The organism is Clostridium psychrophilum, assembly GCF_018861705.1.
In the GTDB taxonomy this organism is placed as follows: Bacteria; Bacillota; Clostridia; order Clostridiales; family Clostridiaceae; genus Clostridium_AD; species Clostridium_AD psychrophilum.
The window spans coordinates 115343-173013 of the sequence record NZ_JAHLEC010000001.1 but is presented as its reverse complement, the minus strand read 5'-3'; the positions used below and the strand labels follow the sequence as shown (position 1 = coordinate 173013).

Genomic DNA, 57671 nt, shown 5'->3' with positions numbered 1-57671 from the left:
TCACAAGTTATAAGTAGTTTGTCTTCCACGACGTATGTAAAAATTGAATCTGGCCAGTGAAGGAAGGGCGCTGAAATAAATGATAAGGTTTTATTCCCAAGATTTATACGCTCACCATCACCTACAGCTATATATTCAAAATCTTTGTTTATTATTTGCTTAAGAAATTTTATGGCTGAAGGAGAACCTACAACCTTGGCATTTTTAGCAATATCTAAAAGCTTTCCTACTGAGCCTGAATGATCTGGCTCAGTATGATCTACCACTATATAATCTATATCTTCTACTTTAATGTTTAGAGAATCTAATCTTTCTAGGTATTCATCAAAAAAATTTTCTTTTACGGTTTCGAACACCGCAGTTTTTTCACTGCCTTTAACTACATATGAGTTATAAGTAGTACCAAAAGGGGTATACATAATTATATCAAATATCCTAAGATTAGGATCAAGTGCACCTACCCAGTATATATCTTTTTTTACTTCTAATGCTTTCATCCATATCGCTCCTTTTAATAATTATTTAAAAATAATGGTTATTACTTAGAGTATAATATAAGAATATTTAGAATGCAATAATAATTTACCATATGGGTTCAAAAAATTCTTAGAAATTATGTTCTATTTTACAGCAAATATTTTTTAGGTTATAGTTTTGTTGCTATTTAAAAAGTATGGCGAGATAACAATTTTAATGCCATTATTAATAATAAATGTTTAAGAAATTTATTATTTTAAAATAAATAATCTCTTATTTAATGGTAGGAGATTATTTATTTTATCAGTTATGAGTATACTTTATATTAATTTAGCCACACTAAAGAGAATACAATTGAAAATTTTCAATGGATTCATAATAGTGGGGAGATGTGGTTATGAGCGAGATAGATGGTGATCATAAAAATTATTTGAATAAAGCTTATAAAAATTTTTCGGAATTAGTATACGTTGTATCTGCAAAGGAACTTGAGTTTTTTATTACAAAAGGAGAATTCACTAGTTATTTTAATGATAGAATGAAAAAAATATTATCAGAGATAAATGAAGAAAAAAATGAGAACTTAAATGTCGGAGTTTTTTTTAATACTAAGGGTGAAATAACGCTTATAGATGCGGAGATAGTAGGCAAATATATTGAGGATAATTTTAGCTTGAAAATGATGGAATATTATAAGAATACTTCTTTAAACAAAGTTATTAAAGAGATAGTTAACGGAAGTGAAAAATCAAAAGAAGATTTTATTTTAATTTCATATTCTATATTGTATGTTACACTTAATCAATTGTATAAAACAGTTAGTTGTAAAAAAACTAGTTTAATAATATATAGAAATAGATATGCTTTAGAGGATTATCGAAAGGATGATTGTACTATTGTTATTGCGGTATTATTAATATTGGAAGATTTGTGTAAATATATTGGTATTAATAGATATAGAATGGTGAAAGGGATAAAAGAAAAAATTTATAAATAGCTATAAAAGAATATTGCATAAAATAATAAAAAATATACAAACAAGCTGATAAGTATTAATAAAATAGCTATATTATTCTTATGTAAACGTAATTATGGTTAAAAAATGAAGTTTTGTTAAAAAATATTCACTTTTACATAAAAAACTTTTAGATAAAATTACTATAATTTCGACAAAATAATTTAATCATCTTATACTAAGTTCACTCACTATTATGTGTTAATCGTGTCATTATGGGTGTAAAGGGTCGATGTTGTCAGTTTAGGAAGATAATATTTCTGAAACCAATATCATAAAGTGACACATTTTTTTAAAAAGTAATGTTACTGTATTCTCATAACAAAGTATAGGGGGAAGACATTATGGTAATTTTAGAAAACTTAATAAAAAAAGTGACAGATGGTGATGTAAATCATAATTATTTTTATAGACTAGTAAAAAGTCAAATTTGTGTTTCGATGTATGGTGAACTTACTAAGGTACAAGCATATGGTATTGAAATAGAATCACAAGAGATTGTTAATGATAAAGTTGTTCGGATACAAAGAGATTGTGTAGAAAATATAAGTCCACAAAGATATAAAGTTAAAAATCTATTAAAAATGGTATATGATAACACAGTATCACCAATTCACATGATTGATATATTAGGTGAGTATATTGATGAGTATACTAGTGATTTCGATGAGACATTAAAGGACATAGCTACTTGCTAATATTGTAAATTAGTCTAACATATTTAGGAGCCGCTCCTCCTTCAGAGGGACTGCTCTTTTTTTTTATAGGGTTGTATACATATGGTAAATAATAACAAATAAATCGCATAATAACAAGAATAGTTGTGTATTAAATAAAATAATATATTGAAAACAAAAAATAAGACTATAAATAATCGTAATTTTACTATATCATTGTATTATTATAGATTTATACTTATAAAGTCTAAATCTATAATTTTTATAATATAAAAATTAAAGATCAAAATCATAAATTAACGAGTGGGAGTGATAGTTATGATTTTCGGCGTAGGTACCGATATAGTTGAAATAAGACGTATAAAAAAAGTTATCGAGAGCAATGATAAATTTCTAGAAAAAATTTTTACAGCATCTGAACTAGAATATCTTACAAGCAGAAACCTAAGGCCAGAATATATTGCGGGAAGATTTGCTGCGAAAGAAGCAGTAGCAAAAGCGTTAGGTACAGGATTTAGGGGGTTTGAATTTAAGGATATTGAAATTGAAAGAACAATTCTTGGAAAACCAATAGTAATTTTAAAAGGGAAAGCTAAATTAATAGCTAAAAAAGAAGGAGAATACAATATTCATCTTAGTATATCTCATGGGCAAGACAGTGCTATAGCATATGCTATATTAGAAGTACATAAAAAAGTTAAATAAGTATGTGCAAACTGTTAAATCATCTCCTGGGCCTCTGTAACATCTTCGTAGAAGATGCAACAAATTCAGTATAATGGTCTCAGATTTGTTAAATAGGTTTTCAGTGTAGTAATTAAATGTTTTTTAAATTTCGTTGTTAGTTTAGTAATAGTATTAAAGTATTAGTAATAGTATTAATTGTAGAGTGAGTTTATTTACGCAGATAACAATTTATAATTATATTTGTATCTCTAGAGTAATACTAGGAGGACAACAATGAAAAGAAGTATACTGTTATTATTAAGTTTTTTACTTATTTTAAGTTCAATGATATTAACTTCCTGTGGTAAAAAACCAAAAGACAATAATGATGTTACAACTTATTTAAAAAATATGGAAAGTTATACTACAAATTTGACTATGGATGTAAAGAACGACAAACAAACAATTAGATATAAGGCTAAACAAACGTATAAGCAAGGAGGCGGATACAAATTAGAGCTAAATAAAAGTAGAACGTTTATTTACAAAAATGATAACAAAATTTATGTTAGTGATAAAAACAATGGAGCAAAATATGTACAAGAAAAGGATTTTGATGGAGTACTTAAGCTAAGTTTTATTGGTGAATACATAGGATTATTATATACTAATGAGAAAATAGAATATTCTACAAAAACTATCAATGGTATTGAATACACAGTAATAAATCTATTCATACCTGGTAATAACAAAAACATTAATAAAGCATTGCTATATGTTAACAATAAAAGCATGCTACCAGAAAAAATGCTCATTTATGATATTGATAATAAAGAAAAGATAGGTATAACATATACCAATTTTCTTGCCAATGTAAAAATCAATCCGTCAGAGTTCAAAATTCGTTAGTTTGAAGTTAAGTGAAATAAACAAATGAGGTGAAGGTCATGTTTAGACATTTAAGGCCTGTATGGGCAGAAATTGATTTAGATAAATTAGCTCATAATATGAGAGAGATTAGAAGACTCTCTAAAAGTAAAGATATTATAGCTGTTGTAAAAGCGGATGCTTATGGGCATGGAGCAGTAGATGTTGCACCAGTGCTTCTAGAAAATGGTGCTGATATGTTAGCAGTAGCAATCCAAAGCGAAGCAGTGGAATTAAGGCGTTCAGGTATAGAATGTCCAATAATGATTTTAGGATTTACACCACCAGATTTAATAGATAATTTATTAAAATATGATATTGAACAAACTGTATGTTCTTATAAATTTGCTAGTGAATTATCAGAGATGGCTGTAAAAGAAAATAAGATAGCTAAAATCCATATAGCATTAGATACAGGTATGGGGAGAATAGGATATATACCTAACGATGAGAGTGCTAAAGAAGTATACAATATAAGCAAATTACCTAATATAAATATTGTAGGCATGTTTTGCCACTTTTCGACCGCTGATGAAAAAGATAAGACATATACTTATGAACAAATTAGAAAGTACGATGACTTTTATGAAAAGTTAAAAGCTAAAAAAGTGTACATAAAGATGAGGCATATTGCCAACAGTGCAGCTATTATAGATATGCCAGAAACTCATTATGAGGCAGTACGTCCAGGTATAATAATATATGGATATTACCCATCTGACGAGGTAAATAAAGAAAAAATAGATTTAAAACCAGTAATGACATTAAAAACAAATGTAGTACACATAAAAACATTACCACCAGGAGAATATGTAAGTTACGGTAGAAAGTATCAAACTCATAGAGAAAGTATTATAGCTACTCTTCCAATTGGGTACGCTGATGGATATACAAGGTATTTATTTGAAAAGGGAAAAGTAATCTTAAAGGGTGAATTTGCTCCAGTAATAGGTAAGATTTGTATGGATCAATGCATGATTGATGTTACTGAAATTAATGGAGTAAAAGTTGGAGATGAGGTTATACTTATAGGTGAAGATGGAGATAAAAAATTCACAGCAGATACAATAGCAAATTTAATAGGTACTATTAGTTACGAAGTAGTTTGTATGATAGGTAAACGAGTACCAAGAGTTTATATTCATAAAGATGAAGTTGTAAAAATAAGGAAGTACATGTAAAATTCATGTTTTTATATGTAGAATAAACTATTTATATGTAAACGTAATTGTTGAAAAAAGGCGAAAATACGAGTAAATTCTTTGACATACTGACATAGTTTGAATTATAATATATTTCATACATATTGTTGTTTTACTAAATAGGAGGTATTAAATTCTCTATGTCAACTTCAAAGAAACTAGTAATAAACCTCTCAAAAAAACTTTATATTGCATTTAATAAGTCACTCCAAAAAGATTGTAAAAAAAGGAGTGAATTTATTGGGGAAGCTATAATACTATATATTGAGGAAAAGAAAAAACTTAATTATATAGACAAAATGAAACAAGGATATTTAGAAATGGCCGAGTTAAATTTAAAAATAGCTAATATGGGTTTTGAGACTGATATCAAAGATTTTAAAGAATACGAAGTTAAGCTTTCGGAGAGTGATTTGTCAAATGACAACAATAGTAAAAAGAGGAGATATATTTTATGCTGATTTGAGTCCGGTTGTAGGCTCAGAGCAAGGTGGGATTAGGCCAGTAATTATACTTCAAAATGATATAGGTAACAAGTATAGTCCCACTATTATTATTGCAGCTATTACTTCTCAGATAAATAAAGCAAAACTCCCTACTCATGTTGAAATTTCTTCTGAAGAGTACGGTCTAAATAAAGATTCTGTAGTTTTGCTTGAACAGATAAGAACATTAGATAAAAAAAGATTAAAAGAAAAAATTGGTCATATGACTGATGGAGATATGAAAAAAGTAGATACTGCACTTTTAATTAGTGTGGGTTTGTAAAATGGATAAGGGGATTTAATGCCCTTAATAAATAGATAAGGGCATCCATTGCCCTTATTTTTGTCGTCATTCATAAAAATCATAAATTTATGTTATTATAGTGTGAAATGGTGTAATATTGTTCTTAATCAAACAAAATTGGTTTGAAAAATTTGATAAATAATTAACATATTTTGAATGTTATTCACAAAAATTTTATAAATATTTTTATTACATATCTAGTCATTATGGTATAATGTTATTAGTGATTTTACTGTAACGAATTATATAACATGGTAAGGAGAGTTGAATATGATACAATTAAAAAAAGTAACTAAGATTTATGATAATAATGTAATAGCGTTGTCGAATATTGATGTAACTATTGAGAAGGGGGAATTTGTATTCCTTGTAGGTCCTAGTGGAGCGGGTAAATCTACTTTTGTTAAGATACTTTTAAAAGAGGTAGAACCAACTACAGGTAGCATTATTATAAACAAAGTGGATATAACAAAATTATCTAGACGCAAAATACCATACCATAGAAGAAAAATTGGAGTAGTTTTTCAAGATTTTAGACTAATTAATACATTAAATGTTTATGAAAATGTGGCTTTTGCACTTAGGGCAACAGAGTGTAGTTCAAAGGAAATTAGAAAAAAAGTACCTTATGTTTTAGACTTAGTTGGACTATCAAAAAAACATATGGCTTTTCCTAATGAAATTTCTGGTGGAGAAAAACAAAGGGTATCACTTGCAAGAGCAATAGTAAACAATCCTACTTTGCTAATAGCAGATGAGCCAACAGGAAATCTAGACCCTGAAACAGCATTAGGTATTATGGATATTTTAAATGATATTAACAAAGCGGGTACTACTGTACTTATGGCAACACATGCAAAGAGCATAGTAGATGCTATGAAGAAGAGGGTACTCGCTATAGAAAAAGGTGTTCTAGTTAGAGATGAGCAAAGGGGTAGATACGGTTATGAAGATTAGTACAATTAAATATTTTATTGTTGATGCTTTAAAGAGTTTAAAAAGAAATAGAACCGTTAGTTTAGCATCAGTTGCTACAGTTGCAGCTACTCTATTTATTTTAGGAGTGTTTTTATTAATTGTTTTTAATGTTAATGCAGGTGTACAAAAAGTAGGAGCTAAATTGGAAGTTAAGATTTATCTTAAGGACAATGTAACTATAGCAGAGAGATCAGCACTAGAAAGAGCTATAAACAATGTTCAAGGCATTACAAAGGTTGATTTCCAAGATAAAAAAGATGCACTAAATCAAGTAAAGCAACAATTTGGACCAGATGATAAATCTTTAGTGCAAGGATTTGATAAACAAAATCCATTTCCCACTGCATACATAGTAAAAGTAGATAAACCTGAAATTATTTCTAAGGTAGTAAAGGCGGCTACCGGTCTAAAGGGAGTAGATAAGGTTAATGATGTAAGAGATGTTGTTGATAAAATTATAAAAATAACAAATACTTTTAAAGTAGTCGGAATTGTATTATTTGCAATTTTAATAGGTGTTTCTTTATTCTTAATAGGAAATACAATTAAACTTACACTATATTCCAGAAAAAAAGAAATAGGCATTATGAAATTTGTTGGTGCTACAGATTGGTTTATAAGATGGCCATTTATTATTGAAGGTATGATACTTGGTGTAGCGGGAGCAGTTATTTCCACAGGAGTATTATATTATGCATATAAATTAGTTGTTGAAAAGTATTCCAACGCAGTACTTGGAATTACGTTTTTAAATCCCCAAATTATATTAAGTACTACCTTATGGCAATTTATGTTAGGCGGTTTAGTTATCGGAGCTATAGGAAGTGTTATATCAATAAGAAAATTCTTGATTGTGTAATACTTAGTATGGTTATTTAATATATTTTTTAATATTAGTGTTATAAAATTTACTTTTTAACATAATAATATATAGAGAATTGCAAAGAGGTGTGTAAAATGGGTGATGAAAACAAAATTAAAGTTGCAAAAAATGGTAACCGAGTTCCTAAAGTAAAGAAAACAAAACTAATTATATGGATTATAGTTTTGCTCTTAGTTACTAATTGTTTAACTTTATTTGTATCAAATCAAATTTCACTAGGACTTCCTAATGGAAAAGTATTAATTTCAAGAGATGCTTATAATCAAGTAGTAAAATTTCAAAAACTATTTTTAGTAAGAAATAAACTATATGAGTATTATGATGGCAAAATCACCGATGATGTTTTGCTAGAAGGCGCTATAAAGGGTATGACTGATTCTTTAAAAGACCCTTATACAGTATTTATGAATAAAAAAGAGTTTACAGACTTTAATACTCAAACCACAGGAGCTTATACCGGACTTGGTTTACAAGTTGGAATTAAAGGCAATAACATAGTTATTATTGCACCTTTTGATGAATCACCAGCTAAAAAAGCAGGATTGCTTTCAGGAGACGTTATAGAGAAGGTTAATTCAACAAAAGTATCTGCAACTGAATTAGAAAAAGCTGTTGCAATGATGAAAGGCAAGGAAGGCGAATCAGTTTCTTTAACTATTAACAGAAAAGGAAAAGGTAGTTTTGAGGTAAACCTGAAACGTGCTAAAATTGATTTAGTAACAGTTAAAGGTGAGATGTTAGCAAATAAAGTTGGTTATATTCAACTTACTATGTTTGATGAAAACACTAGCAAGAATTTCACTAAAAAGTTAGCTGAATTAAAAAGCAAAGGTATGAAAAGCTTAATTGTTGATGTAAGAGGAAACCCAGGTGGATTATTAGATCAATGTGTAGATTTGACTTCTAATTTTGTGCCTAAAGGTAAGAATATAGTATATACAATAGATAAAAATAAGAAAAAGACAGAATATAAATCTAAAGGTGGTATTGCTATAGGTATGCCATTAACGGTATTAACAGATTCAGGATCAGCAAGTGCATCAGAAATTTTTTCAGGTGCAATAAGAGACTATAAAGTTGGTACTTTAGTGGGAGAAAAGACTTTTGGAAAAGGCATTGTTCAAACTATGCTTTATAGAAGTGTCGATGGATTTGATGATGGTACTGCTTTAAAAGTTACTATATCAAAATATTACACTCCAAATGGTGAAAATATACAGCATATTGGTATAAAACCAGCAGTTGCGGTTGTTTATCCAGCAGCACTTAAAGAAAAGGTATATAGTAGAACTACAGATCCACAGTTTCAAAAAGCTTTAGAATTAGCTAAGAATAAAATAAAATAAGAGCATAGGGATATTTATATAAGTATCTACCAAGAAATTTGGTAGATACTTAGTTTTTAATAACATTTATATTCTACGTGCGATATTAATACTTTTATTTAGCCGATATTTCTAAAATATGCGTTTGATAATAATATGGAAGGAGAATTTTAGTCAATGGAAATTGCAATACATACTTTGAGAGCAGTTGCTTATGCAATTGCAGAACCTTCAAATGCATTTATTTTAATAATGATCGCATTAATTTTTTATAGTAAAAACAAGAAAATTGCTGCAATGCAAAGAATGATAATGGGAGAAAGTATAGATTCACCCTTTGAATTAACTATATCTCAAATTGTAATAGGAATTTTTGCTGGAACTGTAGCAAGTCTATTATTTACATTTTCAGGACTAGTTTTTGATGAGAATTCAAATATTTATTTATTGTTTATGGTGTCATTATTTTTTATGGTATTTAAGCCTAGATTTATATGCTTTTCTTATTCTGGTGCAGTTTTAGGATTAACCAGCCTATTATTTAAATATGTATCAATTTCATTGAATAAGCCACAATTAAATATTGTAAACATAGATATTTTGACTCTAATGACATTGGTTGGGTTATTGCATATTATTGAGGGTGTTTTAGTCATGATAGATGGTTCAAGGGGCGCTATTCCTGTGTTCACGAACAGAGATAATAAAATCGTTGGCGGATTCGCATTAAAAAGGTATTGGGCATTGCCAATTGCATTACTGATACTTTTGAGTGCAAATTCATCAAACTTAGTTGTTGGACAGAGTCTAGTTAGTCCTGAGTGGAAAAATTTGATACAAGGAGATATTGTTAGTAGAATAGTTAAAAATTCTGTTATAGCATCTATTGCTTTGTATGGAGTTATAGGTTATGCCGGAATAACGTTTACTAAAAGCAAGAGAAAGAAAACACTTACGTCAGGAGTCTTAATAATAGTGTATGGGGTTATGCTTACTGCAATATCAAGACTTGCAGTACTTGGAGTAGGTTATCAATTATTTATATTAATATTCGCGGCAGTAGCTCATGAAGCGATGTTACAACTAGAAAAGTATATGGAACTAACTCTAAAACCTAAATATGTTAGTACTGAAGAGGGAATTATGGTGCTTGCAGTAACCCCAAAATCTCCTGCATATCAAATGGGTATTCAAAGTGGAGATTTGATCGTGATGGTTAATGATAAAAAAATAGAAGCTGAAGAAGAAATTTTTAATATAATTAAAGGGAACTTTAATTCATTATCGTTTAAAATTAAAAAACCTTCTGGTAAATTAAAAGATACTCAAATTAGTAATATTGCTGGGGACAAAAGGTTAGGAATGGTGGTTGTACCTAGGCAAGTACCAAAAGAAAGCAGAATAGTAAAAGTGAATGATGAAACATTTAAAGATGTAATGAACAAATTAAAGAATAAAGACAAAGACGAAGACAAAAAATAAAAAACAGTTTAATAATCTACGAGATGTCTTGAAATAAGAGGTTGAAACGTGAAATTACATTAAGAAATTCTAGTCTTTTGCTCATATAAAATTCTTTATCGCTCACATTCAGCTTCCTGCTTCAGGTTCACTAGCCTGAGCCTTTGGGTATTTCTCTGGGGGACATAACAATTATTAATTGTTATGTATCCTGACAGGCTTACAAGAATTTTATAATTGCAAAGGAAGAATTTCTAAATGAAATTTCAATGTTCCTGCGCTCCTTATTGCAAGTCATCTCGCAGAAATTTTATACTTGTTATTTATTCATGTTTAACAGCATTTCAGAAGGAAAGTCTCCAACTTCTATACGAATGGGAAGATAACAATTGATAATTGTTATCTACTCCAGAGAACTACAAAGGGGTAAATCTCCTTATGAAGTCGTTGCAGCTCCCTAGAGGAGATATAATTCATCTCTTTTAGAGCTGTTACAGCGACCCCAGGAGATAATTTAATAACTGTTTTATAAAAGTAACATCTGTAAAGCCATGATTTGTGACAAGTCCATAAGAAAAATCAAAAGCTTTTATTAAAACGAAAAACGTTATGTCTTTGTCATAACGTTTTTTATCAATTTAAAAATATTCCAAATATGTAGCAAATTATAGTTTGTTAGTATTAGTATACAATTTATAATATTAATGGGAGCACTAAATTAAAATTAATTATAAATTAATTTTAATTATAACCATTACTTTAACATAACTAAATTTATTAAGGGCAGATTAATAAATAGGTGATGCTTATGAAAAAAAAGTTAGTGGCAATTATATTTTTATTTATTATATTAGTACATTCAACAGTTATTTTTGGTGAGGAATTTAAGCATGTTGAAATTTTTGACCCAAAACAAGAAAAGGTAGTTAAAGTAGTTAAGCTAAATCCGGAAATTCATAATATGGTTTCAAAGTGGATTAAGAATCTAGATGGCATTTATGGTAAAAGTAATCCTCTTACAAGTGATGGATATGCAATTAGGGTTCCACTGTATCCTTCCGTTAGGGTGGATACAAAATGGCTAAATGCAGATGTAAATGATGTCTATATAATAGTTCCTGCACATGACACACCATTTCTTATGATTTTTGATAATGAAAATAAATTGCTTTGTTTCCCATTTAAAGGTGATGTTAATATATTGTCAAAAGTTTTAGACTTTAACCTTACAACTAAAAGTAGTTTTTCTTGTGTTAATTGAGAAGAAATTGAAATAGAATTCAATTAAATATCAATAAATGCTAAGACAATAGAATATTGTAGTTTAACATAAAACCATTGTAAAGTATTATGAATTAATGCTTTACAGTGGTTTTATGCGTTAATGCAACTATAACTATGTTATGGTTATAAATGAATTAATTGGAATATTAGTTATGAAAATGTTAATGAACTTCTGCTCATGGTTTAAAATGAAAGTTAAAAGTAGTTTTTTCATCTAAAAAGGGGGGGAAGAATTGAATATGCATTTCATATCTCAAATTTTAGTTTGGTCATATATTTTCGGGGTGCCAATATTAATAATATATGCAGTATACACTTATATTAAGAATAAGAAGTTATAGTGATTATTCTAGAAATTAAAGTATGTAAGACACAATGTTTTATACAAGGAGGCTAATCATATGGACATAGAGAAAGAAATGTACACAAGAGCTGTTAAATTTATGTATCAACGGTTTCCAATTGGGTGGGATGGTGTGGCAGTAGTTCATACTGATGATGATAATTATTTTACAAGTGTAGCACTGGAAACTTTTAATGCCAGCGTTGAACTTTGTATAGAAGCAGGTGCAATGTGTGAAGCACAAAAATACATACAATTTTCCCATTCTAACATAATAGTTATGTAGGATGGGAAAATTTTATCTGAATTAAATTTATAATAAAATGTTATTGTGGCATTAATAATAATTATTAGCACATATTTAGTATTATTGTTAAAAATAAAAAATACAGTAAATAATTACTAAAGAAATATTAATTATAAGGTCCTACAAAAGTACATAATAATGTTATTATAGTAAATACAGATAAAGCATCTCTTTCAGAGCTGTTCTCTCTTTCAGAGCTACATCATCTCTTTCAGAGCTGTAGTATAAGATTGGAAGTCAGCTATAGCGAATTTTATCCTATTGGAATATGCAAAATGATGAGCTTTCGCTGTATGCTATAGAATTAGAAATACAATATTGACATATGAAAAAGTTATAGTTAAAATGTAAGTAGCGAACAAATGTTCAGAAAAAAGGAAGACAAGGCGGTGATTTTATGTATGAGTTCAAGTTACATTCAAAGTTCAAACCAACTGGTGACCAACCACAAGCAATTGATAGTCTTGTGCGCGGAATTGAAGATGGTGATAAGTATCAAACTCTTAAAGGGGTAACTGGGTCGGGTAAAACTTTTACAATGGCTAATATTATTGAGAGAGTTCAAAAACCTACATTGGTGCTTGCTCATAATAAAATCTTAGCGGCGCAACTTTGCTCAGAGTTTAGAGAGTTTTTCCCTGATAACTGTGTAGAGTATTTTGTGTCATATTATGATTATTATCAGCCTGAGGCTTATATAGCACAGACAGATACATTTATAGAAAAAGATTCATCTGTTAATGATGATATTGATAAATTAAGGCATTCAGCTACATCTGCATTACTTGAGCGTAATGATGTTATAGTGGTGGCTTCGGTTTCGTGCATATATGGACTTGGTAACCCTGAAGAGTACAAAAAACTCACAGTGTCACTAAGGGAAGGCATGGAAAAGGATAGAAATGATGTGATAAGACATTTAATAGATATACAATATGAAAGAAATGACATTAATTTTATTCGTGGAACGTTTAGAGTACGTGGGGATACTATTGATATATTTGAAGCTTCATCTTCATCTGAAGGAATCAGGGTAGAATTTTTCGGAGATGAAATAGAAAAAATTAGAGTTTTTGATTCACTTACAGGTGAAATCATTGGAACTCGAAAGCATGTTTCTATTTTCCCAGCTTCCCATTTTGCTACTTCAAAGGATAAATTAGAGGTTGGTATAGCTCAAATAGAAGAGGAACTAGAGGTAAGATTAAAAGAACTTGTTGAGGAAGATAAGGCACTTGAGGCACAAAGACTTAAGCAAAGAACTAATTATGATATTGAAATGATGCGTGAGGTTGGTTATTGCACTGGGATTGAGAATTATTCTAGGATACTAGATGGTAGACCTGCAGGATCAGCACCTCAAACTTTAATGCAATATTTTCCCGATAATTATTTGATGTTTATAGATGAAAGTCACGTAACACTTCCACAGGTGAGGGCTATGTTTGGAGGAGATAAATCCAGAAAAACTAATTTAATTAATTATGGATTTAGGCTTAAATCAGCTTATGATAATAGACCCTTAACTTTTCCAGAGTTTGAGAAAAGTATGAATCAAACAGTTTTCGTAAGCGCGACGCCAAGTGTTTATGAAATTGAAAATAGTGAAAATATTGCAGAACAAGTAATTCGGCCTACAGGATTATTGGATCCCGAGATTGTAATAAAACCAGTTAAAGGACAAATAGATGATTTATATTCTACTATACAGGAAACAATTAAAAAAGGTTTTAGAATTTTAGTTACAACTCTTACGAAAAAAATGTCAGAGGATTTGACTAAATATTTTAGAGAAATGGATATGAAAATAACTTATTTACATTCAGACATTGATACAATAGAAAGAATGAAGATAATTCAAGATTTAAGGCTTGGAACGTATGACGTATTAGTAGGTATAAATCTTTTAAGGGAAGGATTAGATATTCCAGAAGTAGCTCTTGTTGCAATACTAGATGCAGATAAGGAAGGTTTCTTGCGATCAGAAACTTCATTAATTCAAACAATAGGAAGGGCTGCGAGAAATTCACAGAGTAAAGTAATAATGTATGCAGATAAGATAACAAAGTCTATGAAAAAGGCTATGGATGAAACTACAAGGCGTAGAAAAATTCAGATGGATTATAATAAAAAAAATGATATAGTACCAACTACTATTGTCAAAGATATTAGAGAAGTTATCGGATCGGTAACAGTTGCAGAGGATAAAGAGGTATATGAAACCCTTGAAGCTGCAATGGATGCGAATTACGATGAAACTAAAAAATTAATGGATAAGTATGAAAATGAAATGAAACAATCGGCTAAAGATTTACATTTTGAAAGAGCTGCTGAGATTCGCGATATATTATATAAACTAAAGAAGCAAATAAAAAATGTATGATGATTTAAATACAGAGGAGACAACCATGAGAAATAAAATTGTTATAAAGGGTGCTAAGGTACATAATTTAAAAAATGTTGATTTAGAGATACCAAGAGATAAGTTAATAGTTTTTACTGGACTTTCAGGATCTGGTAAATCGTCTCTTGCTTTTGATACATTGTATGCAGAGGGACAGAGAAGATATGTGGAGTCACTATCTGCTTATGCAAGGCAGTTTTTAGGCAATATGGATAAACCAGATGTCGAGTACATTGAGGGGTTATCTCCAGCTATTTCTATAGATCAGAAAACTACTAATAGAAACCCACGTTCTACAGTGGGTACTGTAACTGAAATTTATGATTATTTGAGATTACTTTATGCAAAAGTTGGAACACCACATTGTCCTAAATGCGGTAAGGAGATTACTCAGCAGACGGTAGATCAGATGGTAGATAGAATAATGCAAATGCCAGAAAAAACTAAAATTTCGATATTAGCACCAGTAATAAGAGGAAAAAAGGGTGAACATGTTAAAGTAATTGAAAACATTAAAAAGAATGGTTTTGTAAGGGCTAGAATAGATGGTACTACTATAGAGCTTATGGAAGAAGACATAAAACTCGCAAAAACAAAGAAACATAGTATAGAAGTAGTAATTGACAGAATTTCAGTAAAACAGGAAGTTAGGGGAAGGCTTTGTGAATCATTAGAAAGTGCACTAAAATTATCTGAGGGTACTGCAATTGCTAGTATTAAAGATGGAGAAGATATACTCTTTAGTGAGCATTTTGCTTGTATAGACTGTGGGATTAGTCTTGGAGAATTAGCACCTAGAATGTTTTCTTTTAATTCCCCATTTGGTAAGTGTGATACATGTGATGGTCTTGGAACACTTATGGAAATTGACGAGGATTTAGTAATACCGGACAAAAGTAAGAGTATTAAAGACGGTGCTATCATGTGCTTTGGTGAAGGTAGTCTTAAAGAAGAATCGTGGACTTTCTCGGTACTTAGGGCTCTGAGCTTAAAGTATAAGTTTAGTTTAGATACGCCTATAGAGGATTATCATCCAGAAACTCTTAAAATGTTATTGTACGGAACGGGTGGAGAGAAAGTTACGGTAAACTATGTTAAAGAGTATAGATCCGGTACTTTCAATCATGCTTATGAAGGTATTATAAATAATTTAAAAAGACGATATTTAGAAACCTCATCAGATTATATAAAAAGAGATGTTGAACAATATATGGGGGATAATCCATGCCCTAAATGCAAGGGAGCGAGGTTGAGCCCGGAAGCATTGGCTGTAACAGTTGGTGGCATGAATATAAGTCAATTTTGTATGCTATCCATAACAGATGAAGTAACTTTTTTAGAAAATGTTGAACTGTCAGAAAAAAATAAAATTATATCTAATCAAATTTTTAAAGAGATAAACGATAGACTTAATTTTTTAGAAGATGTAGGATTAGATTACTTAAATTTAGCTAGATCAGCAGCCACATTGTCAGGTGGAGAAGCACAAAGAATAAGACTTGCAACTCAGATAGGATCAAGTTTAATGGGAGTTTTATATATTTTAGATGAGCCTAGTATTGGTCTTCATCAAAGAGATAATGATAAACTTATAAAAACATTAAAACATTTAAGAGATATAGGCAATACAGTAATTGTTGTAGAGCATGATGAAGATACTATGAGGGCAGCAGATTTTATTGTAGATGTTGGTCCCGGAGCAGGAGAACATGGTGGAGAAATCGTAGCTAAAGGATCAATTGAAGATATTAAAAAATGTAAAAGATCAATTACGGGTCAATATTTAAGTGGTAAAAAGAAAATTGACGTTCCAAAGAAAACAAGAAAATCTAATGGCCATAGCATAAAAATACTTAATGCTAGGCAAAATAATCTTAAGAACATTAGTGTAGAGTTTCCTTTAGGCGTGTTTACTGCAGTTACTGGTGTTTCAGGTTCTGGAAAAAGTACATTAGTAAATGATATTTTATATAAAGGTCTTAATAAAAAGTTGAATAACTCTAGAAAGAATGCAGGACTTCATAAGGATATATTAGGTGCAGAGAATATTGATAAAATAATAAATATTGACCAAGGGCCTATTGGTCGTACTCCAAGATCAAACCCGGCTACATACACAGGGGTATTTGATGTTATTCGTGATGTGTTTTCGATGAGTTCAGAAGCAAAGATTCGTGGTTACAAGCCAGGCAGATTTAGTTTTAATGTTAAGGGCGGAAGATGCGAGGCTTGTCATGGTGATGGAATAATTAAAATAGAGATGCAATTTTTATCTGATGTGTATGTGCCTTGCGAAGTTTGCAAAGGAAAAAGGTATAATAGAGAAACTTTAGAGGTTAAGTATAAGGGAAAAAACATTGATGAAATTTTAAATATGACTGTTGAAGAAGCAGTAAAGTTTTTTGAGAATATTCCAAGAATTTATAGTAAGTTTAAAACATTAATGGATGTGGGACTTGGGTATATAAGACTTGGCCAACCTTCAACACAGTTATCTGGTGGAGAGGCTCAAAGAATTAAACTTGCGTCCGAATTATCCAAGAGAAGTACTGGAAAAACTTTTTATATATTGGATGAGCCGACGACAGGACTTCACATTGACGATGTTAGCAAACTTATTAAAATACTTCAAAGGCTAGTAGATTCAGGTAACACGGTGGTTGTAATTGAACATAATTTAGATGTTATAAAGTGTGCAGACCATGTTATTGACTTAGGCCCTGAGGGCGGAGACAAGGGCGGAACTATTTTGTGCACTGGTACTCCAAAAGAAATTTCTTTAAATGTAAAGTCATATACAGGACAATATCTGAAAAAAATGTTATAATTCATATAAGACTAGCATAGGTAGTATGTTAGTCTTTGATTATTTTTTAAAGAGGAGAAAGTACATTATGGCTAAGATAAGCTTAATTATGAGATTTGCAATAATAGCGATTATTTACATTATAATAATATTTGCTTTGAAAATAATGTATAAGGACATAAAGGGTGGTGCAAAGCAAAAACCAATAGTCAGAAGGGCTATGGGACTCGAAGTTATTGAAAGAGGAGAAAATTTTAATTTAAGAGTTGGTGCAGTTATTCCACTAAACGATGAACTTACTATAGGAAGAAAAGGAGATAATCTTTTAATTCTAGGTGATAAGTACGTATCATCTCAGCATGCAAGGATATATTTGAAAAATACAGACTACATATTACAAGATTTTAAAAGCACTAATGGTACCTTGAAAAACAACAAAAAGGTAAATGATAAGGTACCTATAAAAAAAGGTGACGAAATTAGAATAGGAACTTCAGTTTTTAAAGTTATAGGGTAAATATTATAGTATCCTATGTGAAAAGCATGTGCGTAGGTGATGATTAAAAGAGGTGATATTATGGAAAGTATAAAAGAAGAGAAGAAGCTTCTAAGGTATACTTATCTTTTATGTATAGTTTTGTTTGGAAATATGTTTTTTATTGGGAAAGGTTCATTTGATAAAGGTGCAATAATAATGGGTGCGATAATATGTTTGATTTTTATGTATTCTCATTTTATTATAAGAAGATTTTTCCCAGATGGTGATAAATATATTTTACTGTTCTCAAATGTGCTTGCAGTTATAGGAATGGGAATTTTATATAGACTAGACTCTCCTACTGCGCTTAAACAACTTATTTATTATACTATAGGCATTGCTGTATTCATTTTAGTGGTAGTGTTATTCCCGAGTTTATCTAAGTTTGGAAAGTACAAATATGTTTATTTAGTATGTACTCTTTTACTTATGTCTATGGGAACCTTTTTTGGAAAAGAAGTTTACGGAGCTAAAAATTGGATATCTATCGGTGGTTTTAGTTTTCAGCCAACTGAATTTGCTAAACTATCTCTGGTGGCATATCTAGCAGCAGCATTACAGAGTTATGGAAAAGATTCTTTAGGAAAGTCAGAAAAAATGAAATTCAAGGCATTACTTGAACCTGGTATTGTAGTTATGATATCACTTGGGTTCATGGTTATTCAAAAGGATTTGGGCTCAGCATTGCTATTTTTTGCTATTGCAGTAACTATGTTATATATTGCAACCTCAAATTTTAAGTATATACTATTATGCTTAGCGCTGTTTATGATAGGTGGTTTTATAAGTTACAAACTTTTTGGCCATGTACGCTTGAGGGTTATGATCTGGGGTGATCCATGGAAATATGGTCATAATGAAGGACTTCAAATAGTACAATCTTTAATATCGATAGCTTCAGGTGGACTTTTTGGAACAGGCCTTGGCCTTGGGTATCCTAACATGGTTCCTGTAGTTAAATCAGATTTTATTTTCTCAGCAATTTGTGAGGAAATGGGACTTCTTACTGGGCTTGCTATTCTTATTTTATTCTTTTTACTGTTTTATAGATGTATGCGAGTGCCTATTTATAGTAAGGATAATTTCACAAGATTACTTGCGGTGGGTTATAGTACGATGATAGCAGCTCAAGTATTAGTTATAGTAGGAGGGGTTGTTGGAGCCATACCATTAACAGGGATAACGCTGCCACTTGTAAGTGCTGGTGGAAGTTCAATGATAATAACTTTCTTTTCATTAGGTATAATTCAAAAAATTTCAGAGGACGGTAGAAGTTATGAATGATTTTGTGATTAATATAAAAAAAGTCATGTTGGTGTTCTTAATACTTTTTATTGTTCTGATTTCTTACATATCTTATTTATACATGTTTAAGAGTGAAACAGCTGTAGCTAGTTCTTTTAATCAAAGATTATGGGCTGAGCGAAACAAGGTATTAAGAGGAACAATTTATGATAAAGATATGACAGCACTTACAAAAAGTACGAGATTAAGCGAAACGTCTCAAAAACAGACTTATTTACAAGGCGCTGTTTTTGCTCATGCTATAGGGTATATGGATCCTATATATGGGCTTACAGGACTTGAAAAAAAGTATGACGGTGAACTTATGGGTAATAGTGACTCGGCGCTTTCAAAATTTGCTTTTTTTAGTAAGGATAATGAAGAAAAAGTTGGTAATGGCTTAAGAACTACACTTGATTCTAAATTACAAGAAAAGGCTTATAATCTTTTAGGCGATCACAGGGGAGCAATTGTGGCTATGAATCCTAAAACAGGTGAAATTTTAGCTATGGTGTCAAAACCTTCTTATGACCCTAATAATTTAGACAAAGAGTGGAAGAGTATAAATTCAAATAAAGACATGCCACTTCTAAATAGAGCGGTATCTGGGCTATATCCACCAGGGTCTACATTTAAAACTGTCACTGCAGCAAGTGCGTTAGAAAACATTACAAATGTTATAAATACTAGCAAAAATGATAATGGAAGTTTAGTTGTTAATGGAACAAGACTACTAGGAGATTTTCAAGGTGAGTCTTTCGGAAATATTGATTTTAAATCTGCTTATATGCATTCTAGTAATGTGTACTTTGGTTCTTTAGGTCTTGATCTCGGAAATAAGGAATTAAAAAATACGGCGGAAAAATTTTATTTTAATAAAGATATTCCAACTATAGGGTTAACTGTAGAAAACAGTGTATTCCCAAACTATAAAAGTAACGAGAAAGGTAATATTGCTCAAAGTGCTATAGGTCAAGCTGGAGTTTTAGTTACTCCTATGGAAATGGCATTAGTTGTGAGTACTGTTGCTAATAATGGTGTTATGATGGAACCAATGCTTGTTAAAGAAATTTTAAGTAGCAAGGGAAACTCAATAGAAAAATTGAAATCTAAACAATTGGCTCAAGTAATGACAAGTGAAAATGCAGCTACTATGAAGACTTTAATGAGGGCAGTAGTGTCTGGAGGAACAGGTAAAAGTGCTGCTTTGCCTAACATACTGGTTAGTGGTAAGACAGGAACTGCAGATCATGATGACCCTAGTAAACAAGAGGCACCACATGCTTGGTTTACTGGGTTTGCACCTTATGATAATCCTAAAATTGCTATAGCTGTAATCATAGAGGATGGTGGGCAAGGCGGAGTTCTTGCGGCTAACATAACTAAGGAACTTATTAGAACATATTTGCAATAATGCTTGTTAATTATTAAATCATCTCCTGGGTAGTGGGAACATCGACCTAGAAGATACAACATGAGAAAACATGTACATAGTGGTGGAAATATAAAGTCAAATATTATAACAATATTTGACTTTATATTTTGTCACAAATGTAGCAATTAGTATTATAATTAAGGATGTTGGCAAATGAGAGAAATGATGTCAAATCATCTCCTGGGTCGCTGCAACAACTTTGGAAGCAAATTTAGACTGCCACCAAAGTAATTTTCCTAGGCTAGACAACTATCACTTATAGAAGATGGCAGACTTGAAGCTTCCAAAATGTTGTTAAAGGTAGCATAACATATGTCATAAGTAAAATAATATAGGAGCAATTTATAACAAATTTCCCGGGAAATTTGACGACTTGGTACAATTATGACTGTATATGTTTATAAAAATTATATATTAAAGGGGGTGTGTATTGTGTTTGATTTTGAATATCAACTAAAAAGTCTTCCAGATGCCCCAGGAGTATACCTAATGAGAAATAATCTTGGAGAAATAATCTATGTTGGAAAGGCTAAAATATTAAAAAATAGAGTGAGGCAATATTTTAAAAAATCTAAAAACCATTCTGTAAAAGTAAAGGCTATGGTTAAAAATATATCTGAGTTTGAGTATATAGTAACGGATTCGGAAATGGAGGCGTTAATACTCGAGTGTAATCTTATTAAAAGATATAGCCCTAGATACAATATTTTGCTCAAGGACGATAAACGCTATCCCTTTATAAAAATAACAATAAATGAGGAATTCCCACGTGTTTTTGTAACTAGAAACATAGCAAATGATGGAGGAAAATATTTTGGACCGTACACAGACTCAGCAGCTGTTTATAGTACTATTGAACTTATAAAACAAATATACCCACTTAGAACTTGTAGAAAAAGTATTAAAGAAGGAATGAAACCTACACGTCCTTGTCTTAATTATCATATAGGACTTTGCAAAGCGCCTTGCGCTGGGTATATTAACAGAGAAGATTATGGAAAAATAATTAAAGGTACAATGGAATTACTTAATGGAAAAGATAAAGAAATAAAAGATGTTTTAAAGTTAAAAATGGAAAGTGCATCAGAATCTTTAGAATTCGAAAAGGCTGCTACGTTTCGTGATAAAATAATGGCGATAGATAAAATAAACCAAAAGCAAAAAATTATAATAGGAAATTGTGAAAATGAAGATTTTATCAATATGCATGTGGATGAAAAAGATGTTTGTATTCAGGTATTTTTCCTTCGTGATGGTAAAATAGTAGGACGTGAACATTTTATATTAAATGATGAAGCGGACCAGGCAGGGGATGAACTTATAGAAGAATTTATAAAAAGATTTTATGGGGCTGCGGCATTTATTCCCAAAACAATATATGTGCCTTTTATAAATGAACCAGAAATTCTTGAGCTATGGCTTAGCTCTAAAAAAGAATCAAAGGTTACTATTAGAGTCCCACAAAAGGGAGAAAAGAAAAAAACATTAGAGATGGTAGAAAACAATGCTAAGATAACTCTTGAGAATTTTAAATTAAAAGATATGCAAGATAAAGAAGTCCATAAAATAGCATTGGCAGAGCTTGTAGAATTACTAGAACTAGATGAAGTACCTGAGAGAATCGAATCTTATGATATTTCCAATATAATGGGTGTAGATTCTGTAGGAAGCATGGTAGTTTTTGAAAATGGTAAACCGAAAAGCAGTGATTATAGAAGGTTTAAAATAAAATCTGTAATAGGAGCTAATGATTATGATAGTATGCGTGAAATATTAGAACGAAGATTTCTTCATGGATTAGAAGAAGTAGAAAAGATTAAAGAAAGACATCTAGAGTTAAGCAAAGGAAAGTTTTGTATATTTCCTGATTTGATTTTAATGGATGGTGGAAAAGGACAAGTTAACGTTGCAATAGAGGTTTTGAATAACCTTAATATAGACATACCTGTTTGCGGAATGGTTAAAGATGATAAACACAGAACTAGAGGATTAATATACAACAATATAGAGCTTAATATGAAAAGTAATTCACAAAGTATGCACTTAATTACTAGAATACAAGATGAGGTGCATAGATTTGCCATTACTTATCACAGAAGTTTGAGAGATAAAAGAACTTTATACTCTATATTAGATAATATACCCAATATTGGGGGTAAGCGAAGACGCGAGTTATTAAAGAAGTTTGGTAGCGTTGATAATATAAAAATTGCGAGTAAAGTGGAACTAATGGATACCCCTTCTATGGATAGTAAAGCTGTGGAATCTGTTATAGAATTTTTTAAAAACAGCAAATAATTACAAAACTAATAGGGAGAATAATAATTTTATACGGTTGAAATAAATTTAAAAAAAGGGTAAACTATAGGAACTATAACTTCTATACATAATTATATGATTTATGATAGAAGAATATAAATATATTAATATTTTCAAGGAGTAGAATATGAAGCAATATGCGAAACTAATAAAGCAAATAAATAAAGTAACAACTAAAGAAAACATAAAGATAGATGAACTTATGGGAAATCATACTTCTTTTAAAGTTGGTGGACCAGCAGATATTTTATTAACACCAAAAGATGTTAACGAAGTTCAAGCTTTGATAAAAATCTGTAAAGAAAATAATGTTATTTATTATCTAATAGGAAATGGGTCTAATTTGCTTGTACGTGATGGCGGAATTCGTGGTGTTGTCATAAAATTATGTAAGATTAATAATATTAAAGTAGAAGGAAATAAGATAACTGCTGAAAGTGGGGCATCGCTATACAATGTAACAATGGCGGCATTAGATGCTGGACTTAAAGGAATTGAATTTGCTAGTGGAATTCCAGGTAGTATCGGTGGCGCGGCAGCTATGAATGCAGGAGCATATAATGGCGAAATGTCTATGGTTCTTGAAAGCACACTAGTCGTGGATAATAATGGAGAACTTCTAAACTTAAATAAAGATGAAATGGAACTATCTTACAGAAGTAGTGCTGTACTAAAATATGGATATACTGTAATAAGTGTTACTCTTTGTCTTGAAGATGGAGATAAAAAAGTTATAAAGGCGAGAATGGATGATCTTGCTAAAAAAAGAAGTGACAAACAACCATTAGAATATCCATCGGCTGGGAGCACATTCAAAAGGCCAGAGGGGCATTATGCTAGTGTACTTATACAAGAGTCTGATTTAAAAGGTACATGCGTTGGAGATGCTCAGGTATCTGTTAAACATTCTGGATTTATCATAAATAAAAAGAATGCTACTGCAAAGGACATATTAGATTTAATTAAGCTTGTAGAAGATACAGTGGAAGAAAAATTTGGTGTAAGACTTAGCACTGAAGTAAAAATTTGGGGCGAAGATAAATAGCATTTTAGGATACACAGTAAGTTAAATTTCTGTGTATTTTTTTATGCTTGTATATCTGTAATTATCAATACATGTGTTATAATAAATAGTGATATTGTATTAATACAATTCATTAATTATACATTTAAAATTAATCTAATTATATTGAAATTATTTATTTTTTATAGAGGGGGGTTTTTAATGAGATTTGTTATATTGACCGGGTTATCAGGAGCTGGGAAAACACAAACTGTAAGAAATCTTGAGGATTTAGGATTTTTTTGTGTGGATAATTTACCACCTTTATTAATTCCGAAATTTGCGGAAGCATGTTATCAATCTAATGGAAATATAGATAGAATTGCTTTAGTTATAGATATTAGGGGCGGAAAGTTTTTTGATGATATATTTGACAGTTTAGCTTATCTAAAAGATCAAGGATACAAGTATGAAATACTATTTTTAGAGGCATCAGATAAGGTACTTGTTAAGAGATACAAAGAGTCAAGAAGAAAACATCCACTATCACCTGAGGGAAGAGTTTTAAATGGTATTGCAACTGAGAGACGAAGACTTAAAGCTGTACGTGAACGTGCTGATCATATAATTAATACATCAAGACTTTCTGCAAGGGAATTAACCCAGGAGATAAATAATATTTATGGTGAGGAAGGTCAAATAGAAACTAAACTTATTATAACTGTGCTTTCTTTTGGGTTTAAATATGGAATGCCTGTGGACTCAGATTTAGTTTTTGATGTTAGATTTTTGCCTAATCCATATTACATTCCAGAGCTTAAGCAGTACTCGGGTAATGATAAACCTGTTCGCGATTATGTATTAGAGTTTGACGGGACAAAATTGTTTATTGAAAAACTTAAAGATATGCTAGAATTCCTAATTCCAAATTACAAGGCAGAGGGAAAAAGACAACTCATAGTTTCAATAGGATGTACTGGGGGAAGGCACAGGTCAGTAGCTATAGCTAACAAAATTTATGAAATACTTGATAAAGATGGTTATGACGTTAATATAGATCACAGAGATATAAATGAAGATGCAAATAGAGGTGGTGACATTAAGCTATGATGCTTAGTAAGCTACTTGCACCTGGCGTTAATATAAAAAGGTGGATTCTTCTAGGTATCTTAGGCTGTTCCATTTTAGCTTTTGGAATTGTTAGAATTATAAATGAATCTAATCTTACTTTTAGGAACATTGGTGTTTCAATTTTTATAATAGCCATTGGAGCTCTAATAATATATATATCTATAATCCAGATTATTAAATTCTTTATTATACTTGTGAACACGGGAAATTTGGACGTAGCTATTGACTCCAAAAATTTAAAAAATTTAATTTATGAAAAGAGAGTGCTTGTAAAAGGGCCTAAAATAGTAGTAATTGGTGGAGGTACTGGCTTATCAACTATGCTCCGAGGGCTAAAGAAATATACAAACAATATAACTGCAATAGTAACAGTAGCAGACGATGGTGGGGGATCAGGAGTTCTAAGAGAAGATTTAGGCATACTTCCACCAGGAGATATTAGAAATTGTATGTTGGCACTAGCAGAAACGGAGCCGCTTATGGATGAGTTATTGCAGTATAGATTTACAGACGGACGATTGAAGGACCAGAGTTTTGGTAATCTATTTTTAGCTGCGATGGATGGAATTTCAAATAACTTTGAAGAAGCTGTTCAGAAAATGAGCTCAGTACTTGCAGTAACCGGAAGAGTTATTCCAGTTACTTTAGATAATATGGTTTTGAAGGCAAAACTTAAGAATGGAATGATAATTGATGGTGAGTCTAATATACCACAAGGTGTTATAGACAATAATAGCCCAATTGATGAGGTTTTTATAGAACCTAAAGATGCTAGAGCATTAAAGGAAGCGCTGGTTGCAATAAATGAAGCAGATGCAGTAATACTTGGGCCAGGGAGCCTTTATACTAGCATTATTCCAAACTTATTAGTAAAGGAAATAAGAAATTCATTGTCTAAAACAAAAGCAATAAGGGTCTATGTCGCAAATATTATGACTCAACCAGGAGAAAGTGATAATTTCGGAGTTATAGATCATATAAAGGCTATTAATAAACACACTAAATGTAAGGTAATTGATTACGTGGTTGTAAACACGGGGAAAATAAGTAGCGAACTTGAGAAAAAATATCTTGATGAAAATTCAAATATGGTTAACATAAATGAAGAGGAAGTTAAAAAACTTGGTATAGGAGTAATAAAGAAAGATTTTGTTAAAGTTGGAAAAGGATATATAAGACATGATGCAGATAAGCTTGCAGCAATTTTAGTTGAAACAATTATGGAGAAAAGGTTATTTAAAGATAAGAAAAAAATAGTTGAATACTTTTATCTATCACAAAAGCTTAAAGAAAATAAACAAAGTAAGGAGTAGAATAATGTCATTTTCGTCTAAGGTTAAAAATGAAATTTGTAGATTTACAGACATGAGTAAGGAGGAAGCCATGGCTGAAATGGCGGCTATAATGAAGGTTAGTGGAACTATTGGACTTGGGTCTAATAAACAAATTAATTTTCAAATAACCACTGAAAACCCAGCAATAGCAAGACTTATTTTTAAATTATTAAAGGAACATTTTGAAATTCATGCTAAATTGCTAGTTAAGAGAAGCAATTCTCTTAAAAAAAAGAATGTTTATGTAGTTATAATAACCGAAGAAATGGGCGTCAAAGACCTATTAAAGCAAGTGGCTGTTCTTGAAGACGAGAATTTTTTCTCTATAGATTACACAATACCAGAAAGATTAATTGATGCTGAGGAATGCAAGCGTAAATATATAAGAGGTGCCTTTTTAGGCGGTGGAAGCATTAGTAATCCAGAAAAAAATTACCATGTTGAATTCGTAACGCATGATAATGATTATGCACAGGAACTAAGCACACTTATTAATAGTTATGGACTATTTTCAAAAATAATACAAAGAAAAAGCAGTTTTGTTATTTATATTAAAGAGGGTGAGCAGATTGTTGATCTTCTTAATATAATTGGTGCACATAACTCATTATTATTCTTAGAAAATGTAAGGATAATGAAGGAAATGAGGAATAATGTAAACAGAATTGTAAACTGTGAAACAGCAAATCTTAGTAAAACTGTAAATGCGTCAGTAAGGCAAGTAGAAAGTATTAAATTAATACAAGCCGAAATAGGTTTTAAAAGATTGCCTAAGAATTTGAGAGAAGTTGCTGAATTAAGACTGGAATATCCAGATGAATCTTTAAAAGAACTTGGGGCAATACTAGAACCACCGGTAGGAAAGTCGGGGATTAATCATAGATTACGAAGAATAGAAAAGATTGCTGAAGAATTAAGGAAAGAAGGAAGGTAGATTTATAATGTCAAAACATGAGGAGATAGTTAAGCATATTCTTTCCCTAAAAATCGGAACTAAAATATCAGTAAGGGGTATCAGCTCTGAACTAGGGCTTAGTGAAGGTACATCATATAGAGCAATAAAAGAGGCAGAGAACATGGGAATTGTTAATACAGTACCCAGGGTTGGAACAGTTAGAGTTGAAAAGGTATATAAAAAAAATATTGAAAGCCTTACTTATGCTGAAGTTATAAGAATTCTTGAAGCAACCGTTTTAGGTGGAAAAGAAGGTATTAATAGAATCTTAAATAAATTTATTATAGGTGCAATGGCTCTTGAATCAATAAATAGATATATAAGGCCGGGGTACTTACTTATTGTGGGTAATAGGGAAGAAGCACAACTACTTGCTCTTCAAAATGAGGCTGCAGTATTAATTACTGGAGGTTTTAATTGTAGTGATAAAGTAAAGGCACTCGCCAATGAAAAGGGTATTCCCTTATTGTCGTCAACCTATGATAGTTTTACAGTGGCTAGTATGATAAACAAGGCGCTTTATGAAACAATGGTTAAGAAAGAAATCATTTTAGTTGAAGATGTGATGGATACTAATACTACGTGTCTTATGGGTAGTGATACTGTCGCTACATGGCGAAAACTGATTATAGAAACTAACCATGAGAGATATCCTGTACTAGATGAGAATATGAAAATTATTGGCATAGTTACATTGCGAGATTTACAAGGATGTAATGATGAAGATGAAACAATTAATAAAATTATGAATAAGAATCCAGTATGTGTAACACCTAAAACAACAATAGCTTATGCTGCTCATATTATGGGTTGGGATGGAATAAAAATTTGTCCTGTTGTTGAGAAGAAGAAGTTAGTAGGGGTACTTACTATAGAACACGTAATAAAGGCAATGGAATTTTCATTAAGGCAGCCACAAGTTGCTGAAACTATAGAAGACCTTATATTAATGAATTTCACATGTGAACATGAGGGAACTAGCTTGCATTTTAATGGTCAAATTATTCCTCAGATGTTAGATCCTTTTGGAACTGCTTCTTGGAGTTCACTCAATATGCTCTTATCAACTATGGGAATAATGGCATTAAGGCAGAACAATAATATTAACGTTTCTGTGGATAGTATTATGGCATATTTTATGAAACCTGTGCAAATGGGTACTGATATAGATATATATGCACAAATAGTGGATAAAGGGAGAAGTTTTTCTAAGGTTGAAATAAACATGTATAATTCGCATAAGGATTCTGTGGCAAAAGCAATGATTTCTGCAAAAACATTAAGTAAATAGAGAACTTATTTATTATGATGATATAATTATTAAATATAGGGAGGCAGGACAATGTTTACACACATAGTATTTTTTAAGTTAAAGAATAAGAAACAGGCAGCAGATGCTAAAAATATTTTACTTAGTATGGATGGAAAAATATCACAACTAAAAGGGCTTGAGGTGGGAGTTGATGTAATTCATTCTGAACGTTCTTATGACTTATCACTTATTACTAAGTTTAATTCATTAGAGGATATGAATACATATGCAGTTAGTGAGTACCATGTAAATGAAGTGCTTAAATATTTGAAGCCCATGCTAGAATCTTCTAAAACTGTAGATTATGAATCTTAGGTTATAGTCCGATGCGTACTAACTTATGGCTGGAGGGAAGTGGAAAAAGTGACTGAAGAACTAAAAATAAAAGAAAAAGAAGATTTGGGGAGTTTTGTCCACCTTCATGTACATACAGAATATAGTCTTCTTGATGGATCGGGGAAAATTAAAGAGCTTATTGCTAAGACTAAAGAATTGGGAATGAAAAGCATAGCGATAACAGATCATGGGGTAATGTATGGATGTGTAGAATTCTATAAGCAAGCGAAAGAACAAGGTATTAAACCAATTATTGGTTGTGAAATATATGTAGCAGCTAAATCCATGAATATAAAAGAGCCAGATAGAGAAAATCCTACACATCATTTAATACTTTTAGTTAAAAATACTAAAGGTTATGAAAATTTGATGCAAATAGTATCGGCTGCATCAATTAAAGGGTTTTATTATAAACCAAGGGTTGATTTTGAGCTTTTGTCAAAGTATAGTGAGGGGATAATTGCCAGTAGTGCTTGTCTTGGTGGTGAAATACAGAGTCTTCTTCTACGTAACAATTATGAGAAGGCAAAGGAAATAGCCTTAAAGTATAATAAAATATTTAAAGATGGTTTCTACTTGGAATTACAATATCACGGTATGCAAGATCAACTTAAGGTTAATGAACTATTAGTTAAACTTTCAAAGGATACTGGAATTCCCTTGATTTGCACTAATGATACTCATTACATAGAGCAAAAAGATTCTAAGGCTCATGATATTCTTCTTTGCATTCAAACAGCAAAAACTGTTGAAGATGAAAATAGAATGAGATATCCATCAGATCAATTTTACTTAAAATCTCCAGAAGAAATGGAAAAAACATTTGCCTATGTTCCAGAGGCGCTTAGTAATACAGTTAAGATAGCGCAGATGTGCAACTTTGATTATGAATTTCATGTGTCAAAACTACCTAAATTTCCACTTTCTGATGGGGTGGACCCATACGAATTTTTAAAAAAACACTGCTACAGGGGTTTAACGCCAAGGTATGAAGTGTTTAGCGAAGTATTAGACGAAAAATTTTCTATAGAGGCTATAAATGAAATAGCAAAAGCTAATGCAGATGCTAAGTTGTATGTAGATAGACTTGAATATGAACTTAACATAATAAAACAAATGGGATATGTTGATTATTTTCTTATAGTATGGGATTTTATAAAATTTGCTGTAGATCATGGTATTCCTACAGGGCCTGGTCGTGGATCAGCTGCGGGTTCTATAGTTGCATATGTTTTAGATATAACTAAAATTGACCCTATAAAATATAATCTTATCTTTGAGAGATTCTTAAACCCAGAAAGAGTTTCAATGCCAGATATAGATTCAGATTTCTGCTATGAGAGGCGCCAAGAAGTAATTGACTATGTTGTGCGTAAGTATGGTTCTAGCAATGTATCACAAATTATAACATTCGGAACAATGGCTCCTAGAGCTTGTATAAGAGATGTAGGAAGGGCTATGAACTATTCATATGCAGAAGTGGATAGAATTGCTAAGATGATACCATCTGTGCTAAATATAACTATAAATAAAGCTCTTGAAATGAATCCGGAGCTGAATTCATTATATAAAGATGATTTGAGGGTTGAAGCTCTTATTAATATTGCAAAGGCCCTTGAAGGACTTCCAAGACATAGTTCTACCCATGCAGCAGGAGTAGTTATTGCGTCGCAACCTTTAGTAAGTTATGTTCCACTTCAGAAAAAGGATGATATGATAGTAACACAATTTCCTATGGGAACTCTTGAGGAGCTCGGTCTTTTAAAAATGGATTTTCTTGGGCTTCGCACACTTACAGTTATGCGAGATTGTGTTGATTTTGTAAAAGATAATAGGAATGTATCTATTGATATAGACAATCTAGATATTGAAGATCACAAGGTCTACAAGATGATCGGTGAAGGAAAGACTGTAGGTATATTTCAACTTGAATCTGCTGGGATGACTGGATTTATGAAGGAATTAAAACCTGACAATTTAGAGGATATTATTGCCGGTATAAGTTTATATAGACCAGGTCCCATGGCTGAAATACCTCGGTACATAAGAAATAAAAACAGTATGGATAAGGTGGAATATGTTACTCCACAGCTTGAGGAAATCCTTGGCGTTACATATGGCGTAATGGTATATCAAGAGCAAGTTATGGAAATTGTTAGAAAGCTTGCTGGGTATTCCATGGGGAGGTCTGATCTTGTACGTCGTGCCATGTCTAAAAAGAAACATAAAGTCATGGAAGAGGAGCGATATAATTTCATACATGGAATAGTTACTGATGATGGAAAAATAGAAGTTGATGGATGTTTAAGACGTGGGATTACCGAAAAAGCAGCAAATCTTATATTTGATCAAATGATGGATTTTGCGTCTTATGCTTTTAATAAATCTCATGCAGCGGCTTATGCAGTTGTAGGATATGAGACAGCTTATTTAATGTGTTATTATCCTACAGAATTTTTAGCTGCAATGCTTAACAGCGTTAAGGGAAATAGTGAGAAAATAGCTTTTTACACTAGATATGCAGTGCAAATTAATATAGGGGTTCTGCCTCCTAGTATAAACGAAAGTTATGCAGAGTTTACTGTAAAAGGTGATACTATAAGGTTTGGCCTTTCAGCACTTAAAAATGTAGGGGTAAATGTAATAGAGAGTATTGTACGCAATCGAGAAGAGAAAGGTGATTTTACTGGATTTATGGATTTCTGCAATAAGATAGATACTGCATGTGTAAGCAAACGAGCAGTAGAAAGCCTTATTAAGGCAGGAGCATTTGATGAATTCAGAATCCATAGGTCACAACTTTTAGCAGTATATGAAAAGGTACTAGATGGAGTAAATAATGATAGAAAGAGAAATATTTCAGGACAAATAAATTTATTTTTAGATTTTGACAATGATTATGATAATTTTGAAATAGAGTATCCCAATATTAAAGAATTCAAAAAGAAACATCTTTTAGCTATGGAGAAAGAGATGACAGGAATATATTTATCAGGTCATCCATTAGATGAGTATGAAGAGACACTTAAAATACAAACTAATACTAGAATATCGGATATCGTGGTTGATGAGAGTCTTGATGAAGGGGATGATATGCTTAGTGAAAGCTTTAAGCTCCAAGATGGGGACAAAGTTATTATCGGAGGTATAATATCATCTGTTAATAAAAAAGTTACTAAGAACAACGATATGATGGCTTTTATTAACCTAGAAGATTTATATGCAAGTGTAGAAGTAATAGTTTTTCCGAGAACATTTGAAAAATATAAGTCGCTTTTAGAAGATGACGAGATAGTAATAATAAAAGGTCGAGTTAGTATTAGGGAAGAAGAACAGCCAAAAATATTGTGCGAGGATATTAAACCACTAATAAAGATTAATAGTGAGAAAATTTATATATTGGTGGACAATGAAATTATGGTAAAAGATGCTTTGAAAAAATTAAAACAGAATTTGGCTATATACAGAGGAAATACCCCTGTGTACCTATGTACAAAAGAGCCAAGAAAAATGTATGCTGTAGATAAGGGTTTGTTTCTAAGTGAAGAAACAGATACTATGGAGTTATTAAGAAATATATTTGGAGAAAATAATATAAAGAAACAATGAAATCTTTGTTAACTACAGCAAAAAATGTTATTATTATAAATGTAGTTAATAGAGATACAATAGTTGGAAAACAGCATTTATACCGTATTTATCCATTAAAAAGGTTTACAGTATTCCGATTATAGATTGTTTATCAAAAAAAAATATTTTTTTCACATATTATGTTGAATAATTTAAGAATTTTGTATAATATTAGACTATAAGAATATTTTTAATTAGTAGTAATGTTTTTGTTAGCAGACATGAATATATTCTAGCCATCCTGGGACAAAATTTGTCCCGGCGGTGCAGAAGAGATGAACAATTTATAATTGTTTGCTCTCCTAGAGAACTATGAGGAGGAATGTTTTATGAATACAATTGCGGTATTAACAAGTGGTGGCGATGCACCTGGAATGAACGCAGCCATTAGGGCAGTAGTTAGAATGGCCATATTTAAAGGCATAAGAGTTATGGGCGTAAAAAGAGGATATAGTGGACTTATAAATGGTGAAATATTTGATATGGATAGACATTCTGTTTCAGATATAATTCATAGAGGTGGAACTATTCTTAGAACTGCTAGATGCGAAGAATTTAAAACTGAAGCTGGAAGAAAAAAGGCAGTTAATGTGCTAAGAGTATTTGGTATTGACGGACTTGTAGTAATTGGTGGAGATGGTTCTTTCGCAGGAGCACAACTTTTATCAGAACTTGGTATTGCAACTGTAGGTATACCAGGAACTATTGATAATGACTTACCTTACACTGAATATACTATAGGGTTTGATACAGCATTAAATACAGTGCTTGATGCTATAAACAAAATAAGAGATACTTCAAGTTCTCATGAAAGAATTAGTGTAGTTGAAGTAATGGGAAGAAATTGTGGAGATATAGCTTTATATGCTGGTATTGGTGGAGGAGCTGAAGAAGTAATCATTCCTGAAAAAGGGTATGAAATAGATGGTTTGTGCAAAAATATATTTGAAGGAAAATTAAGAGGAAAAATGCACAATCTAATAATCCTTGCTGAGGGTGTAGGCGGAGCAAATGAGCTTGCAAAGCAAGTGGAAGAAATAACAGGAATTGAATCAAGAGCTACAATACTTGGTCATATTCAAAGAGGTGGAAGTCCAAGTGCATTTGATAGAATGCTTGCCTCTAAAATGGGTGTAGAAGCTGTAAATGTGCTTATAGAAGGTAGATCAGGAAGAGTTATTGGCATGAAAGAAGGCAAAATAGTTGATGAAGACATCAATGAAGCAATAGAAATGCCAAGAAAATTTAATGAAGAACTTTATGAAATGTCAAAAATTCTTTCTTATTAATTTGTTAGCTAAGTTATTTTAACAAGAGAGATTTATAATAAATTAACACAAAATAATTAACACAAGAGGAGTAATTTATGAAAAAGACTAAAATTATATGTACAGTAGGACCAGCTAGTGATACTAAAGAAATAATTAAATCATTAATGAATGCAGGTATGGATGCTTCAAGACATAATTTCTCACATGGTGATCATGCAGAACATAAAGCAAGAATGGATACAGTAAAAACACTTAGAAAAGAACTTAATAAGCAAGTTGCTATAATACTTGATACTAAGGGACCAGAAATAAGAACAGGAAATTTTGTAACTGGTAAATTAGAATTAAGTGAAGGTTCAGAATTTACTGTAGTTTGTGGTGAAGAAGTTATTGGAGACGAAACTATATGCTCAGTAACATATGAAGATTTATACAAAGATGTTAAAGCTGGCGATACTATCTTAATAGATGATGGTTTAGTTGGACTTAAGGTAGTAAAAATTGTAGGTAAAAAAATAAAATGTGTTGTATCAAATACTGGTATGGTAGGTAACCATAAAGGCGTTAATGTACCTGGAGTTTCAATAAATCTTCCTGCACTTACACCAAGAGATATTGATGATTTAAAATTCGGATGTGAACAAGGTGTTGATTTTGTAGCAGCATCATTTGTAAGAAAAGCATCAGATGTATTACATATAAGACGTATACTTAGTGAAAATGGTGGAGAAAAAGTACAAATAATCTCTAAGGTTGAAAGTAGAGAAGGAGTTAATAATATCGATGATATTATTAAATTATCAGATGGTGTTATGGTTGCCAGAGGAGATCTAGGAGTAGAAATTCCTACTGAAGAAGTTCCAATAGTTCAAAAAATGATTATTGAAAAATGCAACGCTGCTGGTAAGGCTGTTGTAACAGCTACTCAGATGTTAGATTCTATGATTAGAAATCCAAGACCTACTAGAGCTGAAGCTTCAGACATAGCCAATGCTATTTTTGATGGTACAGATGCTATAATGCTTAGTGGTGAAACTGCTAATGGTAAATACCCTATTGAAGCTGTTTCAATAATGGCTAAAATAGCACAAACTGCTGAGGATGCTCTTAACTACGAAGAAAACTTAAATAAGAAAAAAGCAGTTCATTCTCAAAATGTACCAAATGCTATTAGTTTAGCTACTTGTAGCACTGCAATGGAACTTAAGGCATCAGCTATTATTACTGCTACTCAAAGTGGAAATACAGCTAGAAAAGTTTCAGCTTATAGACCAGAATGTCCAGTTATTGCTGTAACTCCTTATGAAGCTGTAGCTAGAAGCTTAGCATTAAACTGGGGTGTAATTGCAATATGTACACAGAAAGCAAAATCTACAGATGAACTTATAGAGAAATCTACAGATATCGCATTAGAATCAGGATATGTAGAAAAAGGAGATTTAGTAGTTATTGCTGCTGGAATCCCAGTAAATTATGTAGGTAGCACAAATATGATGAAAGTTCATATTGTTGGGGATATTTTAGTACAAGGTAAGGGAAATATATCTGCATCAGCTTGTGGAACTGCTCTTTATGTTGAAAATGCAAAAGAAGCAAGTGACATCATGAATGATGGTGACATTTTAGTTGTTAAGAAATTAGATGCAGAATATATTGATTTATTTGATAGAGTTTCAGGAATTATTGTAGAAGATTATGCACATCTATCAAATGTTGTTATTGAAGCTACATCAAAATCAGTTCCAATAATACGTAAGGCAATAGGCGCAGTAGAAATTATTAAAACAGGTTCATTCATAACAATGGACGCAGGCAGAGGTCTTGTATACAGTGGCCGAGCTAATATAAAATACTAAAATATTAAAAATGATTGCCTAATAATGGCAATCATTTTTTTTATAAAAAATCATAAATAATTGTTATATGTGTGTATAATTTAATAAAATATGGTTATAATTAAAAGTACAAGCAAATAACATGGCAACTGATTCTTTTAAGCATCTATATGATGCTTTTTTTATTTGAGATTAAATCAGCTCCTGGGTAGCTGCAACAGCTTCCAAAATGTTATTAAAGAAATAGATTTCTTATATACGTTTTTAATCTCTAGGTTTGTACGTTCTATTACAAATTAAGACAAAAGATGATATTTATTATGTAAATTTTCTTATGTATAGTATAATAAAAGCATAAGTCGCAAATTATAATTAAAAATAAATAGTCGGAGGGATAAATATGAAAGGAACTTTAAGTTGTACTGCAACGAATTGTGTTAATAATATGTCAGGGATTTGCTCTGCGAGTACTATCAATATCTCGGGCGTGAAGGCTTATACAACTGAAGCAACACAATGTGAAACATTTTCTCAAAAGGGATTAAAAAATTCAATTAACAATGTACTTAATATGAATGTAGTTGGTGAAATTAAACAAGTATTTAATAACGATACTATAGAGATGAGTCCAAGTATTAGATGTGATGCTATTAATTGCATGCATAATTCAAAAAAAATATGCGCTGCAGAAAATATTATGGTGAATGGTATTGGTGCTGTGAGTAGTGTAAAAACAGAATGTGAAACTTTTAAGGAAAAATAGAATTTTGAATTAATAAGTAAAATTGTTCTAACAGGCATCTTCGTAAAAATAACTAGTCAATATACTAGGATTTAAGACTATTTATTTTTTCAAGGATGCCTTTAATATAGAAAAATGCTATAGGTAGTAGTTGAGAGGAGAAATAATGAAGAGTAAGAGAAAATTTGAAAATTACGTTATTCCTGTTGAAAAAAACATGGATTATATAATGACTATAGACAATATGGGGTATGAAGGTGAAGGAGTAGGTAAGATAGATAATTTTACCGTTTTTGTTGCGGGGGCTATTGTAGGGGAAAAGGTGAAAATAAAAATAGTCAAAGTATCTAAAAGGTTTGCTTTTGGTAAATTACTAGAGGTAATTGAAGAATCTATAAGTAGAGTAAATCCAATTTGTAGTATATATAAAAATTGTGGAGGTTGCAATGTGCAACATATAGACTACGAATCACAGTTAGATTTTAAAACTAATAGAGTAATGCAGGCTGTAAATAGAATAGGAAAATTAGATAAAGTTATAGTGCACCCAACACTGGGAATGGAAAATCCATATAATTATAGAAATAAAGTTCAATTGCCTGTGTCTAACAATGATGAGGTTGTGAAAATTGGGTTTTACGCAGCAAGAAGCCATGAGATAATAAATATGCAGGTGTGCCATATTCAGGACAAAGTTGCAGATGTTGTAGTAAAACTTACAAAGCAGTGGATAAAAAAATTTGATATTGAGACTTATACTGAAGAAAATCATGGAGGCATTCTAAGACATATTATGATACGACGCGGATTTAAGACAGGGCAAGTTATGGTTGTTTTGGTTACTAATGGTGAAATACTTCCACATAAAGAGGAATTTGTAACTTTAATTACTAAAAAGATTAAAGGTATTGTAAGTATTATACAAAATGTTAATAGTGAAAAAACAAATGTAATATTGGGATTACATAACATAACACTTTGGGGTAAAGATACTATAACAGACTACATAGGAAAATTTAAATTTGAAGTTTCTCCATTATCATTTTTTCAAGTTAATTCAATTCAAACAGATGTATTGTATAGCAAGGCACTAGAGTATGCTAACTTAAATGGTGGAGAAGTGGTACTTGACGCATATTGTGGTACAGGAACAATATCCTTATTTTTATCTCAAAAGGCTAAAAAGGTGTATGGAATAGAAATAGTATCTGATGCTATTTCAAATGCTAAAAAAAATGCTAAAGAAAACGAGGTAGATAATACTGAATTTATAGTTGGAGACGCTGAGAAAGTTATAACAAATCTTATTTGTGAGGGTGTAAATGTAGATGTAGTTATAGTTGATCCACCAAGAAAGGGTTGTGAAAAAACCTTTCTTGAATCTATCAGTAAAATGAAGCCTAAAACAATTGTTTATGTTTCTTGTGATCCGGGTACTTTAGCTCGTGATTTAGGAATTTTAGATGAACTTGGTTATAATACTATCGAGATTCAACCAGTAGATATGTTTCCACAGACGGCTCATATCGAGTGTGTTACAAGAATTTCACGTAAATTATAAAAAGATATTAGAGGAGTCAAAGCACTAATGCTATTTGTGATAAAACATGTTTTATATGTTATAATATATAGTAGAGATATAATTTGCCATTAGTTTCGCGCAAAAGGGAGAGAGAAAATGCAGAAGGTAAAAGAATATAAAATTGGAATAGGATTTGCCACTGGGAGAAAGAGTTTTCAAAAGGTGCTTAGAACCAATATAAACAATTGGGAGGAATCTGGACTAGTTGAAAATGAGCGGATTAGTTTAAATCTTTTTGTTGCATATGATCTTCATTATAATAAAACTAAAATAACGGATTACACTAATGTGCATCCAGATTTAGTCAAGAAGATTGATAGTAGCAAGTTTATTGGAAGCGTTGCTAATAAAGAGGAAGTTGATTATTTAATTAGGGAAAATGTTCTTAGTTTCGATGAAACTCAAATGATTTTCGGCAAGGGGTATGCAGCTAAGCGTAATGCTGTTTTATATAATGCTATAAAAAGTCATATGGATTACTTAGTATTTCTAGATGATGACGAATATCCTATGGCAGTAACAAATACTCGTGACTCTGCTATATGGGGAGGTCAGTTTGTTTTATCAGAACATCTTAAAAATATTAAAAATGCCGACATTACTCATGGACATCATTGTGGTTATATATCACCAATACCATATATGGAATTTAATGATACAATGACTGAAGGAGATTTCCGTTCATTTATTGAAGCTATCAGTAATGATATTGTTAAATGGGATAAGTTAAAAGCAGTTATGAAAAATGGTGGAATAACGTATGCGGATACAAAGATACTAACTAGTCATGATGCTGTGGAGGTAAAGGAAGTAAATCATTCAAAATTTATTTCAGGTGCTAATTTGTGTATCAACCTTACTAAGCCCGAGCGTGTTTTTCCGTTTTATAATCCACCAGGGGCAAGAGGAGAGGACACATTTTTAAGTACTTGTTTAAGCAATAGGAAAGTTTTACGTGTTCCATGTTATACATTTCATGATGGATTTTCTACATATAACCATTTATTAGAAGGAGTTCTTCCTATAAAGCTAAAGTTTATAAGGGCTGATACGGAGAAAGTTAAAACTCGTTTTTACAAGACCTGTATAGGGTGGATTAGGTATAAACCATTACTTCTTTATATAACACATCCAGATGAATATGAGGATAAGATTAATGTGATGAGGGAAGAACTAAAGGTTTCGCTGCCTAAAATTTGTAAATACTTTGGCAAACCTGAATTTATGAATATTCTATCAGAACTTGAAAAATATAATAAAAATGTTGAAAAGCATTATGGAGAATTTATTGAAACTCAAAGAATTTGGGCAAAGATAATGAAACATTTTTCAAAACGTACATAAAAGTATAGCATAAATTTAATACATATATAATAAGAAAATTACGAAAACTCCGAGGCATGAGGCTTAGGAGTTTTTTTTATAATGTTAGCATATGAGATAATAAATGAGCAAATGAATGATATAAAAAAATTTAAAGTCATTTGTCAAAATATTTAAATTGATTTAACAATGAATTTATTATATAATAGCTTCTATAAACAAATTAGAGGGGGATATTGATGGAATCATTCGCAAAGTTAGTTACCCAAATTGATGGATGGGTATGGGGCATACCACTTATTGTTTTATTGTTTGGAACACATTTATTTTTAACATTTAGGCTAAAATTCATTCAAAAATATATATTTAAGGCTATAAAGATTTCAGTAACGAAAGATGATTATGGTGTGGGCGATGTAAGTCAATTTAGTGCTTTAACAACTGCACTTGCAGCAACTATTGGAACTGGGAACATAGTTGGTGTTGCTACAGCAGTTGGTCTTGGAGGCCCAGGCGCAGTTCTTTGGTGTTGGTTAACAGGTGTTTTTGGGATAGCTACAAAGTATTCTGAGTCTTTACTATCTGTTAAATATCGTGTTCAAACTAAGGACGGTAGCATGGTAGGTGGGCCTATGTATGTTTTAGAACATGGACTTCATGCAAGATGGGCTGGAATGTTATTTGCATTCTTTACAAGTATTGCAGCTTTCGGTATTGGATGTATGGTACAAGCAAACTCAGTATCATCAATGGTATATGAAACATTTAAAATTCCAACTTGGATTACAGGAATTGTAATAGCTTTATTAGTAGCAGTTGTTATCTTAGGTGGGATTAAGAAAATAGCTAAGGTGTGTGATGTTTTAGTTCCATTCATGGCTATATTCTATGTTATTGGATGTATTATTATTCTAGCAATAGGATATAAAACAATTGGTAGCACAATAGTATTAATATTTAAGGATGCCTTTTCACCTCAGGCGGCTGTTGGAGGTTTTGCAGGAGCAGGAATTATGATGGCGATGAGATATGGTGTGTCAAGGGGACTTTTCTCAAATGAATCTGGTCTTGGTAGTGCACCGATAGTTGCAGCAGCAGCTAAAACAAGAAATCCTGTTAAGCAAGCACTTGTTTCTGCAACAGGGACTTTTTGGGACACAGTTGTTGTGTGTGCAATGACAGGTTTAGTTATTGTGAATTCGGGTTTGTGGCAGGAAGGTGTAAAGGGTGCTGCACTTACTAAAGGAGCATTTGCAGCGATACCAGTTGTAGGACCTATAATTTTAACAATAGGGCTTTTAACATTTGTATTTTCAACTATACTTGGTTGGTCATACTATGGAGAAAAGGCAATTGAGTACTTACTTGGTAAAAAGGCAATTGTTCCTTATAAAATATTTTGGGTTATATTTGTTTTTGTAGGTTCAGTGTTCTCACTTAATTTAGTTTGGGACTTAGCAGATTTATTTAATGGATTAATGGCTATTCCAAATTTAATTGCTTTAATATTACTTAGTCCTGTAATTGTTAGTGAAACAAAAAAATATTTATGGGATGATAACCTTGATGAAATAGATAATGACCCAATAAAGGTAATTGATGAATACGGGAAAGTTATTGATGAACATCAGAAAAACATTCCAATGTAAATAAATCATCTCCTGGGTCGTTGTGACATCTCTGAAAGAGATGCATCAACGACTTCAGAAGGAGATTTAAACTCCCACTAAAATTTTATTTTTGCTAGGGTAGTTAACTTCCACTTATAAAAGTGGGAGACTTTCCTTCCGAAATGTCGTTGAATTTTATAGATATATGGATAAAACTTCTGATATGTTAAAATGTTAGGAGTTTTGTTCATGATTTTTTGCGTGCTTATAATTACCATGCGAGTATGATATATTAAAATTAGTAAGATTTATCAATTGTTAACATGTAATAAACTTATAATAGTGATATTATCTATAAATTGTGATAAAATAATAAGGTATCAAATTTGAGAGGGGATAATCATGGATTTAGCAAAAAAGATATTTCAAGATTGGATATTACCAATACTCGCAGCAATTGTAATAGCATTTATTATAAATAAGCTTGTTTTCTTCAATGTTACGGTTCCAACTGGATCTATGCTTCCAACTATAAACTTAGGGGACAAGATTTTAGTAACAAGGGTTCATGCCCCAAGTAGCCTCAAACATGGAGATATTATAGTATTTCACTCAAATGAATTAGGTGAAGATTTAATAAAAAGACTTATAGGATTACCAAATGATGAAGTAGAAATTAAGGGTGATGGTTCAGTTTACATAAATAATAAAAAGATAAATGAGAGTTACATTGTATATCCAGGTGGTAAGACAGGAAAATTTAAAGTGCCTTTAGGTAGTTATTTTTTCATGGGAGATAATAGGATAAATTCTTTAGATGCAAGATATTGGACAAAACCTTATATACCATTTAAAGATATAATGGGAAAAGCAAGAATTATAATTAGTCCTTTTAGCAGATTTGGAAAATTAAAATAATAAAATAGCAGAATATAAATGCAAGTTTATATATCTGCTATTTTAATTTTTTGAAAATTCATTATAAACAAATTATATTATAATTTATATTATTATTTAATAATTAGTAAATTATAATTTTATATAAAACACCCTTTAAAAAGATACTATAAAGGTTAAGACAACCTTACAATATATTTATTAAAAAACTATTAATAGTTTTTTAGAATTAGGAAACAATACATAATGATTGCTAAATTTACAAAAAAGAATAAGAATATAATTTTACTTTCAAAAGTTGCAATATAGTATTGAATTGACTACATAATTACAGTATTATGTCACGAAAAAGTAAGTAATGTGTAGGTATTTAAGTAAAAATGCAATACAGTATGAAAATTTCGTGAAAAACAACAAGTTTTACATTTAGATATTTTTATGACATATGGTATTATAAATTTAATTAAAAAATAAAGGAGGTACATCTTATGGATAATAAATTGTCAAAAGGTGCATACGGTGGCGTATCTGGTAAAGACTACGTTCCATACGTTTCAACTGGATCTAAATCTGGTGGAAACGTTGTGGTATTAATAATTGGTATTTTTTTAGCTGCTTTGTTCTCAGCTTCAACTGCCTATTCAGGTATGAAATCAGGGCTTACAGTTGCGGCTGGTATACCAGGGTCTATAATAGGATCAGCATTTATAGCTGCATTTGCTAAACAAAAGGGTATACTTGGAAAAAATTTATTACAAGGTATGTCAAGTGGTGGAGAATCTGTCGCTAGTGGCATAATCTTTGTTTTACCTGCAATTCTTTTAATAGGTTCTAAAGTTACTTTCTTCGAAGGCTTGGTTGTTGGTGTGAGTGGAGTTTTATTCGGTATAGGAATAGCTTCTCTTGTTCATAATTACTTAATGATTGAAGAACACGGTAAATTAATGTACCCCGAATCAATGGCTATATCTGAAACACTTGTTGCTTCTGAAGGAACTGGAGAAACAATGAAGTACATGGGAATAGGCTTTGGAATAGGAGGTGTTATAACTGTTGTAACTAGTTCTTTTTTGAATGTAGCTAACAATGTTATAAGTTATGTAAATGAATCTTTCTATAAGTGGAAATTTGAAGTTGAAGTTAATCCTCTATTATTAGGTATAGGATTTATAGTTGGCATAGATGTTTCTTTAACTATGTTTGCTGGTTCTATATTATCTAACTTCGCTATTATGCCTTTAATAGGATATTTCGTTAATCTTGGAAGAAACGGAGTAACTGTATGGAATGATCCTGGTGTTGCTATAAATGCTATGCAAGTTAAAGATATAGCAGGTAGTTATGTGAAATATATTGGTGCTGGTATGATGCTTTCCGGTGGTTTTATAGGTGCTATAAAGCTTATACCTACTATAATAGCTTCTATAAAGGAAACAATGAATGCTAAGTCTTCAAATGGTACTGGTAGTTCATCTGCTGGAAACATGATATTACTTAGTGGTATAGTAATAACTTTTATAGGAGGATTCATGATATCTGGTGGTAATATATTAATGGCAATTACTGCTTCTATTTTATCATTATTCTTATCACTTTTATTTGCTATAGTTTCTGGTCGTTTAACGGGTACAATAGGAACTTCAAATCTTCCTGTATCTGGTATGACTATAGCTTCAATAGTTGTTGTAACATTGTTATTTGTTGTAATGGGATGGAAAAGTCCTGCCAACAACAAATCACTACTTTTATTTGGTACATTTATAGTTACTGTTATATCTGTAGCAGCTGGTTATTGTCAATCTCAAAAAGTTACTTTTATAGTTGGCGGTGACAAAAATGAAATGCAAAAACATTATGCTATAGCTGGTATAGTTGGTGTTGTAGTAGTTATTGGTACTATATTATTACTTTCAACTAAACTTGCAATGACTGGAGATAACGTTCAGTTTGCTTTACCTCAAGCTAATTTAATGGCAACATTAACTGCTGGTATAATGTCAGGTGAATTACCTTGGGTTATGGTAATTGTTGGTATTGTTATGGGAATTTTTTTATATATATTAAAGCTTCCTGTAATGACAATTGCTATAGGATTTTACTTACCAATAGCTACAAATTCTATAATATTAATAGGTGCATTAGTTCGTGTATTTATAGAGAAAACTTCTAAATCTAAAGTAGATAAAGAAGCTAAAATTGCTAATGGCATAGGATTATCATCTGGTCTTGTTGCTGGTGGTTCAATACTCGGACTTGTAGGTATAATACTTCAAGTAACGGGCGTTTTAAAAGGAAACGGACCAAGTGGATTTTCTGCTTCTAATGGAATGGCATTCATAATATTAGCAGTTCTAATAATTGCTACTATAATACCTATAATGAAAAGTAAGGTAAAAGATGCTAAACAATAATGAAGATGTTTTAAATATAATATTTAAAATTTTTCATACATTAGAGTATGAAGTAGATAAAGAAAATATTGTGACTATACTTGAGAAACAAGATCATAAGGTCCAAAAGTTCTTTAGAAAACTTAATTTTAGAATTCCAGAGTATAAAAAAACTTCTTTAGATGAATATGGAAGTTATGTGTTTTTACAAATAGATGGCAAGAAAACTGTAAAAGATATTGGAGAAAATTTAGAAGGAAAGTATGGAGAAAAAGCGTACCCACTTTATGAAAGATTATTGTTGTTCTTAAACCATATCGACGTTAACTGCCACTATATAGAAAAGACAAATGTTTAATGACATTTCAGAAGGAAAGTCTCCTACTTTTATAAGTGGGAGTACACACTTTAACAAATAGAAAACTTCAATGAAAATATAAATCTCCTTCTGAAGTCATTAATATTTCAGCTCCGCTGGAGATGATTTAACAGAAAAGATGGCACTACATTGTAGTTGCCATTTTTTGTTATTAGCAAGCTTAGATTCAAACAAGAAGATTATAACTAATTAGATATACAGATAAATTGTGCTTCTATTCGTAGGTCGTAAAAATAGACACAAAAACTATTTAATGTTATAATTTAACTACGGAATAAAACATTAGATTAAATAATAAACATAAAATATAAGTTAAGAGCCGTTATGGCTCTTAACTGTTTTTTAGGAGATATTTATGTTTAATAACAAAAACAAAAAAATCTACTTGAATAGATTATTAAAAAGGAGAAAGTATATGAAATTAAATAATTTAATTGATGGTATGAAAGAAGATATTGTTAAGTCCACTCAGGAAATTATAAAAATTAAAAGTACTGAGAGTGAGTCAAAACCTGGTATGCCTTATGGTGAAGGAGTGTCTAAAGCACTAGAATGTGCATTAAACACTGCAAAAAGATTAGGATTACATACAGTTAATTTAGATGGCTATGTGGGGTATGCTGAGTATGGTCAAGGTGAAGATTATGTTTTAGCATTAGGTCATTTAGACATCGTTCCTGAAGGGGATGGATGGATTTATCCACCTTATGGCGCAGAAATCCATGATGGAAAAATGTATGGACGTGGAACTACAGATGATAAAGGACCAATAATGGCAACACTTTTTGGATTAAAAGCAATTAAAGATGCGAATTTACCTGTTTCTAAAAGAATTAGGGTTTTATTTGGTACTAATGAAGAAACTGGAAGCAAGGAACTCGATCATTACTTAGAAAAAGAAAAACCACCAGTTGCTGGCTTCACACCAGATGCAGATTATCCAATAATTAATGGAGAAAAAGGTATAACTATTTTCGATATTGTAAAAGACTTCAATAGCAAAAGTGATGGAGAAAAATATATAAAATATATAAGGGGTGGCCAGGCAGCCAACATGGTACCTGATTATTGCGAAGCTGGAATTATTTCTTCTAATGCTCGATCTATAGTTAATTCCTTGGAGGAGTTTACAAAAAATAATGATATTAAACTTTCTGCAGTAGTTAACAAAAATCTTATAATAATTAAATCTGTAGGTGAGTCAGCGCATGGAAGCTTACCAGAACTTGGAACAAATGCAATTATGCAATTGTTAGCTTTCCTTGGAACTATTGACATTGGATCAAATGAAGCTTCAGAGTTAATAGGATTTTTAAATAAAAATATAGGTATGGAAACACACGGAGAGTCTTTTGGTGTTTGTCTTGAGGATAAGAATTCCGGAAAATTATCTTTTAATGTAGGAACTATAAGTATGGATAGAAATTCTGCTTCGATAACATTAAATTTAAGATATCCTGTAACAAACAAATTAGAAGATATGATGGATCCATTTAATAAAAAAATTAATGGAACTGGACTTAGAATAGAAAAATTTGTTCATCAAAAGCCATTATATTTTTCACCAGATAATCCAATAATTAAAACACTTCAAAAAGTTTATACTGAGCAAACTGGAAAAGAAGCTAAATTGTTATCAATAGGTGGAGGAACTTATGCTAAAGAAATGCCTAATATTGTAGCATTTGGACCAATGTTTCCAGGAGAACCAGATACTATTCATAAACAAAATGAATATATCACAATAGATAATTTAATTGAAAATGCAAAAATATATGCTCATGCATTATATGAACTTGCAAAGTAAGTATAAGTAGTAAATATGTCAAAACAGATAAATTAAAGCCTATATCTTACAAGATATAGGCTTTAATATTCAAAATAATTAGATGTATTAAGAGTAATAACTAATAAAAGTGTAAACACGTAGAATTAAACTCAATATAGAGGTATAATAAAATTTTATACTACGATTAATGTACATAGATTATATACATAAGTTAAACACTATAAAAATATAAACTTTTTAGTGGAGGATAATTATGAAAATCAAAGAAATAAAAATGGGAAAAATTGATACTCCCTTGAAGCATCCATATAAAGTCGGGAAAAAGGTTCTTACATTTTCTGATGAGATAGTTATAAAAATGCTTACAGATACAGGAGAAATAGGTTATGGTAGTGCAGCTCCAACACCTTTTATAACCGGAGAAACAGAAAGTTCAATTGTTGGGGCAATAAATTATATTAAACCTGAAATTATAGGCTTAGACATTGATAATCTTGAAGAAATTATGAAAGTAATCCATAATTCTATTCATGGGAATAATAGCGCGAAAGCGGCTATTGATATTGCTATCTATGATTTATTTTGTAAAAAATATAAAATTCCACTTTATAAATTTTTAGGCGGATACAGAGATTCATTAACTACAGACCTTACAATATCAAATGATACAGTAGAACAAATGGTGGAGAAATCATTTAAAGCCGTAATGGATGGTTGTACTTGTTTGAAAATAAAAGTTGGAAATGATGTAGATCATGACATAGAGAGAGTAAAAGCAGTAAGGAAAGCAGTTCGTAAAGGAATAAGTATAAGAGTAGATGCTAATCAAGGTTGGAGACCAAAGGAAGCTGTAAGGATTATTAGAAAATTTGAAGATATGGGACTTGATATTGAGTTTGTTGAGCAACCAGTTAATTCTTGGGATATAGATGGACTAAAATATGTTACAGACAATGTTGATACAAAAATTCTTGCAGATGAAGCAGTTTTTGGACCATCAGATGCTTTTAAAATAATTGAAAAAAGAGCGGCTGACCTTATAAGTATAAAGCTTATGAAATGTGGAGGTATCAATAATGCTATAAAGATATATAACATGGCTGAAAACATGGGAATACGATGTATGATGGGATGTATGATGGAAAGCAGAATAGGAATAACTGCAGCAACTAGTTTTGCAGCATCAAAATCTAATTTAGTTAAAGCAGACCTTGATACAATGTTGTTTTTTGAAAAAGATTCAATTATTGGAGGCGCATGTATTACGGGAAATAGTATAAGCCTTAATGATTCTCCAGGTCTTGGTATTTCTGATATTATTGGATGGAGTGAAATTTTATAAATAAGTTTTTATTTAAATGATAATTATAGAAATGGGGCGATAGTTTTGAAGGATAATGAGTATGAGACGGATGATAGTTTGGTTGCAGTAGAATTAAAGAAACAACTAGAGTTTAATATAGAAGAAGAAAAGTTAAAGAGTGTTTGCGAAATTATAAGCGATGAAATTATAAAATATATTAAAAAGAGAAAAGAAATGACAAAATATATTTTAGAATATAGAAAGAAAGCAATTGAAGAATATAGAGATGATGAAGATATGGTAATGGAATATTTTGATCATGAGTTATATGTAAAAGAAGAAGCTTTTAAAACTATAGATAGAAGACTTAAAGAGTTAACTGCACTTAAGAGTTCACCTTATTTTGGAAGAATTGATTTCTCAGAAGAGGACTATGGTATTAATAAAATGTATGTAGGTAGATTTGGAGTTACCCAAGATGACACATATGATCCTCTAATAGTAGATTGGAGGGCCCCTGTTGCTTCTTTATTTTATACAGGATCCTTAGGAAAAGCTTTCTATGATGCCCCAAAAGAGAAAATACAAGTAAATATTTTAGCTAAAAGGCAATATATTGTAAAAAAACAGAAGCTTAAAGGTATGTTTGACTCAGCACTAGATATAAAAGATGAGATACTTCAAATGGTTCTTAGTAGTAATTCAGGAGAAAAACTTAAAGATATAATAATGACAATACAAAAAGAACAGGATGATTTAATAAGACAACCAAGGAACCAAACTATTGTGGTAGATGGTGTTGCAGGTAGTGGTAAAACTACTATAGCGCTTCATAGGGTAGCGTATTTACTTTATAATTATAGAAAAATACTTCAAGATAAAGTTTTAATATTAGGACCTAACAATGTATTTATAGAATATATATCAACAGTCTTACCAAGTCTTGGTGAATCAGGTGTTAAACAAACAACATTTAGAGATTTTGCATTTGATTTTTTAGAACTTGACGAAGTAATGAGCTTAAAAGAATACATGGAAAAAGTACTTAGTGGTGAAAAAGAAATCACACAAGATATAATGTATAAAAATTCAATACAGTATAAAACATTTCTTGATGATGAAGTAGAAAATTTAGATAAAAATTATTTTACAATAGAAGATTTATTTTTTATGGGTGATTTAGTTTTATCTAAAAAAGAAATAGGGGAAATGTTTTATGTTGATTATAAGACAATGCCTTTATTTAGAAGAAGTAAGAAAATTAAAAGAATTATGTATTCTAAAATAAACAATGCTAGAGACGAAAAAGTTAGAGTTGTACAAAAAGAATATGAAAAAACTGTTGCTACGTTACCTAAAGATGAACAGGAACTTAAGGCAAATAATTTAGATTTTAACAGAAGACTTAAGATTAGAGAAATTATTAAAGAAGTATTAGATTTAAAGAAAAAGCTTACATGGATTGAGAATGGAAACTGTGTTGATTTATACAACAAAATTAATGGCTATAAAAAACTAAATGAAAATGACTTAGGCGGTATCTTATATTTTAAAATTAAACTAGAGGGTATAAAGATGGCCAAGGAAATAAAACATGTAGTAATAGATGAGGCCCAGGATTATAATCAACTTCAATTTTTGATAGTAAAAGAATTAACGGGTTGTACTTCTTTAACTATAGTTGGAGACAGTAATCAAAGACTTATACCGTATGTTGGAAAGTTACCTATGCATGACTTAAAAAGTATACTTCCACATTTAAACGTTAAGGAGTTTAGGCTAAATACAAGCTATAGATCTACAAAAGAAATTATGGAATATGCTAATAAATACTTGAACGGTGATCCTATTGTTCCTATAGTTAGAAATGGTGAAATGGTTACAGAAGAATTAGCAAATAACAAAGATGAACTTAAAAAGCTTATACTTGAAAAGGTTGAAGACTTTAAAAACAAAACTTTCGAAAATATTGCAATAATATGTAAAGATATAAATGAAACAGAAAAGACATTTGAGTTAATTAAAGAAGTCTCAACTGTTAGAATTATAGATAAAGAAGATGCAATATACCATAGCGGTGTAGTGGTGCTTCCATCATATTTTGCAAAGGGACTTGAGTTTGATGCTGTTATCATGGTGATAGATGAGCCTAATGATACTAGTGAACACAAAACAGATGGTTTGGAGACTCAGTACAAGCAAGAAGATAAACTTAGGTATGTGATGGCAACTAGAGCATTACACGAACTGTATGTAGTTAAAAAAAGTTCGTTCTAAGTTTAGATAGTTATTTTTCCCTAGAGTACACTAGAATTAAAAGTATATATTGTTAGAAATGCGTTCACATCGCCAAGTAATTCTAAAATTTATTATATTTGTAGTTGCTAAAAAACATAAACTCGCTATCGCTCAAACATATGTTTTTATTAACGCATCTGAAATATATTAAATTGAGAATTACTAAGGCTTGTTCAAACACATTTTACGCAATATATACTTCTATTAGTGTTCTTTAAGAAAAAAACAATTAATTATGAAGTATAATTATCTTATTTATAATATGTTCAATGAAATAAGCCAATACAAAATATTGTAGTTGATATAATAAGTCTACATTTCTTTCTAATTAACTAAAGGAATGTAGACTTTTGTATAATAGGTAAAATATAAGGTTACAATTAAGTCATCTCCTTGGTCGCTGCAAAATCATCTCCGGAGGAGTTGTAAAATCATCTCTGGTGGAGCTATAAAATCATTATTTTGTTAGTCCATCCCAATTTTCAATGATCTCATTTAATTCAATTAACGTACTACTTTTATCATTACTATCTATAGAACCTTTTAGTCTCGCAATGTTTAAATTTATATCCAATATTTCATCTGTCTCTACGCTAAATTGAATACGTGGTATAATTTTTTTCCAGGCATAATCAATATTAGTTACATCTTTACGTAGTTTATCCCAGTTTTCAACTTTTGCATCTTTCATAGAAATATTAATGAAAGCAATTACATCCTCTGTAGAATTATGAGGCTTTTTAAAATAATTGCCACCAAGCATTATTAATATAAAGGCTGTTAGTGTAATTATCGGTATAATATATGATAGAAATTTTTTCATTAGAGCATGCAACTCCTTTATATTATTTATTATTTTGCTTTATATGATCTTTGTAAAGATCTATATGTAAGCCACTTGTTTCATTATATATAGCTAAAAAAACTTCCGAAAGATCATTAATGCCTTGTTTTTTTAATTTGTTAATTATCCATTTTTCATTTTTGTTTATAATTACTAGGTTCTTTTCAATAATAGATCCATCATAGATTATTTCATAATCAATGCAAGCAACCGTGGTTTTAATATTAAGGTCCTTTGGTGTAACTGGATCATATTCTGCTTTTTTTAATACAGATAATTGACCATCTTTCTCAAGCACCGCATAAGCTATTTGATCTAAGTCGAAAATACCCTTATCTCTTAATTGAGCCAAAAGATCACTAATGGTATAACGATATTTTTTCATAGACTGTTCAAGTATTTTTCCATTTGTGATGATTATAGTAGGTTCTCCATCTAAAAATTTTTCAGCAGTTTTTGATTTAATAGTTATAAATTGAAGAATAAGGCACAAGATGGTCCAGGTAAGTAGACCTACCCAATGGGGCCATGCTCTACTAGTTAAATCGGTAGTTAGAGTAGAGGCAGTAGATCCAATAGTAATTCCAACTACGTAATCAAAAAAAGTTAATTGACTAACTTGTTGCTTACCAAGAACACGAGTAAATATTAATAACGTAAAAAATCCGATTATTCCTCTTATGAGGACTATTAGACCCTCATTCATCGTAACACCTTCTTTAATATTATTATCTCCAAATTAATGATTTGTATTTATGGTATAATCTTAAATATTATTACATATGCATAAAAGTTTAAAATATGCTTAAAAAGACAAAATTATTAAGTATATTTATTTTAATAAATTCACAAAATACTATTGAATTTTAATTTAAGTCTGATATAATAAAGTTAACAAAAACAAATTAAACGTATTCAAAGTTCTTTAATTAGTATTTCTGGGGTATTTGTGAAGCTCTTATTTTCAACCTACAATATTTATACGGGAGTTCAAGATCAAGGTGTGAATTTGGCTTATAAGACCAGTTTAGAACTGGCAAGGACTGTTGAACATCTCTGAGGACACCCACCTATCATAAAGATAGGTGTAAAAATTAGGGCAACGGTATTTTGGACTATGAATTCTAGAATTTTGATTATTTGAAAGAGGTAGAAATACCTCTTTTTTTTATTTGCAATTAATTATGTTTTTATTTATGTTATAATTAACATAAATTAATAAGGCATGTTTAAAATATAAAAAGTGATTATGCCTAATATAGAGGTGCATTTTATGGAAAAAGAAAAAGCTATTCAGATGATAAAAAACAGTCCAATTGTTATAAAAAACATTGATAATCCTAACGATGAAATGAAACTTATAGCTATAAAAACAGACGGGATGATGTTACGTTATATTAAAAATCCTACAAATGAAATGAAGAATTTGGCGATAAAAAATAATGCAAGATCAATTGAATTTATAGAAAACCCAACTTATGATATGAAAAAATATGTAGTGTCAAAGATTTGGAATACTTTAGAATATATTAAAGAACCAGATGAAGAATTAATAAAAATAGGGATAAAGCAAAAGGGATATGCAATAAAATATTCTAAAAGCCCAAGTATTTTACTTCAAAGATTAGCTATAGAAAAAGATTATGATTCTATAAAATATATTGATAGCCCAATTGAAGAAATTCAGATACTAGCTATAAAAATAAATTATGAGGCTTTAAGATATATTAAAAATGCAACAATAAATGCAGATGTATTAGCAATTTGCAAAAACGAAGCTGCAATAAGGTTTGTTTCAAATATTGATCAAGAGAAAAAGATTTTATTTTTAAAACATAATCCCCTGGTAATAAAATATTTTACTACTAAATTACCAATGGCTTTGGTTGAGATGGCTTTTAAGGACGTATTGTCTAAAGAAACAATATCTGAAAAATATGTTAGAGATTTTATAAATTGTGATAGTATAAACCAGAAAAATGGAACCATATCTATGGATAAAATAATATTTATTTATAAATATGGTAGCAAAGTTTGTAAAAAAACAGCAGTTGATGAAAAACTTAATATGATGTAAAAGGGGATAAGTTATGAATTTTAAAGATACCGTTCAAAGTGTAGAGCTTGTTATAGAAACGGATGAAGTGCCTTTAATTGTAGGTGAAAGTGGAATAGGAAAAACAGCACTTGCTAAAACTTTGGCAAAACAAAAAGGTTGGAGCCTAGTTATTATAGATGGAAATCTCTTAAAAGAAGGAGAAATTGGGGGACTTCCAACAATAGAGGATTATAGTTACATAGATTCAAGCGGCAAAGAGGAGCACGTTAAAAATACTGTTTATGCAGTACACACTAAATTACAGGAAATTAATAGATTGATAAATGATGGTAAAGAGGTATTTTTATTTATTGATGAAATAAACCGTTGTGAGCATACTGTGCAACAAGAACTTATGAATCTTATATTAAATAGAGAAATAAATGGGTATAAGCTAAATAAAGAAGTTAAAATTTTAGCGGCTATGAATCCTTCTAGTAAATATGGGGATGATTTTGATTACCAAGTAGTTGATATGGATGCAGCACAAGAAAATAGGTTTGTTTTACTACATATGGAATGTGATTCAATAGCTTGGATTTCATGGGCTACTGAAAACAACTTAGAGCAAAAGGTTATAGAATTTATATCTACTTTTCCAGAGTATTTACTTAGCAATCCTAAAGATGATCAAATAAGAGCAACACCTAGAAGTTACGAAAGGGTTTCTAAAAGTTATAAGGTGTACAAGGAAAACAAAGAGAAAATTTCTAAAAGAATATTTTTAAATATATTAAAAGGTAATTTAGGGACTCAAATAGCCCAGGAATTTATGGCGTTTATACAGGAAGATAATAAACCTTTAATAACATATGATGATGTGTACGAAGGTGATCAATTATCCCCTAAAATAATAACAGAAATAAAAAAAGAAAGTCATACTAGGTTATATTTAATATCAAAAAATATTTTGAACGTGTTAGATAAAAAAGAAATTAATAATAGTGATATACAAAGATTTATAGAATGCTTAGAGTTTTATCCGGTTGATTTAGGTATAGGAATTATGCGGGATATCAAAGAAAACAATAATAATGTTTATAAATTATGTTTGGAAAATGAATCTTTTGTTGCAATGTATTTTAAGGCCTACAATGAGATAAAAGGCTAGGTGTAATTATGGGAAAAAAATTTGAATGCCTTAAAAGTGAACTATATGATGAAATTTCTAATGTAATTAGTGTGAAAAACATGCCGATTAATTTTACAGATGATTTTTTAAGGCTTATTACGATGGTTAATTTTATGCTTATAGAAGATAATGAAAATTTTTATGGATATTTTCTTCTTCAAATGTCCAGAGAAATAAAATATGATATAAGTTCGCCAACGGCAGTAAACTTTAAATTATCTAAGTACGTTATTTATTTTAATCCATATATATTTTTAAATCTTAGCGCAGAGCAGATGAAAAGTACTATTAAACATGAGATTTATCATATATTATCATCCCACCTAAGTCGTGCAAGAAGTCTTAAAACTAAATATAGTACCTTAGCTATTAATATGGCAATGGATATAGTAGTAAATCAGAATTTGAATTATCTACCACCTTATGCTACAACACTAGATAGCGTAAATTTCAAGTATAGTTTAAAGATGTTATCTTATATGACTATGGAGTATTATGCGGTTGAAATACAAAAAGCGTTAAACTTGTTAGAAGAGGATGAAAGTTTGGTGGATGATTCTAAGGATAAGCTTATAAAAAAAGAGTATGATCCATCTAAAACTCACGATTTATGGGATGAATCTATGGATGTAGATGATGAAACTCTTAACAACTTTACTGAAAAATTTGCATCACTTTCAGAAAAAGGAAAAGTACCTTTATATTTAGAGGGTATTCTTAGGGGGCTCGCAAAAAATAAAGGTGAAATTCCTTGGAATTTGTATCTGAAAAAAATAATGGGAACTTTAGAAAGTGATAAAAAAAAGACTGCGACCCGAAGAAGTAGAAGGCAACCTAATAGATTAGATTTAAGAGGAGAACTTAGGGGCCATACAGCCAGAATAACATTGGCTATAGATATAAGTGGTAGCATAAGTGATGAGGAATTTAATGGAGCAATAAAAGAAGTTTTTAATATTGTAAAAACTTATAAACATGAAATAACTCTAATTGAATGTGATACGCAAATAAGGGAAGTATACACGGTTAAATCAGTTAATAGTGTACGCAAGCGATGTAATAGTCGTGGTGGTACAAAATTTTCACCAGTGTTTAAGTATGTGAACAATACAAATACTAATATACTAATATATTTTACAGATGGAAAAGGTGAAGAAAAACTGGATGTTATGCCAAAAGGGTATAAAACATTGTGGGTTATATCAGGACGTGGAGATAAACTTTCATTAAAGGAACCTTTTGGGATGGTAAAGAGATTAAAACCTGTAGAGATAGTAGAGGATACGCAGGAAAGATTAGATATAATGGTTGATGGGTTTTCTATGCAAAGTCAAGAGCCAATACATTAGGAGCTGCAAATAGTTACAGCTCCTTAAAATTTATTGCTTTTTAATATACTCAAGAGCAGATATTTGACATAAAGCTACTAGATGGTATTTGTTTTTGGTTAAACCAGATGCACCTTCAGATAGTAGTACTGCGCCTAGTCCAGTTGCAATAATTGGTTTAGGTGAAGCGTTTATTAAGTTTTCGTGGGTTGTACTAGTAATCTTTCCAATATTTCCACCAGGTTCTATAAGCTTTCGCAATTTGTCTCCACAACATTCATCATCTTTTGTTGCTTCCAATGCTTTAATAATTTGTGCTATTTTATCTTTATCAGCTTCGACGAATCTAATATCTTCTATATTACATAATGGAATTATTGTGTTTTTAAAGATAACAAGTGAAGGAGTCACTTGCGTTGATACGCCACCAGAGGATGGAACTGCATTTTCAGTTCCATTTGAAGTTATTTGAACACTTATATCTAAACTATGCAATTTTTGCAATATAACACTTAATGCTTTTATGCAACAATAACAACAGTTACTCATAAAAATCACCCTTTTTAGAATCGTATTTTAGAATCTATTATAGAAAAACAATACAATAATATTATTGTACTTGTTGTAGATCTAAATAGTTTCAATACTATCATATTTTTTATTTCTCAAAGGGTGACGATTTTATGTTAAGAACAAAGATACCATTAGGTCGTAATTTAAGATATGGATCTTGGGAATAATCAAATAAATTAAAGGGTGGATATATATGAGAAATTTAAAAATGATATTAGAATATGATGGGAGCAGATATAAAGGATGGCAGAAACAACCGGATAATAATTTAACGCTTCAAGGTAAAATTGAAAGCGCTTTATCTAAAATGGAAGGCGAACGTAGTGAGGTTGCCGGTTGCGAAAGAACAGATGTAGGAGTACATGCTGAAAACTATATGGCAAATTTCCATACAAATTGTGATTTAAGTATAGACGCTATCATGGATTATCTGAATGAAAACTTTCCAGACGATATAGCAGTAAAATCCATTGTGGAAGCAAGTGAAAAATTTAATGTAGAATATAACATAAAGTCAATAACTTATGTATATAAAATAAGCGATAGCCAGCTAAGAGATGTATTTAATAGAAAATATGTTTATAACGCTGAGATGAAGCTTAATTTAGAAAATATGAGAACTACGGCAGAATATCTAGTTGGGACTCATGACTTTCAGTATTTATCTACAGTATCACCTAATACTAAAAATACAACTAGAACTATTAATTATTTAAATATAGTAGAAAAAGATAATATGATTGAAATAGAAATTAATGCAGATGGTTTCTTATGGAACATGGTAAGAATTATTATGGGAAGTCTTATAGAAGTAGGAAAAGGTAAAATTGATGCAATGGATGTAGAAAAATTATTAACTGAAACAACAGCATCGGCATATATTCCTATGGCTAAAGCAAAAGGACTAGCATTAAGAGGCGTTGAATACTAAGAATCCCATGAAGGCTCAGCATGTAGAATGTTCTGATAGTAGAAAATTCATTAACACACTCTAAGTTCATTCCATGAAAAAATTGTCTAACCCCTTAGCATTCCTCACAGGTACTTAACAATTATTAATTGTTAAGTGAACTTATTCGACGTCCTGTCTCAGAAGTGCTAGCACGACCTCTGGGTATTCCTTAGGGGGACATAACAATTATTAATTGTTATGCTTCCTGGGCTGCTTACAGAAATTTTTCATTACATAAACTAAGAGTCTGTAAAATTTATTATATACTATCTGTCACACTTCTACATGTCTTCACCTTCATGATTATAACGTATACTCAAAAAAAATATTTGATATGGGTGTTAGACTGGCAGTAATCTAGGCAAATAGAAGTTCTCTATATAATAAAAAGAGATAATACCAAGGATTTTACATCTTTTGGTATTATCTCTTTTTATTATGGTGAACATCATACGGAAAACAATGTGAATAATTTTTTTATTAGCCATACCTCTTAGATACATC

Annotated in this window: 46 protein-coding genes and 1 other RNA gene (1 of these 47 cut by a window edge); 43 read left to right on the top strand and 4 right to left on the bottom strand. The window is 30.8% G+C overall.

Annotated elements, in window-relative coordinates; genetic code table 11:
* Window positions 1-497: the start of an FAD-dependent oxidoreductase gene (locus tag KPL38_RS00785; protein WP_216285599.1), read on the bottom strand. 2053 nt of this gene lie to the left of the window's left edge; the window shows 497 of its 2550 coding nt (coding positions 1-497); the start codon lies at window positions 495-497; its stop codon lies off the left edge, out of view.
* A 377-nt stretch (window positions 498-874) separates the two neighbouring features.
* Here KPL38_RS00785 and KPL38_RS00780 point away from each other — a divergent pair, with 377 nt between their 5' ends.
* The 38 genes from KPL38_RS00780 to KPL38_RS00595 all read left to right on the top strand — a co-directional run bounded on the left by KPL38_RS00780 (window position 875) and on the right by KPL38_RS00595 (window position 50219).
* Window positions 875-1474 (top strand): hypothetical protein, encoded by a 600-nt coding sequence (locus KPL38_RS00780; RefSeq protein ID WP_216285597.1) that lies wholly within the window; start codon window positions 875-877, stop codon window positions 1472-1474.
* A gap of 362 nt (window positions 1475-1836) precedes the next feature.
* Window positions 1837-2190, top strand: coding sequence for a DUF6514 family protein (locus KPL38_RS00775; RefSeq protein WP_216285595.1), 354 nt, complete (start codon window positions 1837-1839; stop codon window positions 2188-2190).
* 297 nt (window positions 2191-2487) lie between these two features.
* A complete protein-coding gene (gene acpS / locus KPL38_RS00770; protein ID WP_216285593.1) occupies window positions 2488-2874 on the top strand; it encodes a holo-ACP synthase in 387 nt (128 codons plus the stop codon).
* A gap of 255 nt (window positions 2875-3129) precedes the next feature.
* The gene (locus tag KPL38_RS00765) at window positions 3130-3744 is read left to right on the top strand and encodes a germination lipoprotein GerS-related protein (RefSeq protein WP_216285591.1); all 615 of its coding nucleotides are present in this window, start codon (window positions 3130-3132) and stop codon (window positions 3742-3744) included.
* Between the two features lie 38 nt (window positions 3745-3782).
* Complete coding sequence (alr, locus tag KPL38_RS00760) at window positions 3783-4943, top strand: alanine racemase (protein WP_216285589.1); 1161 nt, start codon at window positions 3783-3785, stop codon at window positions 4941-4943.
* A 161-nt stretch (window positions 4944-5104) separates the two neighbouring features.
* Window positions 5105-5425 carry a CopG family transcriptional regulator gene (locus KPL38_RS00755; protein ID WP_216285587.1) on the top strand — a complete coding sequence of 107 codons (321 nt, stop codon included), beginning with the start codon at window positions 5105-5107 and terminating at the stop codon, window positions 5423-5425.
* The gene (locus KPL38_RS00750) at window positions 5385-5732 is read left to right on the top strand and encodes a type II toxin-antitoxin system PemK/MazF family toxin (protein ID WP_071614469.1); all 348 of its coding nucleotides are present in this window, start codon (window positions 5385-5387) and stop codon (window positions 5730-5732) included. Before KPL38_RS00755 ends, KPL38_RS00750 begins: the two co-directional genes overlap by 41 nt.
* A gap of 291 nt (window positions 5733-6023) precedes the next feature.
* On the top strand, window positions 6024-6710 hold the full coding sequence (gene ftsE / locus KPL38_RS00745; RefSeq protein WP_216285585.1) for a cell division ATP-binding protein FtsE: 687 nt from the start codon (window positions 6024-6026) through the stop codon (window positions 6708-6710).
* Window positions 6700-7590, top strand: coding sequence for a permease-like cell division protein FtsX (ftsX, locus tag KPL38_RS00740; protein WP_216285582.1), 891 nt, complete (start codon window positions 6700-6702; stop codon window positions 7588-7590). The genes ftsE and ftsX overlap by 11 nt, the downstream gene beginning before the upstream one ends.
* A 98-nt stretch (window positions 7591-7688) precedes the next feature.
* The gene (locus KPL38_RS00735) at window positions 7689-8960 is read left to right on the top strand and encodes a S41 family peptidase (RefSeq protein ID WP_216285580.1); all 1272 of its coding nucleotides are present in this window, start codon (window positions 7689-7691) and stop codon (window positions 8958-8960) included.
* 156 nt (window positions 8961-9116) lie between these two features.
* Window positions 9117-10421 carry a PDZ domain-containing protein gene (locus tag KPL38_RS00730; protein WP_216285578.1) on the top strand — a complete coding sequence of 435 codons (1305 nt, stop codon included), beginning with the start codon at window positions 9117-9119 and terminating at the stop codon, window positions 10419-10421.
* Between the two features lie 787 nt (window positions 10422-11208).
* On the top strand, window positions 11209-11661 hold the full coding sequence (locus tag KPL38_RS00725) for a hypothetical protein (protein WP_216285576.1): 453 nt from the start codon (window positions 11209-11211) through the stop codon (window positions 11659-11661).
* 424 nt (window positions 11662-12085) lie between these two features.
* Window positions 12086-12313 (top strand): cytidine/deoxycytidylate deaminase family protein, encoded by a 228-nt coding sequence (locus KPL38_RS00720; RefSeq protein ID WP_216285574.1) that lies wholly within the window; start codon window positions 12086-12088, stop codon window positions 12311-12313.
* Window positions 12314-12731: 418 nt separating this feature from the next.
* On the top strand, window positions 12732-14717 hold the full coding sequence (gene uvrB, locus KPL38_RS00715; protein WP_216285573.1) for an excinuclease ABC subunit UvrB: 1986 nt from the start codon (window positions 12732-12734) through the stop codon (window positions 14715-14717).
* 25 nt (window positions 14718-14742) lie between these two features.
* Window positions 14743-17565, top strand: a complete 2823-nt coding sequence (gene uvrA / locus KPL38_RS00710; RefSeq protein WP_216285571.1) for an excinuclease ABC subunit UvrA — start codon at window positions 14743-14745, stop codon at window positions 17563-17565.
* A gap of 67 nt (window positions 17566-17632) precedes the next feature.
* The gene (locus KPL38_RS00705) at window positions 17633-18061 is read left to right on the top strand and encodes an FHA domain-containing protein (RefSeq protein ID WP_216285569.1); all 429 of its coding nucleotides are present in this window, start codon (window positions 17633-17635) and stop codon (window positions 18059-18061) included.
* A gap of 60 nt (window positions 18062-18121) precedes the next feature.
* The gene (locus tag KPL38_RS00700; RefSeq protein WP_216285567.1) at window positions 18122-19366 is read left to right on the top strand and encodes an FtsW/RodA/SpoVE family cell cycle protein; all 1245 of its coding nucleotides are present in this window, start codon (window positions 18122-18124) and stop codon (window positions 19364-19366) included.
* On the top strand, window positions 19359-20780 hold the full coding sequence (locus KPL38_RS00695) for a peptidoglycan D,D-transpeptidase FtsI family protein (protein ID WP_216285565.1): 1422 nt from the start codon (window positions 19359-19361) through the stop codon (window positions 20778-20780). Before KPL38_RS00700 ends, KPL38_RS00695 begins: the two co-directional genes overlap by 8 nt.
* A gap of 453 nt (window positions 20781-21233) precedes the next feature.
* Complete coding sequence (gene uvrC, locus KPL38_RS00690) at window positions 21234-23099, top strand: excinuclease ABC subunit UvrC (protein ID WP_216285563.1); 1866 nt, start codon at window positions 21234-21236, stop codon at window positions 23097-23099.
* A gap of 148 nt (window positions 23100-23247) precedes the next feature.
* Window positions 23248-24165 (top strand): UDP-N-acetylmuramate dehydrogenase, encoded by a 918-nt coding sequence (gene murB / locus KPL38_RS00685; RefSeq protein WP_216285561.1) that lies wholly within the window; start codon window positions 23248-23250, stop codon window positions 24163-24165.
* A gap of 180 nt (window positions 24166-24345) precedes the next feature.
* On the top strand, window positions 24346-25233 hold the full coding sequence (rapZ, locus tag KPL38_RS00680) for an RNase adapter RapZ (RefSeq protein WP_216285559.1): 888 nt from the start codon (window positions 24346-24348) through the stop codon (window positions 25231-25233).
* The gene (gene mgfK / locus KPL38_RS00675; RefSeq protein ID WP_216285557.1) at window positions 25230-26567 is read left to right on the top strand and encodes a gluconeogenesis morphogenetic factor MgfK; all 1338 of its coding nucleotides are present in this window, start codon (window positions 25230-25232) and stop codon (window positions 26565-26567) included. The genes rapZ and mgfK overlap by 4 nt, the downstream gene beginning before the upstream one ends.
* A gap of 4 nt (window positions 26568-26571) precedes the next feature.
* The gene (gene whiA / locus KPL38_RS00670; RefSeq protein WP_216285555.1) at window positions 26572-27522 is read left to right on the top strand and encodes a DNA-binding protein WhiA; all 951 of its coding nucleotides are present in this window, start codon (window positions 26572-26574) and stop codon (window positions 27520-27522) included.
* A gap of 7 nt (window positions 27523-27529) precedes the next feature.
* Window positions 27530-28834, top strand: a complete 1305-nt coding sequence (locus tag KPL38_RS00665; protein WP_216285553.1) for a DRTGG domain-containing protein — start codon at window positions 27530-27532, stop codon at window positions 28832-28834.
* 51 nt (window positions 28835-28885) lie between these two features.
* Window positions 28886-29170 carry a Dabb family protein gene (locus KPL38_RS00660; RefSeq protein ID WP_216285544.1) on the top strand — a complete coding sequence of 95 codons (285 nt, stop codon included), beginning with the start codon at window positions 28886-28888 and terminating at the stop codon, window positions 29168-29170.
* A gap of 66 nt (window positions 29171-29236) precedes the next feature.
* Complete coding sequence (locus tag KPL38_RS00655) at window positions 29237-32800, top strand: DNA polymerase III subunit alpha (protein WP_216285674.1); 3564 nt, start codon at window positions 29237-29239, stop codon at window positions 32798-32800.
* A gap of 350 nt (window positions 32801-33150) precedes the next feature.
* Window positions 33151-34110 carry a 6-phosphofructokinase gene (gene pfkA, locus KPL38_RS00650; RefSeq protein WP_216285542.1) on the top strand — a complete coding sequence of 320 codons (960 nt, stop codon included), beginning with the start codon at window positions 33151-33153 and terminating at the stop codon, window positions 34108-34110.
* A gap of 77 nt (window positions 34111-34187) precedes the next feature.
* On the top strand, window positions 34188-35948 hold the full coding sequence (gene pyk, locus KPL38_RS00645; RefSeq protein WP_216285533.1) for a pyruvate kinase: 1761 nt from the start codon (window positions 34188-34190) through the stop codon (window positions 35946-35948).
* A 379-nt stretch (window positions 35949-36327) separates the two neighbouring features.
* The gene (locus KPL38_RS00640; RefSeq protein WP_216285531.1) at window positions 36328-36690 is read left to right on the top strand and encodes a DUF1540 domain-containing protein; all 363 of its coding nucleotides are present in this window, start codon (window positions 36328-36330) and stop codon (window positions 36688-36690) included.
* 145 nt (window positions 36691-36835) lie between these two features.
* Window positions 36836-38230 carry a 23S rRNA (uracil(1939)-C(5))-methyltransferase RlmD gene (gene rlmD / locus KPL38_RS00635; RefSeq protein WP_216285523.1) on the top strand — a complete coding sequence of 465 codons (1395 nt, stop codon included), beginning with the start codon at window positions 36836-36838 and terminating at the stop codon, window positions 38228-38230.
* 117 nt (window positions 38231-38347) lie between these two features.
* On the top strand, window positions 38348-39595 hold the full coding sequence (locus tag KPL38_RS00630; RefSeq protein WP_216285522.1) for a hypothetical protein: 1248 nt from the start codon (window positions 38348-38350) through the stop codon (window positions 39593-39595).
* 218 nt (window positions 39596-39813) lie between these two features.
* Window positions 39814-41223: an alanine/glycine:cation symporter family protein gene (locus KPL38_RS00625; RefSeq protein WP_216285520.1), complete on the top strand. Its 1410-nt coding sequence runs from the start codon at window positions 39814-39816 to the stop codon at window positions 41221-41223.
* A gap of 363 nt (window positions 41224-41586) precedes the next feature.
* Entirely contained in the window at window positions 41587-42102 is a 516-nt protein-coding gene (gene lepB, locus KPL38_RS00620) for a signal peptidase I (protein ID WP_216285518.1), read from the top strand.
* A 467-nt stretch (window positions 42103-42569) separates the two neighbouring features.
* Window positions 42570-44492, top strand: a complete 1923-nt coding sequence (locus KPL38_RS00615; RefSeq protein WP_216285511.1) for an OPT/YSL family transporter — start codon at window positions 42570-42572, stop codon at window positions 44490-44492.
* A complete protein-coding gene (locus KPL38_RS00610; RefSeq protein ID WP_216285509.1) occupies window positions 44479-44829 on the top strand; it encodes a PqqD family peptide modification chaperone in 351 nt (116 codons plus the stop codon). Before KPL38_RS00615 ends, KPL38_RS00610 begins: the two co-directional genes overlap by 14 nt.
* Window positions 44830-45265: 436 nt before the next feature.
* Window positions 45266-46657 carry a dipeptidase PepV gene (gene pepV, locus KPL38_RS00605; protein WP_216285507.1) on the top strand — a complete coding sequence of 464 codons (1392 nt, stop codon included), beginning with the start codon at window positions 45266-45268 and terminating at the stop codon, window positions 46655-46657.
* Window positions 46658-46892: 235 nt separating this feature from the next.
* The gene (locus tag KPL38_RS00600) at window positions 46893-47981 is read left to right on the top strand and encodes a dipeptide epimerase (protein WP_216285505.1); all 1089 of its coding nucleotides are present in this window, start codon (window positions 46893-46895) and stop codon (window positions 47979-47981) included.
* A 45-nt stretch (window positions 47982-48026) separates the two neighbouring features.
* A complete protein-coding gene (locus tag KPL38_RS00595; protein WP_246577742.1) occupies window positions 48027-50219 on the top strand; it encodes a HelD family protein in 2193 nt (730 codons plus the stop codon).
* Between the two features lie 478 nt (window positions 50220-50697).
* On the opposite strand, the gene KPL38_RS00590 is transcribed toward KPL38_RS00595, so the two are convergent.
* Both KPL38_RS00590 and KPL38_RS00585 read right to left on the bottom strand, forming a co-directional pair.
* Window positions 50698-51063 carry a DUF4363 family protein gene (locus tag KPL38_RS00590; protein ID WP_216285503.1) on the bottom strand — a complete coding sequence of 122 codons (366 nt, stop codon included), beginning with the start codon at window positions 51061-51063 and terminating at the stop codon, window positions 50698-50700.
* A gap of 22 nt (window positions 51064-51085) precedes the next feature.
* Window positions 51086-51790, bottom strand: a complete 705-nt coding sequence (locus tag KPL38_RS00585) for a DUF421 domain-containing protein (RefSeq protein WP_216285494.1) — start codon at window positions 51788-51790, stop codon at window positions 51086-51088.
* A 226-nt stretch (window positions 51791-52016) separates the two neighbouring features.
* Here KPL38_RS00585 and ssrS point away from each other — a divergent pair.
* From ssrS to KPL38_RS00565, 4 genes are all read left to right on the top strand, one after another.
* Window positions 52017-52205, top strand: a non-coding RNA gene (gene ssrS / locus KPL38_RS00580) — 6S RNA.
* Window positions 52206-52357: 152 nt separating this feature from the next.
* Complete coding sequence (locus KPL38_RS00575) at window positions 52358-53161, top strand: hypothetical protein (RefSeq protein WP_216285492.1); 804 nt, start codon at window positions 52358-52360, stop codon at window positions 53159-53161.
* Window positions 53162-53174: 13 nt separating this feature from the next.
* Window positions 53175-54293, top strand: a complete 1119-nt coding sequence (locus KPL38_RS00570; protein ID WP_216285490.1) for an ATP-binding protein — start codon at window positions 53175-53177, stop codon at window positions 54291-54293.
* A gap of 8 nt (window positions 54294-54301) precedes the next feature.
* Entirely contained in the window at window positions 54302-55663 is a 1362-nt protein-coding gene (locus KPL38_RS00565) for a vWA domain-containing protein (protein ID WP_216285489.1), read from the top strand.
* 30 nt (window positions 55664-55693) lie between these two features.
* Here the strand turns inward: KPL38_RS00565 and KPL38_RS00560 are convergent, their stop codons facing one another.
* Window positions 55694-56191, bottom strand: a complete 498-nt coding sequence (locus tag KPL38_RS00560) for a hypothetical protein (protein WP_216285487.1) — start codon at window positions 56189-56191, stop codon at window positions 55694-55696.
* 217 nt (window positions 56192-56408) lie between these two features.
* Between KPL38_RS00560 and truA the strand changes: the two genes are divergently transcribed.
* Window positions 56409-57146 carry a tRNA pseudouridine(38-40) synthase TruA gene (truA, locus tag KPL38_RS00555; protein WP_216285485.1) on the top strand — a complete coding sequence of 246 codons (738 nt, stop codon included), beginning with the start codon at window positions 56409-56411 and terminating at the stop codon, window positions 57144-57146.
* Window positions 57147-57671 lie beyond the last annotated feature (525 nt).

Coding starts and splice junctions, on each gene's coding strand:
- KPL38_RS00780 (WP_216285597.1), top strand. CDS start 875: ATGAGCGAGATAGATGGTGATCATAAAAATTATTTGAATAAAGCTTAT.
- KPL38_RS00775 (WP_216285595.1), top strand. CDS start 1,837: ATGGTAATTTTAGAAAACTTAATAAAAAAAGTGACAGATGGTGATGTA.
- acpS (WP_216285593.1), top strand. CDS start 2,488: ATGATTTTCGGCGTAGGTACCGATATAGTTGAAATAAGACGTATAAAA.
- KPL38_RS00765 (WP_216285591.1), top strand. CDS start 3,130: ATGAAAAGAAGTATACTGTTATTATTAAGTTTTTTACTTATTTTAAGT.
- alr (WP_216285589.1), top strand. CDS start 3,783: ATGTTTAGACATTTAAGGCCTGTATGGGCAGAAATTGATTTAGATAAA.
- KPL38_RS00755 (WP_216285587.1), top strand. CDS start 5,105: ATGTCAACTTCAAAGAAACTAGTAATAAACCTCTCAAAAAAACTTTAT.
- KPL38_RS00750 (WP_071614469.1), top strand. CDS start 5,385: ATGACAACAATAGTAAAAAGAGGAGATATATTTTATGCTGATTTGAGT.
- ftsE (WP_216285585.1), top strand. CDS start 6,024: ATGATACAATTAAAAAAAGTAACTAAGATTTATGATAATAATGTAATA.
- ftsX (WP_216285582.1), top strand. CDS start 6,700: ATGAAGATTAGTACAATTAAATATTTTATTGTTGATGCTTTAAAGAGT.
- KPL38_RS00735 (WP_216285580.1), top strand. CDS start 7,689: ATGGGTGATGAAAACAAAATTAAAGTTGCAAAAAATGGTAACCGAGTT.
- KPL38_RS00730 (WP_216285578.1), top strand. CDS start 9,117: ATGGAAATTGCAATACATACTTTGAGAGCAGTTGCTTATGCAATTGCA.
- KPL38_RS00725 (WP_216285576.1), top strand. CDS start 11,209: ATGAAAAAAAAGTTAGTGGCAATTATATTTTTATTTATTATATTAGTA.
- KPL38_RS00720 (WP_216285574.1), top strand. CDS start 12,086: ATGGACATAGAGAAAGAAATGTACACAAGAGCTGTTAAATTTATGTAT.
- uvrB (WP_216285573.1), top strand. CDS start 12,732: ATGTATGAGTTCAAGTTACATTCAAAGTTCAAACCAACTGGTGACCAA.
- uvrA (WP_216285571.1), top strand. CDS start 14,743: ATGAGAAATAAAATTGTTATAAAGGGTGCTAAGGTACATAATTTAAAA.
- KPL38_RS00705 (WP_216285569.1), top strand. CDS start 17,633: ATGGCTAAGATAAGCTTAATTATGAGATTTGCAATAATAGCGATTATT.
- KPL38_RS00700 (WP_216285567.1), top strand. CDS start 18,122: ATGGAAAGTATAAAAGAAGAGAAGAAGCTTCTAAGGTATACTTATCTT.
- KPL38_RS00695 (WP_216285565.1), top strand. CDS start 19,359: ATGAATGATTTTGTGATTAATATAAAAAAAGTCATGTTGGTGTTCTTA.
- murB (WP_216285561.1), top strand. CDS start 23,248: ATGAAGCAATATGCGAAACTAATAAAGCAAATAAATAAAGTAACAACT.
- rapZ (WP_216285559.1), top strand. CDS start 24,346: ATGAGATTTGTTATATTGACCGGGTTATCAGGAGCTGGGAAAACACAA.
- mgfK (WP_216285557.1), top strand. CDS start 25,230: ATGATGCTTAGTAAGCTACTTGCACCTGGCGTTAATATAAAAAGGTGG.
- whiA (WP_216285555.1), top strand. CDS start 26,572: ATGTCATTTTCGTCTAAGGTTAAAAATGAAATTTGTAGATTTACAGAC.
- KPL38_RS00665 (WP_216285553.1), top strand. CDS start 27,530: ATGTCAAAACATGAGGAGATAGTTAAGCATATTCTTTCCCTAAAAATC.
- KPL38_RS00660 (WP_216285544.1), top strand. CDS start 28,886: ATGTTTACACACATAGTATTTTTTAAGTTAAAGAATAAGAAACAGGCA.
- pfkA (WP_216285542.1), top strand. CDS start 33,151: ATGAATACAATTGCGGTATTAACAAGTGGTGGCGATGCACCTGGAATG.
- pyk (WP_216285533.1), top strand. CDS start 34,188: ATGAAAAAGACTAAAATTATATGTACAGTAGGACCAGCTAGTGATACT.
- KPL38_RS00640 (WP_216285531.1), top strand. CDS start 36,328: ATGAAAGGAACTTTAAGTTGTACTGCAACGAATTGTGTTAATAATATG.
- rlmD (WP_216285523.1), top strand. CDS start 36,836: ATGAAGAGTAAGAGAAAATTTGAAAATTACGTTATTCCTGTTGAAAAA.
- KPL38_RS00630 (WP_216285522.1), top strand. CDS start 38,348: ATGCAGAAGGTAAAAGAATATAAAATTGGAATAGGATTTGCCACTGGG.
- KPL38_RS00625 (WP_216285520.1), top strand. CDS start 39,814: ATGGAATCATTCGCAAAGTTAGTTACCCAAATTGATGGATGGGTATGG.
- lepB (WP_216285518.1), top strand. CDS start 41,587: ATGGATTTAGCAAAAAAGATATTTCAAGATTGGATATTACCAATACTC.
- KPL38_RS00615 (WP_216285511.1), top strand. CDS start 42,570: ATGGATAATAAATTGTCAAAAGGTGCATACGGTGGCGTATCTGGTAAA.
- KPL38_RS00610 (WP_216285509.1), top strand. CDS start 44,479: ATGCTAAACAATAATGAAGATGTTTTAAATATAATATTTAAAATTTTT.
- pepV (WP_216285507.1), top strand. CDS start 45,266: ATGAAATTAAATAATTTAATTGATGGTATGAAAGAAGATATTGTTAAG.
- KPL38_RS00600 (WP_216285505.1), top strand. CDS start 46,893: ATGAAAATCAAAGAAATAAAAATGGGAAAAATTGATACTCCCTTGAAG.
- KPL38_RS00590 (WP_216285503.1), bottom strand. CDS start 51,063: ATGAAAAAATTTCTATCATATATTATACCGATAATTACACTAACAGCC.
- KPL38_RS00585 (WP_216285494.1), bottom strand. CDS start 51,790: ATGAATGAGGGTCTAATAGTCCTCATAAGAGGAATAATCGGATTTTTT.
- KPL38_RS00575 (WP_216285492.1), top strand. CDS start 52,358: ATGGAAAAAGAAAAAGCTATTCAGATGATAAAAAACAGTCCAATTGTT.
- KPL38_RS00570 (WP_216285490.1), top strand. CDS start 53,175: ATGAATTTTAAAGATACCGTTCAAAGTGTAGAGCTTGTTATAGAAACG.
- KPL38_RS00565 (WP_216285489.1), top strand. CDS start 54,302: ATGGGAAAAAAATTTGAATGCCTTAAAAGTGAACTATATGATGAAATT.
- KPL38_RS00560 (WP_216285487.1), bottom strand. CDS start 56,191: ATGAGTAACTGTTGTTATTGTTGCATAAAAGCATTAAGTGTTATATTG.
- truA (WP_216285485.1), top strand. CDS start 56,409: ATGAGAAATTTAAAAATGATATTAGAATATGATGGGAGCAGATATAAA.